Origin of the sequence: Pandoraea aquatica (genome assembly GCF_902459565.1) — a bacterium.
In the GTDB taxonomy this organism is placed as follows: Bacteria; Pseudomonadota; Gammaproteobacteria; order Burkholderiales; family Burkholderiaceae; genus Pandoraea; species Pandoraea aquatica.
In genome coordinates, this window is the sequence record NZ_CABPSN010000001.1 from 805508 (window position 1) to 863178 (window position 57671).

General features: G+C 61.6%; 46 protein-coding genes, 1 tRNA gene and 1 pseudogene (2 of these 48 running past the window's edge). 24 read left to right on the forward strand and 24 right to left on the reverse strand.

Going from position 1 to position 57671, the window contains the following annotated elements; translation table 11 throughout:
* A protein-coding gene (locus PAQ31011_RS03330) for a sensor histidine kinase (RefSeq protein ID WP_150574454.1) crosses the window boundary here: on the forward strand, nt 1-852 show its 3' portion. It extends 1077 nt beyond the left edge of the window; only the last 852 of its 1929 coding nucleotides appear in the window; the start codon falls outside the window, past its left edge; it ends in the stop codon at nt 850-852.
* 57 nt (nt 853-909) lie between these two features.
* On the opposite strand, the gene PAQ31011_RS26985 is transcribed toward PAQ31011_RS03330, so the two are convergent.
* Together PAQ31011_RS26985 and PAQ31011_RS03340 are read right to left on the reverse strand one after the other, a co-directional pair.
* Entirely contained in the window at nt 910-1188 is a 279-nt protein-coding gene (locus PAQ31011_RS26985) for a hypothetical protein (RefSeq protein WP_425495076.1), read from the reverse strand.
* Between the two features lie 232 nt (nt 1189-1420).
* Nucleotides 1421-2182: a DUF2092 domain-containing protein gene (locus tag PAQ31011_RS03340; protein ID WP_217424833.1), complete on the reverse strand. Its 762-nt coding sequence runs from the start codon at nt 2180-2182 to the stop codon at nt 1421-1423.
* Between the two features lie 253 nt (nt 2183-2435).
* On the opposite strand from PAQ31011_RS03340, the gene PAQ31011_RS03345 reads away from it, so the two are divergent.
* Nucleotides 2436-2807, forward strand: a complete 372-nt coding sequence (locus PAQ31011_RS03345; RefSeq protein ID WP_150574457.1) for a response regulator — start codon at nt 2436-2438, stop codon at nt 2805-2807.
* A gap of 73 nt (nt 2808-2880) precedes the next feature.
* Here PAQ31011_RS03345 and PAQ31011_RS03350 read toward each other — a convergent pair whose 3' ends face one another.
* Entirely contained in the window at nt 2881-4293 is a 1413-nt protein-coding gene (locus PAQ31011_RS03350; RefSeq protein ID WP_150574458.1) for a DUF2252 domain-containing protein, read from the reverse strand.
* A complete protein-coding gene (locus tag PAQ31011_RS03355; protein ID WP_150574459.1) occupies nt 4278-5792 on the reverse strand; it encodes a sensor domain-containing diguanylate cyclase in 1515 nt (504 codons plus the stop codon). The genes PAQ31011_RS03350 and PAQ31011_RS03355 overlap by 16 nt, the downstream gene beginning before the upstream one ends.
* A gap of 311 nt (nt 5793-6103) precedes the next feature.
* Between PAQ31011_RS03355 and PAQ31011_RS03360 the strand changes: the two genes are divergently transcribed.
* On the forward strand, nt 6104-7003 hold the full coding sequence (locus tag PAQ31011_RS03360) for a hypothetical protein (RefSeq protein ID WP_425495083.1): 900 nt from the start codon (nt 6104-6106) through the stop codon (nt 7001-7003).
* Between the two features lie 25 nt (nt 7004-7028).
* Here the strand turns inward: PAQ31011_RS03360 and PAQ31011_RS03365 are convergent, their stop codons facing one another.
* Nucleotides 7029-8231, reverse strand: a complete 1203-nt coding sequence (locus PAQ31011_RS03365; protein ID WP_150574460.1) for a hypothetical protein — start codon at nt 8229-8231, stop codon at nt 7029-7031.
* 256 nt (nt 8232-8487) lie between these two features.
* Between PAQ31011_RS03365 and PAQ31011_RS03370 the strand changes: the two genes are divergently transcribed.
* Together PAQ31011_RS03370 and PAQ31011_RS03375 are read left to right on the forward strand one after the other, a co-directional pair.
* Nucleotides 8488-10137 carry a mechanosensitive ion channel family protein gene (locus PAQ31011_RS03370; protein ID WP_150574461.1) on the forward strand — a complete coding sequence of 550 codons (1650 nt, stop codon included), beginning with the start codon at nt 8488-8490 and terminating at the stop codon, nt 10135-10137.
* A 185-nt stretch (nt 10138-10322) separates the two neighbouring features.
* Nucleotides 10323-10910 carry a BPSL1445 family SYLF domain-containing lipoprotein gene (locus PAQ31011_RS03375; RefSeq protein ID WP_150574462.1) on the forward strand — a complete coding sequence of 196 codons (588 nt, stop codon included), beginning with the start codon at nt 10323-10325 and terminating at the stop codon, nt 10908-10910.
* Between the two features lie 362 nt (nt 10911-11272).
* Here the strand turns inward: PAQ31011_RS03375 and PAQ31011_RS03380 are convergent, their stop codons facing one another.
* The 3 genes from PAQ31011_RS03380 to PAQ31011_RS26990 all read right to left on the reverse strand — a co-directional run bounded on the left by PAQ31011_RS03380 (nt 11273) and on the right by PAQ31011_RS26990 (nt 14041).
* On the reverse strand, nt 11273-11827 hold the full coding sequence (locus tag PAQ31011_RS03380) for a hypothetical protein (protein ID WP_042116357.1): 555 nt from the start codon (nt 11825-11827) through the stop codon (nt 11273-11275).
* Nucleotides 11828-11852: 25 nt separating this feature from the next.
* On the reverse strand, nt 11853-12443 hold the full coding sequence (locus tag PAQ31011_RS03385) for a hypothetical protein (RefSeq protein WP_150574463.1): 591 nt from the start codon (nt 12441-12443) through the stop codon (nt 11853-11855).
* 917 nt (nt 12444-13360) lie between these two features.
* Entirely contained in the window at nt 13361-14041 is a 681-nt protein-coding gene (locus PAQ31011_RS26990) for a DUF6471 domain-containing protein (protein ID WP_425495084.1), read from the reverse strand.
* A gap of 1179 nt (nt 14042-15220) precedes the next feature.
* On the opposite strand from PAQ31011_RS26990, the gene PAQ31011_RS03390 reads away from it, so the two are divergent.
* The 4 genes and pseudogenes from PAQ31011_RS03390 to PAQ31011_RS26670 all read left to right on the forward strand — a co-directional run bounded on the left by PAQ31011_RS03390 (nt 15221) and on the right by PAQ31011_RS26670 (nt 20439).
* Nucleotides 15221-17959, forward strand: coding sequence for a DDE-type integrase/transposase/recombinase (locus tag PAQ31011_RS03390; RefSeq protein ID WP_150574464.1), 2739 nt, complete (start codon nt 15221-15223; stop codon nt 17957-17959).
* A 34-nt stretch (nt 17960-17993) separates the two neighbouring features.
* Entirely contained in the window at nt 17994-19121 is a 1128-nt protein-coding gene (locus tag PAQ31011_RS03395) for a TniB family NTP-binding protein (RefSeq protein WP_174989907.1), read from the forward strand.
* Nucleotides 19122-19392: 271 nt separating this feature from the next.
* A pseudogene (locus PAQ31011_RS26995) lies at nt 19393-19590 on the forward strand (TniQ family protein); the annotation flags it as partial.
* Between the two features lie 345 nt (nt 19591-19935).
* Complete coding sequence (locus PAQ31011_RS26670; RefSeq protein ID WP_246179318.1) at nt 19936-20439, forward strand: hypothetical protein; 504 nt, start codon at nt 19936-19938, stop codon at nt 20437-20439.
* A gap of 154 nt (nt 20440-20593) precedes the next feature.
* Here the strand turns inward: PAQ31011_RS26670 and PAQ31011_RS03405 are convergent.
* A tRNA-Leu gene (locus tag PAQ31011_RS03405) sits at nt 20594-20680 on the reverse strand.
* 326 nt (nt 20681-21006) lie between these two features.
* Here PAQ31011_RS03405 and PAQ31011_RS03410 point away from each other — a divergent pair.
* Nucleotides 21007-21882 (forward strand): squalene/phytoene synthase family protein, encoded by an 876-nt coding sequence (locus tag PAQ31011_RS03410; protein WP_150574467.1) that lies wholly within the window; start codon nt 21007-21009, stop codon nt 21880-21882.
* 99 nt (nt 21883-21981) lie between these two features.
* Here PAQ31011_RS03410 and PAQ31011_RS03415 read toward each other — a convergent pair whose 3' ends face one another.
* Both PAQ31011_RS03415 and PAQ31011_RS03420 read right to left on the reverse strand, forming a co-directional pair.
* A complete protein-coding gene (locus tag PAQ31011_RS03415) occupies nt 21982-23208 on the reverse strand; it encodes a DUF1501 domain-containing protein (protein WP_150574468.1) in 1227 nt (408 codons plus the stop codon).
* A gap of 187 nt (nt 23209-23395) precedes the next feature.
* Nucleotides 23396-24826 carry a DUF1800 domain-containing protein gene (locus PAQ31011_RS03420; protein ID WP_246179379.1) on the reverse strand — a complete coding sequence of 477 codons (1431 nt, stop codon included), beginning with the start codon at nt 24824-24826 and terminating at the stop codon, nt 23396-23398.
* A gap of 963 nt (nt 24827-25789) precedes the next feature.
* Here PAQ31011_RS03420 and ompR point away from each other — a divergent pair.
* The 4 genes from ompR (at nt 25790) to PAQ31011_RS03445 (ending at nt 29426) form a co-directional block, all read left to right on the forward strand.
* Entirely contained in the window at nt 25790-26515 is a 726-nt protein-coding gene (gene ompR, locus PAQ31011_RS03430) for an osmolarity response regulator transcription factor OmpR (RefSeq protein WP_010808867.1), read from the forward strand.
* 195 nt (nt 26516-26710) lie between these two features.
* Nucleotides 26711-28051, forward strand: coding sequence for an ATP-binding protein (locus PAQ31011_RS03435; protein WP_150574471.1), 1341 nt, complete (start codon nt 26711-26713; stop codon nt 28049-28051).
* 240 nt (nt 28052-28291) lie between these two features.
* A complete protein-coding gene (locus PAQ31011_RS03440) occupies nt 28292-28840 on the forward strand; it encodes a peroxiredoxin (RefSeq protein WP_046292231.1) in 549 nt (182 codons plus the stop codon).
* Nucleotides 28841-28898: 58 nt separating this feature from the next.
* Nucleotides 28899-29426 (forward strand): carboxymuconolactone decarboxylase family protein, encoded by a 528-nt coding sequence (locus PAQ31011_RS03445; RefSeq protein WP_150574472.1) that lies wholly within the window; start codon nt 28899-28901, stop codon nt 29424-29426.
* 148 nt (nt 29427-29574) lie between these two features.
* On the opposite strand, the gene ispF is transcribed toward PAQ31011_RS03445, so the two are convergent.
* Nucleotides 29575-30096, reverse strand: coding sequence for a 2-C-methyl-D-erythritol 2,4-cyclodiphosphate synthase (ispF, locus tag PAQ31011_RS03450; RefSeq protein WP_150574473.1), 522 nt, complete (start codon nt 30094-30096; stop codon nt 29575-29577).
* Between the two features lie 64 nt (nt 30097-30160).
* Nucleotides 30161-30883 carry a 2-C-methyl-D-erythritol 4-phosphate cytidylyltransferase gene (gene ispD, locus PAQ31011_RS03455; RefSeq protein WP_039397887.1) on the reverse strand — a complete coding sequence of 241 codons (723 nt, stop codon included), beginning with the start codon at nt 30881-30883 and terminating at the stop codon, nt 30161-30163.
* A gap of 108 nt (nt 30884-30991) precedes the next feature.
* On the opposite strand from ispD, the gene mfd reads away from it, so the two are divergent.
* The 7 genes from mfd to PAQ31011_RS03490 all read left to right on the forward strand — a co-directional run bounded on the left by mfd (nt 30992) and on the right by PAQ31011_RS03490 (nt 41469).
* A complete protein-coding gene (mfd, locus tag PAQ31011_RS03460) occupies nt 30992-34456 on the forward strand; it encodes a transcription-repair coupling factor (RefSeq protein WP_150574474.1) in 3465 nt (1154 codons plus the stop codon).
* A 288-nt stretch (nt 34457-34744) separates the two neighbouring features.
* Nucleotides 34745-35959 (forward strand): acetylornithine deacetylase, encoded by a 1215-nt coding sequence (gene argE, locus PAQ31011_RS03465; protein WP_150574475.1) that lies wholly within the window; start codon nt 34745-34747, stop codon nt 35957-35959.
* Between the two features lie 248 nt (nt 35960-36207).
* The gene (locus tag PAQ31011_RS03470; RefSeq protein WP_150574476.1) at nt 36208-37494 is read left to right on the forward strand and encodes an MFS transporter; all 1287 of its coding nucleotides are present in this window, start codon (nt 36208-36210) and stop codon (nt 37492-37494) included.
* A gap of 95 nt (nt 37495-37589) precedes the next feature.
* Entirely contained in the window at nt 37590-38618 is a 1029-nt protein-coding gene (locus PAQ31011_RS03475; protein WP_150574477.1) for a threonine/serine dehydratase family protein, read from the forward strand.
* A gap of 7 nt (nt 38619-38625) precedes the next feature.
* Nucleotides 38626-39651, forward strand: a complete 1026-nt coding sequence (locus tag PAQ31011_RS03480; RefSeq protein ID WP_150574478.1) for an ornithine cyclodeaminase family protein — start codon at nt 38626-38628, stop codon at nt 39649-39651.
* A 192-nt stretch (nt 39652-39843) separates the two neighbouring features.
* Nucleotides 39844-40410 carry a cysteine hydrolase family protein gene (locus tag PAQ31011_RS03485; RefSeq protein ID WP_150574479.1) on the forward strand — a complete coding sequence of 189 codons (567 nt, stop codon included), beginning with the start codon at nt 39844-39846 and terminating at the stop codon, nt 40408-40410.
* Between the two features lie 48 nt (nt 40411-40458).
* A complete protein-coding gene (locus PAQ31011_RS03490; protein ID WP_150574480.1) occupies nt 40459-41469 on the forward strand; it encodes a GlxA family transcriptional regulator in 1011 nt (336 codons plus the stop codon).
* Nucleotides 41470-41487: 18 nt separating this feature from the next.
* Here PAQ31011_RS03490 and PAQ31011_RS03495 read toward each other — a convergent pair whose 3' ends face one another.
* Nucleotides 41488-43854, reverse strand: a complete 2367-nt coding sequence (locus tag PAQ31011_RS03495) for a hypothetical protein (protein WP_150574481.1) — start codon at nt 43852-43854, stop codon at nt 41488-41490.
* Nucleotides 43855-44218: 364 nt separating this feature from the next.
* On the opposite strand from PAQ31011_RS03495, the gene serB reads away from it, so the two are divergent.
* A complete protein-coding gene (gene serB, locus PAQ31011_RS03500; RefSeq protein WP_246179319.1) occupies nt 44219-45118 on the forward strand; it encodes a phosphoserine phosphatase SerB in 900 nt (299 codons plus the stop codon).
* A gap of 103 nt (nt 45119-45221) precedes the next feature.
* Here serB and PAQ31011_RS03505 read toward each other — a convergent pair whose 3' ends face one another.
* The 8 genes from PAQ31011_RS03505 to phaC all read right to left on the reverse strand — a co-directional run bounded on the left by PAQ31011_RS03505 (nt 45222) and on the right by phaC (nt 55100).
* On the reverse strand, nt 45222-46439 hold the full coding sequence (locus PAQ31011_RS03505; protein WP_150574482.1) for a cystathionine beta-lyase: 1218 nt from the start codon (nt 46437-46439) through the stop codon (nt 45222-45224).
* 53 nt (nt 46440-46492) lie between these two features.
* Entirely contained in the window at nt 46493-47674 is a 1182-nt protein-coding gene (gene bktB / locus PAQ31011_RS03510) for a beta-ketothiolase BktB (RefSeq protein WP_150574483.1), read from the reverse strand.
* A gap of 135 nt (nt 47675-47809) precedes the next feature.
* The gene (locus tag PAQ31011_RS03515; RefSeq protein WP_425495077.1) at nt 47810-48763 is read right to left on the reverse strand and encodes a sugar kinase; all 954 of its coding nucleotides are present in this window, start codon (nt 48761-48763) and stop codon (nt 47810-47812) included.
* A complete protein-coding gene (gene rimO, locus PAQ31011_RS03520) occupies nt 48763-50130 on the reverse strand; it encodes a 30S ribosomal protein S12 methylthiotransferase RimO (protein ID WP_150574484.1) in 1368 nt (455 codons plus the stop codon). Before rimO ends, PAQ31011_RS03515 begins: the two co-directional genes overlap by 1 nt.
* A 263-nt stretch (nt 50131-50393) precedes the next feature.
* Complete coding sequence (gene phaR, locus PAQ31011_RS03525) at nt 50394-50990, reverse strand: polyhydroxyalkanoate synthesis repressor PhaR (protein ID WP_150574485.1); 597 nt, start codon at nt 50988-50990, stop codon at nt 50394-50396.
* 163 nt (nt 50991-51153) lie between these two features.
* Entirely contained in the window at nt 51154-51894 is a 741-nt protein-coding gene (locus PAQ31011_RS03530) for a 3-ketoacyl-ACP reductase (protein WP_046292247.1), read from the reverse strand.
* A gap of 198 nt (nt 51895-52092) precedes the next feature.
* Nucleotides 52093-53274, reverse strand: coding sequence for an acetyl-CoA C-acetyltransferase (locus PAQ31011_RS03535; protein WP_046292248.1), 1182 nt, complete (start codon nt 53272-53274; stop codon nt 52093-52095).
* 65 nt (nt 53275-53339) lie between these two features.
* Nucleotides 53340-55100 carry a class I poly(R)-hydroxyalkanoic acid synthase gene (phaC, locus tag PAQ31011_RS03540; RefSeq protein WP_150574894.1) on the reverse strand — a complete coding sequence of 587 codons (1761 nt, stop codon included), beginning with the start codon at nt 55098-55100 and terminating at the stop codon, nt 53340-53342.
* Nucleotides 55101-55393: 293 nt separating this feature from the next.
* Here phaC and PAQ31011_RS03545 point away from each other — a divergent pair, with 293 nt between their 5' ends.
* Nucleotides 55394-55576, forward strand: coding sequence for a hypothetical protein (locus tag PAQ31011_RS03545; protein ID WP_150574486.1), 183 nt, complete (start codon nt 55394-55396; stop codon nt 55574-55576).
* Between the two features lie 4 nt (nt 55577-55580).
* Here the strand turns inward: PAQ31011_RS03545 and pgeF are convergent, their stop codons facing one another.
* Both pgeF and PAQ31011_RS03555 read right to left on the reverse strand, forming a co-directional pair.
* Entirely contained in the window at nt 55581-56387 is an 807-nt protein-coding gene (gene pgeF / locus PAQ31011_RS03550; protein WP_150574895.1) for a peptidoglycan editing factor PgeF, read from the reverse strand.
* A gap of 34 nt (nt 56388-56421) precedes the next feature.
* Nucleotides 56422-57570 (reverse strand): RluA family pseudouridine synthase, encoded by a 1149-nt coding sequence (locus tag PAQ31011_RS03555; protein ID WP_174989909.1) that lies wholly within the window; start codon nt 57568-57570, stop codon nt 56422-56424.
* Nucleotides 57571-57591: 21 nt separating this feature from the next.
* On the opposite strand from PAQ31011_RS03555, the gene PAQ31011_RS03560 reads away from it, so the two are divergent.
* Nucleotides 57592-57671, forward strand: the 5' end (the start) of a protein-coding gene (locus tag PAQ31011_RS03560) for an outer membrane protein assembly factor BamD (protein ID WP_052252785.1). 748 nt of this gene lie beyond the right edge of the window; the window shows 80 of its 828 coding nt (coding positions 1-80); it begins with the start codon at nt 57592-57594; the stop codon falls past the right edge of the window.

The window sequence follows — 57671 nt, forward strand, 5'->3', positions numbered from 1 at the left end:
GTGATTCTCTTCGTGATCGGCACGCAAGCCATCACAATTTTCGCGATGTTGAAGCAGCGTCATCAGCGGCGCGTCGCGGAATACGACGCTGCTACGCGTCGCGCTGATCTCACACGAGCGTCCAGAATCTCTACAGTAGGTGAACTCAGTGCGTCCATCGCCCACGAGGTCGGCCAGCCGCTCGGTGCGATTCTCAGCAACGTCGATGCCGCTGATCTGATGATGCAGAGCTCCGACGCCAGCGATGCCGAATTGCGCGAAATCCTCACTGATGTCAGGCGCGACGCCCTACGTGCAAACGACGTAATCCAGCGTCTGCGAGCGCTATTGCAAAAGCAGGCCATAACGTTCACGCCCGTTGTCTTCGACACAGTGCTCGAACGCGCGACGTCGCTCGTGAAACCCGAGGCTCGTCGCCGTGGCATAGTGCTCCAGATGTCATTTGGGGCGCCGGACGCTCGGGTGCTGGCCGACCAAGTGCAGTTGCAACAGGTGCTGCTTAACCTGGCAATCAACGCTATGGATGCGATGGAGAATTCGGAGCAAAAAGATCGTGAACTATCCATCGGTACGCGCCACGCCAAGGAGGGTGTCGAGCTCGTCGTCGCGGATCGGGGCACCGGTATTCCGGCTGACAACGTTGAGCAGTTGTTCGAAGCGTTCTATACCACCAAGGAGCGTGGCACGGGCCTTGGTCTGTCCATCGTTCGCTCAATCGCCGATGCTCATCGAGGCGCCGTATCTGCACTGCCACGATCCGGCGGTGGCACCGAGTTCGTGCTCTGGTTGCCGTTGGCATCGGCGGAATTTGATCAGACACATCTCCGTGGCAGTGAGGCAGCGAGCGTCTGAGCAGCGGGCGCACTGTTTCGCGCCCGCATCAGAGTCAGAATGTTCGCCTACACCATGTCAATACGGCGCGTTGACCACGACGAATTGCGTACCTTGGGGTTGATACCACGTAGACCCGCACTGCTGGTAAATCATTCCGCGATAATTCACCGGCACGCAGCTTGCTGGCACCGAGTGCACCACCGCCCCGACGACCGCAGCCGTGACACCCACGGCCGCAGTGACTGCTGCGGCCGTCGCCACCGGGTGATAATCATCGTCCCAACCGCCGTGATAGCCACCACCATGGTTATCAACGTTTACGTTCACATTACGATTGACGTTGACGTTGTTCACGCTGGTGTTTCTGACATTGTGGGTGCGCGCATCGGGCTGGCGATTCCCGACATTCTGGCGCGGTGCGGTGCGGCGAGCGGCGTTACCTCCCCCATCGTGACCGCGCGCGTGTGCGCCAGCACCACCGCCTCTACCAGCGGCTTCCAACGGAGGGACTAAAGCGAGAGAAGCTGCTAGTACGGTCACGGCAACGCATGCCGGTACCCAAGGGAAACGCCATTGAGTCATGATGTCACCCCTTGTTGGTAGGTAATTGAACCGCTTCGATCTTCTTTGTACCCGCAGGCGGCCGGAACTCAAAAGTCGAGGGCTGGATGGAGAAGCCGGGTTGCCAGGAAAGGATCGAGATCGATTGCGGACGCGCATCATCGTCGGTACGCGTGACCACTACTTTGCGCGGCAACGGCTTGTCACCACTGGCGATCCATATCTGCCAGTCGATTCCGGACTGCCGGAACGCGTAGTGGTCGCACAGATCGTTCCCGACGTAGTCCTGCCCCGCGAACATTGCCGAGTCGAATTTCTGGTGCTGTGCTTCGGGCGTTCCCCACGAAAAGAGGTCGGCGAGTGGCAACTCCACGCCGTATCGCTCCCGCAACGCTTCGACCAGTTTGCCCACTGTCCCTTGGAAGGGCACGGAGGCGTAGTACTTCTGCTGTGGAGAAAACAATGTTGCTGTCCTCCCGTCGTAAATGATCTCACGTTCCGTGCGTGCGCTCTTCATGACGGCGCGCAACCGGTTCGGCCGGTCGACTTCAAGCGTAGCCCGCGCGCTGTGCTGAAGTTTTTGTCCGTCGGCCAGCACGCGTTCCCCGGTCAGCTCCGTAAACACGCGAAATCGCTGGAGCGATTGCAGATAACTTCCCATCGTGTGCAGCATCTGAACCGCGTCCGGATCGACGCCGTTCGCCGGGGCAACTGGCGCGCTCGCAGGTGCTCCCTGCTGGGCCCATGCCGTCGTTCCCGTCGATGCTGCGCACGTCGTAAGCAGCATTAAGATTGCCAACGCCTGTCGTCTCATCGTTACGCCTCAACTGGAAAAATACCGGTGATGAAAACGTGTCGATTTACCACATGCTCATGCGCGAGCGAGCGGCAGACACCCTCTGGCAATGTAGCTCGCAGAACCAGCAAAGCAAAGATGTTTGCCCGAAATTGCCCAATGGGGAATTTGCATTGCCCCAAGTCCCAATAGCCACTGTCTTGCATTCCAAAGAAAAATATAGCTATATGGACACGACCGCCTCATGACCAAGTCAAGGAAGATCATCGTGATTCTTGAGGACGACACAGGTATGCGTCGCGCTGTCGAGCGCCTGCTGACGATCTCCGGATACCGTACGCGAGCCTTCTCGAGTGCGGGGGAAGACGGTGTCGCCGAGAGCATCCGCGCGGCCTACTGCGTGGTCGCGGACGTGAACCTTCCCGGGCTCTCAGGACCGGCGTTCTATCAGACGTTGCCCTCCCCTCGTCCGCCGGTCGTGTTCGTCACGGCGTACGACAACGAGGCAGCGCGCGCCGAGATTCGGCAGTCGGGCGGCCAGGAACTATTGCCCAAACCGTTCCTTGGCAACGACCTGCTGTCTGCCATCGAGCGCGCCGCGCGCTCCCAGCCGTAAGCGTCGAGCGTGGCACGTATAAGCGGCGGTTCGGCGTGTCGGTACGCGCCGAACCGGCAATCCACGCGACGCGTTATACGCGGAAGTCGGCAGCCATGTCCTCGTCGCTACGCGCCACGAGCTTTCCGGAGCGGCATGCCTTTATGAACGCCTCGTAGTCTTTCTGGTTCTGCGTCGCATAGGCGAGCGCGTAGTCGGTCATCGCGTCGGCGAGGCGCTTCCCGTCGCCGATGTACGAGGATATTTCTACGGCCAGCCCCCCGGACTTGGCGTGCGCCCGGGCCAACGCCCATCCGCATATTCGGGCGTAGCCCTGAAGAATCGTGTCGTTCATGCGTTCGACTTCCGCAGAGACCTTCATGTCGCGCAACTGCCGGAAGTAGAAGTGGCGTCCGTTCGGGCCGGTCGTCCAGCCGAGAAACGCGTCGCTGGCGGCCTGAAGCAACCGCTGCCCGGCAACGACACGAAGCCCCTGATGGTGCACTTTTCCCGTAGGGAAGTGGCGAGCAATGACCGATTCGCGGGCCTCTTTCACTTGCAGGAACAACGGCTTGCCGTGCGCGTCGACGAACAACATCACGAGACAGAAGGTCCCGACGCTGCCCACACCGACCACTTTGAAGGCGATGTCCTGAAGCTGAAACTGATCGATCAGCGCACGCCGGTCGACCGGGAGGGTGCCGACGTATTCGTTGAACGCCTGTGCCAGCTTGCCCTTCCAGGCTTGCGTGTTCGACCACGCGTGTGCGTTGCCCAGCAAGGAGTTCGGGCCAGCCGGATGGAACAGCGCGGGCGGCGCGTCCTGAATCACCCAGCGACCGTCCTCAAATACTGCAATCTTCTCGAGCATGGCTTCGTGCGAACGTCCGGCGGCCTTCTCTGCGGTCTTGCGGATCAGACGTCGTCCCTCACCGGTGACGGCCGCTTCCGCCATACGATCGAACGTCACGATCTCATGCCAGAGATCGAGCGCGCTGTAGCCCGCATACTCTTGCATCCGCTTTCCGTATTCGGATACGGCCGACGTCACGATGTCGCGAATCGTGCTTCGATCGACGCTCATGTGTTCGCCTGCAATGGCAAAGCTCGCCGCAAGGCGCTTCAGATCCCACTCCCACGGACCCGGCGCGACCTCGTCGAAGTCATTCAGATCGAATACCAACTGGCGCTCCGGCGTTGCGAAGCCGCCGAAGTTCATGAGGTGGGCGTCGCCGCAAATGGGGAACGTGAACCCCGTGCTGGTCGTTCGCGCCAGATCGTGTGCCTGAAGGACGGCGCTGCCGCGATAAAACGTAAAGGGCGAGACCGACATGCGGCCGTACCGAAGCGGCACAAGTGCGTCGACGCGGCCCGCGCTGTTCTGGCGCAGCAACGTCACAGGGTCGCGATCGACGTTGCCGATGTCCGACTGCTTCGAACGGGGCGCGCGCTCACGCGCCAGCTTTCCAGCGGCCTTGCGTTGGTCAAGCGTCAAATCACCGGGCATGGGGCACCTCCTGAGGTTGCGTGAATGCAGACGCGGTCGCGACCGCCACTCTTGGCTGCGTAAAGGGCTTCGTCCGCCGCTTGCAGCAGCGCTTCGGGCGTGCCGGTCGGCAACACCCCTGTAGCGGCGACCCCGATGCTTATCGTCACATGGCCTTGCGGCGTGCCTTCGTGGGCGATGGCCAATGAGCGCACAGCCGTGCGCACGCGCTCGGCGACGTCGCGTGCGCCATTAGCGTCGGTGTTTGGCAGCACTACCATGAACTCCTCGCCACCGTAGCGTCCGGCGAAATCGCCAGGCCGCCGGATCGTGCGCCCGATTGCGTGACTCACCGCGACCAGCGTGTCGTCACCCGCCGGATGGCCGTATTGGTCGTTGAACGTCTTGAAATGATCTATATCGATGAAGAGCAGTGCGAGGGGCGCATGCTCACGCAACGAGCGACGCCATTCCCTGTCGTAGGTCTCGTCCAGCGTGCGTCGGTTAGCCAGCCCCGTCAGTGGATCGGTGCTCGCCATTCGGTGCAACTCGGCCTCGGCGACATAGCGCCGCTGGCGCTGCTTCCTGAGCAAGACGGAGAGAATCAGACAGGCCACGCCGAGCGCCGCGGTCAGCCCGCCCACCCACAGCGCCCGTTCTCGCCACGAGGCATATATCTCGCTTCTGGGGGCGCGAATCTCAATCAGCATCGGTAGGCCAGCGAGTGGCTGTCGGACGTAGAGAAATTCGCCATCCGCGCCCGTGACCGAAGCGTCCGAGGGCCTGGCCGTGACAGCGACGAGAGGCACGGCGCTTGCGACAGTGGTGCCGGCCGCGGTCGACGTGATAAGTACCGTGCCATCGTTGCGCATTAACGAGACGATGCCTTTCTCCCCCGGAGCAAGTCCCGCGAATTGCCGCGAGAAATAGCGAGCGTCTATCGTCACGATGCTAACGCCAGCAAACTCGCCGCCGTCTCGCCGGATGGTGTGCGTCATCAGCAGACCGGGGCCCGCACTCGCCGGGCATAACGCCGCCGATGTCGAGATTGAAAGTGCATCGTTGTTGCTTTGGCGGTGTGCATTGACGATGCGCTGGGCGAAGCGAAGATCGATGCAGCCCGTCGAAGGCAGCGCTTCATAAACGACCTCCCCCGCTTCACTCATGATCACTGCCTGCACATAGGTCTGTGATGTCGCGTTCGCTGGATCGCCAAACTGCGCCATACAGTTCGAAAGCTGTGCGCTCGGATCGCCATGACCTGCTGCACCGAGTGCGTCGAGTGCGCGCGTACAGGCGGCGATGTCATCGCCCACCGTGCGTGCAGCGAGCATCGCCACGCGCAGGTTCGCATCGCGTGCGTCGTCGCGAACCGCCAGACGGCCTTCATAAAGCAGCGTTGCGCGTACACCGATCACGATGAGTGCAGCAACGATCACCACAACTACCGTCAGGCCGAGCGCGTTAAACCAGCGTCCGGCCTTCTGTGACGGAGGGTGTGAAATATTCGGCGAATTCATGTTCCCCTACGCACCATGATCAATGCGCCCCATTCTTTTCGTAATCGCCTCTCGAGGCTATCGGGAGTGGGGGCAAGTCATTTGCCCGTAAGGGCAAAGCGATTGCCCCTGACACCGATGGTCCGCTGGCGGTCCAGTCGCAACAATGGCGAATAATGAAGAGTGCATCGCAACATTAATGACGCGAGTGGAGTATGGCTGCAATACGACACAAAAGTTTGCGTAGTAGCCAGCGTGCGCCGAGACATGATTTGCACAGACGGCTTGCCGTGTGGCTGACTACGTTGGCGAGCCTGTTTTGCCTAACGACGATCACCCCGGCAGCGTTCGCTCAATTTTCGCCGCTGCGTGTCGGCACCGATGTCCGCAGTCATGCGAACAGCGTGCTGGCTATCATGAGCTACACGACTGTTCCCGACGTCACCACAAGCTCGTTGTCTATCAATAATGGATCGACCGGGAATCCCGGCTTCTGGCAAACGCAGTTGGGCGGCGGCTTCACGCTCAGTCGCTCGTTTCCGCTCTACCTCGAAGGTACGCTCGCCTATAGCCGGTACGATCCGACCTTCTTGGCCTCAGATGGCACAGAGTCGCGCGCACTCCCAGTCCGCTGGAATACGCTAAGCACCACCATCGGTGTGGGATGGGACATTCGTCTGGCCGACGAACTGGTGCTCCGGCCGATTCTGAACGGCAGCCTGGGGCGCGTCGCCAGTGACTTGCGCGTCGGCGAAACACTACTGAACCGAGCAACAGATCTCGACGCACAATTTCTCAAGGATGGTGCGCTGAATGCGTACGGCCTTGGCGGTTCGCTGATGCTCGACTTCGAGCACTATCGCGAGGCTTACGAAGTCGACGTCGAACTGCGTCTGACGAACATCCATCTGAGAAGTTTCGGCAGCTCGTCCGCCGGTGTGCAAGGCAGCGCCAACGCCCAACAGTTCAGCCTTTGGTCGAGATGGCGTGCACCGACCGGCCTGCGTGCGCTTGATCGGCCGGTGCGCTACGTGCTTGAGGCGGCCTATTCTCAATACTTCGGGGACAGTGCCGGCGTGCTGGGCTTCAACAATCTGACGTCGCTGGGTGTCGGGTTGGAACTCGACAGCAGCAAGTATCCTGTGATCGTCACCCGTACACGCCTAATGGCGCGCTACGTCTTCGGCCGTAACGTGCAAGGCGTCTCGTTTGGCTTCGCCATGAGTTTCTGAATAGCCCTATCTCCATCCACGCCTGTTAGATCAATGCTTTAGCGATCTTCCCGAGTATGGCAGTCAGCGGCAGTTGCAGGGCAGCAACGTAAAGCATCGGTACAGCGACCGGCACCACAATCGCCAAGATCGACAACTTGCTCAACGGCACGGATCGCATGTTTTTCACGGCGTCGTAGACGGCGTGAATGTCCGCGACAGGCCCCAGTTCGGGGGCATCGAGAATCTCCGGTTTTCCGATGTCCTGATGCAATATCCAGCGCTCGTGCACGAGGCGGTCATGATGCGCTACCAGACTCCCATATTCGAATATGGCGCTCCGTTTCAGCCGTCCCAAGGGTATGGCGAGTGGCAGTAACGGCAAGAGAAATACTACTGAGATCAGCGCAGCGCTGGCGATCAGCAGCGTCTTCATCTGCATGGCGCTCGCGCCGTGATAGACGACCTCGTGCGCAAACGACGCGGCGACGACTGCCGAAATGGCAAACGCTACCGGACTGAAGATAAATGCCATGCGCTCCACGAAACTCAGTCCGGCCGCTCGGTCGGGATGCGAGGGTACTAGTGCGAGTGGCAGCCTCCCAATCCGGAACAGCAGAATGAACAGCAGGCAAGCGCGCCAAAGCCATGCGAGCAGTAGCACGGTGAAGAGCGGCCGGACGACGAGCACGAACCACCAGCCGCCGAAGGTTATATCGGCGATGTCATCGCCATGGTTCATCCACACTACGTCTTCGGCATCGCCTAACAGTGCTCGGGTCGTTGACCATGCGATGGTCACCCCGAAAATGACAACCCACGGCAATGCACGATCACGCAGCCGTGCCACACGCGAAAGCTCGCGCTGAAAGGACGGCAGCGTTTGCTCAGTTACACATCCCGATTCGACAAAGTACTTCAGGAGCGGAGGCATTAGATTCTGAGCAACCCCCTCGGCCACCACCATCAGCGGGATAGCTATTAGGCAACGCGCATGAATACCAAAATGCGCCGCGAGCGTGTCGTCGCCAGCACCTTGCACCGCGCGGCCGGTGAGCACAGCCCACACGGCCAACGGCAGCCAGGTTACTGCGGCAAAAATCACGGCACGGCGCCAAACACCCATGCCGACCGAAGGAATGAGATGCGCACGACGCTGAAGATGAAACCCCAAATCGCCCTGGACAAGTGACAGCTCCACCTCCGGGACTTCGGAACGATCGGACCGTCTTTTGGTTCCGTTACCCATGAATGTCTCCTTGTCTGGATGTGTGACCCAGTGTTGCAGGAGTGTAGTTTTGCGCCGGATACGCCCTCGCGCCATCGGGGTTTCGGGCAATCAATTTGCCCCCCGGGGCATCCCGGTTAGCGCGAAAATCGCCACTGATTCGCCGTCGCACTTCAATTTAGGAGCATCCATGATGATCCACGTCGCCCCACGCGCGATTGCGTCAGGCAGTTCGCAAAACGACACGGTGTGTTTGTCATGCTCGAAGATCGGCGCCATGTTTGTGCTTCTCGTGTCGGCCTTCGCTGTCCTTCTGGTGACGGTTGCGAGCGTTTCGCTGGCTCATGCACAAGCGCCCCGTCCTGCTGCAGCGTCGGATGCGCCGGCCGCCGATCTCCGATATATGGATCGCCCCATCACGACGTTCCGCGCGTCGCTCACCGGGGCTACGCCGCAACAGCGCGCCGAGCGCTCCTATGCCGCACTGGACGCGCTGCCCGAGAGCATTCTGCGCTTGCCGACGCAAGCAGTTCAGGGCTCGCTCGGTCAGAATCGCGGCGTCGTCTTCCGGCGCGGTGACCGCATTCTCTTCGCCTTGCTGGAGGGCGACGTCGACGAGGCAGACAATCGACCGTTCGAGGTCATCGCTAGCGAAACCCAGACGCGGCTCGACGCCGCGCTTGCGGCCCGGCAGGCGCAACTGCATTGGCCCAACATCATTCGTGGCATTCTGCTGTCGCTGCTCGCGACGGCCGTGCTGGTGATATTGGTGTGGACGGCCGGACGACTGCAAAGCCGTCTGCAAACGCGCCTTCAGTACGCCATCGAGGCGCATTTGCTTCGCCGCACTTCCAGAACATTCGACTGGACCGGTTCGGCGTTTCATCTGGTGCGGCAGATCGTTCAGTTGCTCTTCCTGTTTTTCGTCGCCGCGCTCATATACGTCTATCTGATCTACGTACTGGAGCGGTTCCCGGTATCGGAGCCCATGGGCGAGCGTCTGAGCGATTTCCTCTGGAACCTGCTCAACACCTTTGCACTGGGCATTGTCAATGCGATTCCGGGGCTCATTGCCATCGCCGTCATATTTCTTCTGACGCGCGCCCTGCACAATCTCATCAACAATATTTTTGCAGCGATCCAGCAACGCCGTCTCAATGTGCCCGGATTGCATCCAGACACGGCGGACGCCTCGCGCCGCATTGTGGCCATCGTCGTGTGGGCTTTGGCGCTGACGTTCGCGTACCCGTATTTTCCGGGCGCGCAGAGCGATGTGTTCAAGGGGCTGAGCGTGTTGCTCGGTCTGATGGTGTCGCTGGGGTCAGCGGGCATCGTCAATCAACTGATGAGCGGCATTGTCGTCACCTATAGCCGGGCATTTCAGGCGGGCGATATGGTGCAGATCGGCGACACGGCAGGCGTGGTGGTGAGCGTGGATACCTTGTCGGTGAAGTTGACGAACGTGAGGCGGGAAGAGGTCACGATTCCGAACGCGGTTGTCGTCGGGGCCATAGTGCACAATTTTTCGAGTCGTGACGGCAAAGCGCCGGCGCTGGTGGTCACATCGGTGACGATCGGATACGACACCCCATGGCGACAGGTGCAAGCCATGCTGTGCCTCGCGGCAGCACGAACCCAAAGCATTGCGCAGTCGCCGCAGCCATTTGTATTGCAGCGTTCGCTGTCGGACTTCTATATCGAGTACGACCTGCATGTCGCGCCCGTCAATCCGGCGCAGCGTCTCCTCATGCTGAGTGAGCTGCATAGCCAGATCGTCGACGTCTTCAACGAATTCGGCGTGCAGATCATGTCGCCCCATTTCGAGGAGCAGCCGGAAGCGCCGGTGATTATTCCGCCGGATGGTTGGACTCCTTCCCCCGCAAAACCGGCGTCGGACTCGAGCAAGACGAACAGCACCGAGGTTTGACGGGCACCACCGCCTTCGAATTGCCCTTTGGGGCAAGCGAGGCTGCCCGAAATACCAATAGCGATGTCGTGTCACAGAACTGACACTGCAACGCAGACGCCTGCGGTGGCCTATGCCGACATAGAAGACGGGCGTCGCGCGTCCACCTATCGGTGAGCGATCCAATCCACTTTGCGGAGTCAGTCATGCAAACACGTCGTCACTTCGTAGGCGCTTCCGTCGTCGCTGCCGCCCTGGTCGTGGCTTTCTCGGGGTGCTCCACGACCGGCAGCGCGCCGGCCACGCCTGAAGCCAATGCGTCACGTAAGCAGTCCATCGACGCGGCCGCCGAAAGCACGCTCTCGCGACTGTTCTCTACGGTGCCCGGTTCGCGCGAGCTTGTGGGTAAAGCGCGTGGCGTGCTGGTGTTCCCTGAGGTTATTCAGGCAGGGGTTATTGTCGGCGGACAGCACGGCGACGGTGTGCTGCGTGTCGGGACAACCTCGTCGGGCTATTACAGCATTTCGTCCGCTTCGGTGGGCGCGCAACTGGGGATGCAGTCGAAGTCGATGGTCTATCTGTTCATGACGCAGGAGGCGTTCGACAAATTCCGCAATGCCAGCGGTTGGTCGGTCGGAGCGGACGCTTCTGTGGCGGTCGTCAAACTCGGGGCCAACGGTCAGGTCGACACGACGACGACTACGCATCCGGTTGAAGTGTTCGTGATGACCAATAGCGGACTGATGGGTGATCTCTCGCTCTCGGGGACCAAGATCTCGCGGCTGGATATCTAAGGGCAATACGCCCGCGCCCATTGCGTTATCTGGGGTGGCGGGCGCGTCTTGGTTGTTGCGGCATTCACGTCGGGTGCGAGGCGATCCCGACGTGAATGTCGCATTGTCTTCCCGTCACCGGGTTTTCACGATGTCATCCGGTTTCCAGGTCTGATCGAAAAACGCCTGCTGCGGTGAGTAGAGCCGGTGATCGCCGCCCGCTTCTCGGTTCATGATGTGCCCCAGAGAGCCGTAGTAACCGTCACGCAATCTCAGCAGGAGGCCGACATGTCGGCCTCCCATTAGTTGAGTCGCTCGTTTCCTCTCGTCGTTACGTCGGCCCCCTCAACCCGCGCCCGAAGGTGCGACTGCTTGGACTCGGACTACTCGTAGGGAAATATCACAACGCCGTTACTTGACGCGAACCGAAAGCACTCGCGAAGCATCTGGTAGTAGTCGTAGAACTTTCTATTCCCGATGCTCTGTGCATGAGCTTCCCAGCGGTCAAAATCCGCCACAAGCTTTCTGCACACGTCGTCGTCCATAGGTCTCCCCCGATACAAGTCTCGGAACATCTCGAAGAACGGCCCACGCCCCTCGTCGTCGTGCCAGCCACCCCGTCGCTCTACGATCTCCGCGATTTCGTCGCACCACGCGCCAACATCGCGTGCCGGCTCAAGTTCTCTTCCTTCGATTAGGATAAGAAGCAGTCTTTCGCAGAATTGCTCGAAACTGTATCCGTCCTGCGAAGGATTTTCCCTGTACACGGCCACATCTTCATCTTTGACGTCTCCAAGGTCATAGTCCGCGAGACCATCCAAACAACCCGGAGCGAGTTCCGCTATCAGCGAGTCTTTCCACCAGCACTGAACTTTCGGAGCTCCCGGCAAACGCTTGCTGACGTTGCGCAACGAATGGATATAGTACGAAGTCGCCACAAAATTCTCCTTGCTTGCTCAGCGATTAAATTTGGTCGTCGTCCCCGCAGCCATTGAAAATCAGCCCCGTCAGCCGGCGAAAATCGTAGGGTTCAGGTTCAGGGACGCCATCGAAATACAACGCGCCGAATCTCGCCGAGAAAATCAACGCCTCCGTCTTGCGGTATTGAGCCAAGAAGTCCGAGTCACCAACAGCCTCCACCCTCGCCTCCCAATCGTCGAAATCGTGGAGCAGTTTCCTTGCGACAAAACTACTCATGTGCGCCCGTTGCAGCCCATAGCGTAGAAGCTCGAAGAACGGCCCCGGCCTGCCCGGCGGATTCTCGGCGCGCCAGTCGTGCCCAACCAAAAGAGCTAACTTGGCAAGGAACGAGTAGAAGCCAAGCCCCTCATCGATCACCGCTTCCTCGCGCTTGGTTTTCCAGGAGTAAATGGCACCGACTTCGAGGCCCTTCGTGTATCGCTCATAGCCAGGAATTGCCTCGATTCGCATTCGATTTGCGAGTCTGCGCCCGGACGTTGGGCACAGAAGGTGGAAGTCCGGCGCCCAAGCCTCAGTTTCCTGCGCGACACCTTGAAATACAACGTATTTTCCGAGATACGGTTGAACTGGCATATATGCTCCTTGCTAGAGATTGCACGCTGTCATCGAACGAGGTGACCAGTAGTGGGCAAGCCGATGGCAGCCCCCCCATCCCACACACTCGATGGACGATTGCCCGGCGCCTGGATAGGCGACGTAATCAGCCAAATGACAGCAGGTCCGTCGACGCCAAACGATTAGCGCGAAGGAGTATAGGAATATCGAGAGACCATGATTTTTGGGACGGCAGGTCGCTGTAACATTGGAGACGAAGACGTCCTGCCCTCACCCACCATCGGCTAAACGACGTGACGTAGGTTCATGCCGTAAGCGCATTCACTCAAGGAGCTGAATGCTGCGAATCACTCTGTCGACTGGATCGAGAGCACGCGATAAAAATGTTCGCGAAGCCAGCAAAGATGACCTACGGTGTTCGATGGAACATGGATACGGGGCGAATCCACTGATATCGGCGATTTGCGTAGGAACGCGAGGCGAGCCCCTCCCGCCGTCAGAGGATGAACATCATGGCAAGCAACTCCAACGAGTGGGAATCCCATGTGTACGCAACAGGCAAGACTCACTGCCTTGAATGCGGTTCAGCGAGTGTCACTATGGGCGCATGCGGTATTGGAAGTGTCACCGTGCACCAAGAATACGTTTGCGAAGCGTGTGGGTATGAATTTACCGCTCTATTTCGACTACTCGGATGCTACAAAGGGCATCCCTCCGAGTTAGCCGACGGCACCGGTGAGTAACGAAAAAGCGCGGAGTCGACGCTGGCGCCTGCCATAAGCAGACAAAATTTCGGGGCAAACAGCGGGAAATTCTGAAAAATTAGCCCTTGTATCTCAAGGGAAGTGACCTATTATTGTATGTAATATTACGCACCAAAATAGACGCTGGTCACGAATTTCTGACCGATTCTTCGAGCCTAAATGCCGAAACTCCTACTGCCCAGACCCGCCGTTTCGCGGCGCGAGGCCGATCGGTCGACCCACTGACGCAGACATTCGTCGCTCATCAGTCATTTCGCGTGATGGAGCAGACGACGGGCAAAGAGACAATTCTCGCTCAGCCAACATTACGTCGCGCAGACTTAAATAGCAATCAAAACCAATCATTGGCGCAAACATAGCGAGATACATTAGTAGCGTAAATGGAACGCGACCTCTCGCCCCTTTGACCTCATTAAGCAGGCGATTAATCACCTCTCGCCGCTCAAGCGGATCATTTGCTAGTTCTAATTTGGCTCGGTAAAGGGCAGCCTGGCATTCCAACGTAAAAATTTCGACGCACGCGGCGTCCCAATCGAAGCTGGAAGCGTCGCAAACATCGGGGTCTGCATTCAAGAGCGCAGGTGCCCAATACGGAGGAAACGTCGACCGTGAGGCGACCATGACCTGAAGAAAGTACGCGCAATCAAAGGTGCCACGATCGAGCCGCCCTTCATGGCTTCGGCGCGAGTGCATGATCCCAAGCGTCTCGAACGCGACCAACAGGTCGTCTACTGTCATGCCTTGACGGAGCACCATGCTGCGGACACAGCGCGATGCCAGCCGAGTCCAAGGAGTAGGTACGTGACTCAAAAGAACCTCACTTTGCTCCCCGATCGCCAAAGCGACCGGCATCGAGATAGGACGACCCAAGGTCGCCAAGGAGCTCGCGCAGACTCAATTGGCACAATGCTATCGATGCATGTTTGCATTGAAGGTGTGCTACTACCGCTCCATCACCTTCCAGATGCGTTCCCAGCTGGAACTCTGGCTACAAATACAAGAATTCTAGAGAAAACGCTTCAGTCATTCCCATCGATAAAACTGAGCCTTCACACGCGCCGGCTAAATGAAAAATCGTTGAGAGAGCTTCTTCAGAAACTACCGGATTCTATGGCCGAGCGATTTACACCCCAGTCCGTCGAACATTTAAATGATCTTTGGCGCATGCCAGACGAGCTAAGTTTGGTTAAAACCGCCCCCGAAAGTCCGCTTATCTGTATTGAACACTCATGGACGCCGATTCCCAACTGGGCCATCCCATGGACGTTCATGGTGCACCCATATTTTGGACTAAGCGAAGCGCGAACGCACCTAGCGCTAACAAGTTACGTCAAACACATTTTTGAGCGATCACGATGGACTTGGAAGTAGGTAAATATACGCACGATTAGTATACCGTTAATTTCGACTTATCTTCCATCATCTCCACCACAAAATCTAGCAACGTCAGTCAAGTTGAAATCATGCTTGCACGCGGGAGCACTTTTCGGATAGGATTCGGACCCTATGAAAAGATCATTACCACCGTAGAAAGGTTTCTGATGACCTTGCCCCCAGCCCAGAGCGCGAGACGCAATCCGAGCTGCAAAAAAGAAAAAGGGGCAAGGTCAGAATCTCCAACCATGCCCCTTTTGGGCGAATTCTTGCGAATACGCACCCATGCCCCGCTATTTTCGCAGATTTCGTCTATCGGGTCAAATGACGGCGCTCGCCCGTACGGAGCGCTAACCAGGCGAAATCATGCATCCACTTCTTCTGCCCCGCAAACTGCCCCACTGCCCTGCGCACGCGCGCTCCACGCCGTCGCATCGAGCACGTCCGCCGCAACGCGTTCGCGTTTTGAACGTACGACATCGTCACCGACGACTGTAATCCCCTTCCCCACAGGTCGTAACACTAGCCCTCCTTCGTGAGCGGCTAGTGTCCGTTGTCATTCGCGCTGAGCTGAGCCTAGCCGACTCAGCGCGGACGGCGTCCGCACGTCAGGACCTTTTGCGTCTTGGCGTGCGGGAGCCATTGCAGAGCATCGACATGAAGTACATAGACACCGATGCGCTTTTGCGCATGACGGAGACTCTCGCTCTGACACACGAAGGCAGGGACTACGTGCGCCAGAGCATCCTTAACGAAGGCCCATCGCGGAAGGTCGAGTCCAAGGTAGGTAACGTTGTTACCAAATACGTGAATCGGCTCACCAACGTCAGCGAGACGGCTGAGAGTTTGGTGGAGTACGCTGCGACCATGTCCTACGAGATGTCACTCGCCACGGACTATTACGCGAGTCAACCACCGCCCATCCACTATCGGCAAACTGTTCATCGTTTGATGAAGGGCAGAGAGTCCACCTACAACTCCCCCACCCAGTACACGGCAGACTTTCTCGTCGTGGAAGACGGGCAAGTCTTCGTAGATGAGTGGAAGACTGAGGCAGAACTGCAGACACTTGTAGCAAAGCAGCCATACAGATACCAGAACGATTCGGGAGTCTGGAAGTGCCCGGAGCGCCAAGATGAGTTTGGCAGGCTTGGGATTACCTATCGGCTGCGTGCGAACACGGAAATATCGCCAACGCTTCGAGATAACGTCGAGTACCTTCAGACCTACATCGCGTCAGAAGCAGCACCGGTGCCGGGAGCCAACCTTGAATGCATCCTGACCGTTCTGAAAGACAGCGCACTGGAATCCACGACGATTGAGCAGCTCATGTCGCGCTCATGCGGATTGGAGGTTTCAGCATCGGGTGAGCAGGTGAAAGTTCAGTACTTCACCATCGACCACGTCCACAAAGCACTTGTGGACAGACAGATTCTGGCTGACTGGGAAGAGGACCTTTTTGGCGAGCAACATCGGGCCATTGTTTGCCTGTCGCAAAAAGCCCTGGACGCCCTCCGAAGCTCGAGACCAGCCCGTCACCTCGTGCAGTGGCAGGTCGACTTCGCGCTTAGAGAAGGCGCGATTTTCGAACTCGATTCCGAGACGTTCGAAATACACACGGTAAGTCCTGATGACGTGCATTTGGTGAGCGAAGGCGGCAAGGCTCTCTCCATCTCTCGTCGAGAGTTTGCAAGGCGATTCGGCACCGACATTCGGCCAGTGCGTCAGGACGGTGACTCTCCAACAGAGTCCCTGCGCCACGTCACGGTGAAAGAGTTGAATCAAGCGACGAATCGACGCCTGCAAGTCAATGCATTTCGACTCGGGAAGAATGTCGGCGCCGCAAGCCGCCGCTCGCTACAGCGCTGGACGCAACTGATACGTCTCGCCGGCACAAGCGATGTCGCGCAAATCATCGCCCTTTTGCCAAAAGTACGTCGCGGCAATCGAACTAAGCGGTATGACCCGGCGCATGACGAACTCCTCAGCAAGGTCGAAGCGGACGGAAATACTCCGACGAACCCCACCGGGAAGTTTAGCTACAAGCAGTACGTGACGGCTTGCGAGAAGGCCGGACTCAAGCCACTTTCGACCAAATGGTACTACCACCAAAGTAAGGCGCTAAAGGACACAACTCTTCGCCTCGGCGCCAGACGCGCGTATCAGTTGCAAGCGCAGGTCTTGAACCTTGAGCGAGGAGACTCGATTCAAGGCTTACACCCGTTTCATGTAGTCCACATCGACCACACACAACTCGACTGTTACGTCGTGATTCGGACGCGCCATGGCGAGAAGCGAAAAATCCGACCGTGGTTGACCGTCGCTTTCGATGCGTATTCACGGACGGTGCTGGCGTTGTACATCTCGGCGCATCCGCCGAATTTCGCGTCGGTGATGATGGTTCTTCGCGAAATGGTGTCCCGACATCGCAGAAAACCGGACATTCTAATCGTCGACAACGGCGCCGAATTCAGGTCCGACGCAATGCATTACTGGTGCGTGTCATTCAACATCCATCTCCGCTTTCGGCCAGCGCATCACCCTCGCTTTGGCAGCGTACTTGAGCGCTGGTTTGGAACAAGTAACACCGAATGCATACACAACCTGATTGGAAATACGAAGGCAACGAAGCACGTTCGAACGATGACAAAGTCAGTCAATCCGCTCAATGCAGACCTGCTGGATTTCCCGGTGCTACATGCGTTGCTGGACTACTACGCATACCACGTTTACAACACCGCCCCGCACTCCGCCACGCATGTATCACCTGCAGACGCACTGGCTTTCGGATACGAACGTACGGGTAATCGGCCGCATCAGCAGGTCGAATATGACGAGGATTTCTACCTGCGTACTTGCATTCCTTTCACTCGAGGCGGGGTGCGAAAAGTCGAGTCGGATGGTGTTCTCTTCTACGAGATTCCCTACTTTCACGAAAAGCTCTCGCATGCCATCGGCATGACGATTCCCGCCGTATACGACCCGTGGAACTGCGGGCACATTTACGTAGCATTGGGTGGGGAGTGGCTCAAATGCGTTTGCAAGCTCACGGCGAAGCTGGAGAAGCTCAGTCACTGGGAACTAAGGTATGTATTTGACGCGATTCGCGTGGTCACCAAGGATGCCAAGAAGTCTGGCGTGAATAACCGCGTCATCACACTAGAAATAATTGAACGCTTCATAGACGCGTACCTAGACGGAAGACTGAACGAAATCGCGTCACCTTCTAATAGGAATCGGCGCTCACCGCCTCCGGACAACAACCTGCATGAGATTAGCGAAACGCCCGCGCCAGAGAACACACCACTGGCAGATGACGCGCTGACAGACACCCATCCACCCGCCAGAGAAGAAAAAGACGACCATGCGGACGTCGAAATTCTGGAGCAATTCTGAGAGACTCAAAATGATACTTCGCCCCACATTGGAAATGGCTCAGCAGGGAGGCCTGGACCTCAAACTGCAATACCTGAAGGACACGATTCGCCTCCCGCATAGAAATATGATAGACGCGCTCGACCGCATTCGCACGTCAATTGCTCCCTTCGCAAGCGGTAACCTCACAACCGTCGTGGGGCCACCCGGAATTGGCAAGACGAAGCTTGGGGAAAAGATTCTCGAGGACACGATATCGCTATATGCGGACGAAATGCGTGCAGACCCCTCATTTATCCCCGTCATTAAACTTGACGTCCCGCCCTGCAAGTCGAAGTCGAGCACATTTCCCTGGCGAGATTTCTACAGAGCCATCTTGCACGAACTCATGGTCCCCGAGGCGGACCTCCCCGCTCAGTTCTCGCAACGACCGGGAACAAGTTCCGTCCTTGGAACGCGAGCACCTGGAGAGGAATCGGCCATACATTTTGCTCAATACGTAGCAGGCCAAGCTCTATCGAGACGACGAACAAAAGTCGTCATCCTCGACGAGTGTATTCACTTCGCGAACGCGTTGCACTCATCCCAAGATTGGGGCAACGTCCTCAAATCGCTCGCCAACAATAAGTCCATTACGTTCCTACTTCTCGGTGCATACGGCACAGAGACGATTGTTCGAGCGAGCGGACAGTTGGCGAGGCGAACGGACATTATTCATTTTCCCAGATACGGAAATACTCCAGAAGATGTAAAGGCGTTTCGCTCGGTCGTCGCTTCCGTGCAAGCTCGCTTCCCTCTAGCAGGCGCCAAGTTCGAGCACCTTTGGAAAGACCTACTTTTGGGAAGTTTTGGAATCACTGGCCAATTCATCCGCATCCTTATGACGGCGCTCCGGCTCCTCGAGCAGATGAACAAGGGGAAGGACATCAATTCATGCAAATGGAGCGACGACATTGTCTATGCGGCAATGCCTTCGCCCGAAGAGTTCGAGAGTATTTCGGATGAGACTGTCAAGGGTGAGTTCTGCATCACGCCCTTCCTCAGAAGGCCAGCGAAGGATGCAATGACCAGCCTCCGCGCCAAGCACAAGGAGGCGATTTTGTTCCAGACGAAACTGCGAAAGGCCGCATCCTCGTCGACACGGGCAAAGCGCTCCAACAAAGCAAAGGCAGCAAATGCTTGAAGCACTTCTTGAGGCCCAAGGCATACCAACGCGCGCTTACTTCCCGGACGTTGCCCCACTGGGCGTGGACGGTGCGACTCGTGAAAACCTCTTCAGCTTAGTGTGCAGAATTGCGCTCAGTCATTACGTTCACCCGCACGCGGTCGCTGAGAACAAAGTGTGGCCAATCGTTAAGCACATGCCGGGAATGGGCGGAAGCGCTTTTTCGCATGGATGGAAGGAAGGAACAATGTCGGGATTCGGTCCTATGGCAAAAGCATGGGTGCACGGCATGAACACGCTTTGTGTTCGCGATGACCTAGACCGGTTGACGTTACTCCCTCTCGAAGCCTGGCTGCATGGATATCGACTAGGTCTTTGTCCGGGGCGTCACTGCCCTGCCTGCGTCGAGAACGACCTCAGCTCCCCATTGGGCCCGTATGACCGCTTGCTTTGGACGCTTCCAATGGTCAACGCGTGCCCGATTCATGAGGTGCGTCTGCTTGATTACTGCGCCTGCGGTCGAACAGCGGCTCGCACGTATTTCACCCCCGGCCGATGCAGACATTGCGATGAGCCCCTCGCTATTTCGCCTGCAGAACCGGCAGACGCTCGCTCAGTCGACGTTGCGCGCAGAGTCGCCAGACTGCTCGACGCTGCGTCAGCGTTCAAACACATCACTCCGAGGCATGACCGGACCGCTCAGTTTTTGAGTCACGCCATAAAGGCACACTACGGAGGAAAGTACTGTGTATTCGCACGAGAATTCGACGAGTCAAAATCGAATGTGCATGGCTGGGTCAATGCCAAAACTACGCCTTCGCTTCCAGTACTCTTGAAACTCTCTCAGTTCTTCGACGTGCCAGTGGAAGACACCATCCTTGGAAACAAACCAGACACGTGTGTACAGGGACTGAGAACATGTGCCCCCGAACTGGTCGAGAGACAAAGACGCAACGCGAGCACAATTATCGATTGGGCCGCGACTCGTGATTCCATTGAAAGCGACCTCGCGAATCCGCTGTCGTCGCGAACCCTTGGGGAGATTGCCACATCCCTCGGCATCGGGATGCGGACTCTGAGAAAGGAACTGCCCGAACTTTGCGATGCCGTCTTTCAACGGACGAAAACGCGCATCCGCAATAAAGCAATCGTTCGAGTATCAGTTCGTAGGGACCACTATCTTGAGACCCACGCACGGCTTTCCAGAGTTGCGGGGCGCTCGGTATCACGGCGCAAGGTGTTGGCTGCCGCCACAGAATGCCGATATGACCGTACAGAAGCCAATCAATTCCAACAGAAGGCCGTGAAACGCTTCGCTCTGGCGAGCCGCAACTGATGAAATATCGCGACGGAAGCTGAGCACGGCTTTCGTCGCCACGCGCTTTCTCGCCAAATGAGAATCAAGGGGGATTTTAGGAACCATAAGTTGTCGTTTACCGCCAACTTATGGGTAACTCGACACCTACGAAACCGATGCCAAAACGGGGAGTTGGTGCGAGGAAGGGGACTCGAACCCCTACACCCTTTCGGGCGTCAGGACCTAAACCTGGTGCGTCTACCAATTTCGCCATCCTCGCAGCCCGTGGGTGTCGTTACCTTTTAGGTGCGACATCCCGGCATCGGGTCGACGACATGCTTGCGTCCTGTCGGACATGAAAAAGGGCGACTTGTCGCCGCCCCGCTGCATGCGTCAAAGCAGGCGCGTATTCTACACGAACCATTTTCGACCGGCAATCTCCGCTCGAGCCCGCGCCGTCCCACGCGTCCACTCGGCTCGCAATGCTAGAATTCGCACCAATTCATGGCTTCTGCCCCGCCGCGCACTTGAGCCCTTGAGCGATTACGCGCCCAAGCGCCTGCGCACCGATTTCCGGGCACCTGACCAAACCGATACCCCATTCGCATGCAACCCCACGAGACCGCCGACGACGCCTCCGGCTCCCCCGCCACCTCCACCCAGGCCAACGCATACTGCCGCCAGAAAGCAGGCCCGCCCGGATCCGCGCTCTACTACGCCTTGCTTCAACTCCCGCCGTCCAAGCGCGACGACGCCTACGCCGTCCACGCCTTTTGTCAGGAAATCGCCGATATCCACTCGGCCGTTCATGACCCCGGCGTCGCGCACGCAAAGCTCGACTGGTGGCGTCAGGAACTGGCGCGCCTCTTTGCAGGCAACCCCGCACATCCGGTCACGCGAGCACTGCTTCCCGTCGTACAGAACAGCAAGCTCGCGCGCGAAGCTTTCGAAGCCGTCCTGCACGGTGCCGAGATGGATCTCTCGCAGATGCGTTATCTCGACTTCGCCGGCCTCACGCACTATTGCGACGCCGCCGGCGGTGCCCCCGCAGAACTCGCGTCCCAAGTCTACGGCTTCGACGATCCGCAAACGCCCGCCCTCGCTCGCGCCCTCGGTCATGCCATCACGCTCGGCCGACGTGTCACCGATGCCGGTGTCGACGCGCGCTCCGGTTACGTCTACTTCCCCATCGACGAGCTTCAGCGCTTCGGCGTCACCGCCGCCGATATCCAAAACGGCAAGTACTCGCCCGCCTTCGTCGAACTCATGAAGTTCCAGCACGCACGCGCACGTCAAGCCATCATCGACGCCGCCGCCAAGATTCCGAAACAGGATCGTCGTAAGCAACGGCCGCTGCTCGCCCTCGCGGCGCTGCAATTGGCATTGATGGACGAGGTCGCAGCAAGCGACTATCAAGTGCTGCATCAGCGCATCGACCTGACGCCGCTGCGTAAATTCTGGCGAGCGTGGCGCGCGCGCTGAGCGCGCGAAATTGGGACGTCGCGACTGGGCGTGACACGGCGCGTGCCACTGCACCAGAGATCCGCGACCGCCGCAGCCCACGCGGTTGCGCCCCGTCAATCAAACCCGCAACACCTCCAACGGCTTGAACCCATCGCCCAGCACGGGTTGCGGGTTCAGGCCCCACCAGCGCTGCAGCACCGTCGCGTAGACGTCGCGGAAGTCGACGGCAAACGGCAAGTTGCCATTCCCATCCAGACGATCCAGTCTCGGCGCTTCTCCATACAAGCCACCGCGCACGCGTCCGCCTGCGATGAAGTGTGGTGCGACCGTGCCGTGATCCGTCCCACCACTCTGATTCTCACGCGGACGCCGTCCAAACTCGGCGTACGTCACGATCATCGTCGACTGCCACCGGTTCAACTCCGTCAGCCCCGCCCGCAACGCCATCATCCCCTGCGACAACTGACGCAACAGGTTCGCCTGCTGCCCCATCTGGTTCTGATGCGTATCGAATCCGTTGAGCGTCAGACGCAACACCGCCACGCCCCGCCCCGGCTGCGGCACACCCGCTGACGAATCCGCCGCGGCGACCACCTGCAACGCCGTTTTCACCACGTTACCGAAAGCCCCCTGCGGCATCGGCGTGCGCAAGACATACTGCCCCTGGCGCGGACGCAGACCGTCCGCCGCCTTCACGATGTCGTTCTCCACCCGCAGCACGTGCGCCAACGCCGGATTGCTCACCTGCGCAGCATTCGTCGACGCCAGGCTCGCATCACGTAAAAACTGCGCCGGATTCGTCAGCGTCACCGCCCGCGCGCCACCGCTCAACGGCCCCAACTCCGCACTGCCGACGATCACACCATCAGCATCGAAACCGGAAGGCACCGACCGCTCCGCAAACGCCCGCGACAACCATCCGTCACGCAAATACTCATCCGAGCGCGACGCCGTATTCCAGATCTCGATCGACCGGAAGTGCGAAAGATTCGGCTGCGGATACCCCACACCCTGTACGATCGCCAACTCGTTCGCCTGCCACATCGGCAACAAAGCGCGCATCTCCGGATGCAAACCACTGTGCTCGTCCAACTGCACAACCTGATCACGCTTGACGCCAATCGTCGGACGCAAGCTTGCATACATCGCATCCGCATAGGGGATGACCGTGTTCAGCCCATCGTTGCCGCCCTTCAACTCGATCAGGATCAGCAAATTGCCATAGTTGCCGCCACCGCCCGGCAATATCCCGGACAGATCGCGCGCAGCCGCCAACACCGGCGTCGGTGCCAGCCAAGCCGCCCCGAGACCACCCGCGAACGTCAGAAAATCACGTCGACGCATCTCACACCTCTCATGACCCGCCCAAACTCACCGCCTGAGCGCAAGTCGCTAACATACCTGTCACCACACTCGCCATCGCCCTGCATCCCAAGCGCCTGAATCGTCTCAGTCACGCGAACTGTCCCGAACGTCCCAATCGTCAAATCCCTCCCCCTCACCCCAGTCATTGCGATCGCCATCGCTTCGATCACTTCAACTGATACGCAGGGTCCATCAATAGCGCTTGCAGAAATGCCGCACTGTTGACGCCGGGCGTTTGCGGTGCGGCCGGGGAAAGGGGCAACACGGCGCGCTGCACGGACTCGCGCGCCTCCACGTCGGGCACGTCGACCGGCCCGAGCGTATAGGGTTGCAGCCAGCGAGACAGATCGAAACGCACGCCCGCCACCGTTCGCGGCATCGGCTGCGCAGGACGCAACGCCGCACGCTGCACGCCCGGACGCGCCGACATGGACGGCGCAGTCATCGATGGCCCACCGGCGTTGGCGTTCTCCGTCGCACGGAACATGCGCTCGACGAACTGCTTGCGCGCGAGCAGCGTGGAGCTGTCGATCCACGCGTCGCCACCCGGCCAGCCCTTCACGTTCGGCGGACGGAACAGATCCTGCCCGAGCACGCGCATTTGCTGCGCGAGCATCTGCGGATCGTCATAGCCGATGTCGAATTGCCGCACAGCATCCGTTACGAACTCGGACGGTGACTTCACAAGCGCACCGCGCGTGCGCGCATCCCAAAACGCCGGCGTGAGCAGCAAGGCGCGCAGCGCCACTCGAATGTCGTAGCCGCTCTCGCGGAACGTCGCGGCAATCCGTTCCACCTGCACCGGGTCAGGCGTCGGCGATACGAATTCGCGCCACAGCTTGCCGGTGACGAACACCGCCGTCTCAGGACGTGCCAGCAGAACGTCGAGCATCTGATCGCCGTCGAAGTCGCCCGTCTGGTTCAGCACCGTCTTCACACCCGTATCGTGGAAGTTGGGACGCCAGACGTAAGTCATCGTCGGCCTGTCGATGCTCCACCCCGTATAGGCGCGCGCCGCCTCGCGCACGTCCTGTTCGGTGTAGTGCCCTTCGCCCAGCGTGAACAACTCCATCACCTCGCGCGCGAAGTTTTCGTTGGGTCGCCCCTTTCGGCTGTTCGCGCCATCCAGATAGATGAGCATCGCGGGGTCCTTCGACACCTCGTGCAGCATCACGCCGAAGTTGCCCAGCGCGTTCGCACGCAGCAGCACGTTCTGGCGATAAAGCACGGCCGGCTCACGCACTTTGTCGTCGCTCGAGACGAAGTGGTTATGCCAGAACATCGTCATGCGTTCGGTCAGCGGCGACGGCGTGGTCGCCATTTCCTGTGCCCACCACGCCTTGAGCGACGCCGACATGCGATTGCGACGCTCGTTCTGCTCACGACGCAGCGCATCCGTCATGCCCTTGACCGGCACACTCGCCAAAGGCGGCTCCGTGACCCACGCCGGTGGCGGCGTGACCGCAGTTCGGCGTGTCTGCGCCAGCAGACGGTCGACGGCTTGGGCACGGGTCAGTCCGACAAAGGGAGCCAACTCGCGGGCGTCCGGCGCGTAGCCGGTGCGCGTGAGCAGGTAGCGCGCGTCGTCGGCCGTCAGTTCACGACGGGATGAGTCGACGGTGGGCGTCGCCGACTTCGACGCCTTGGTTCGCGCCGTCTGGGCAGTGTGTTGCACATCCGTATGACGAGAACCGGCGGCATAGGCGACCGACGAAGCAAGGCAGACCGCTGCCGCTCCCGAGAGAACCGTCGCACGCACGGAAACGGACTTCGCCCTAATTAATAGAGGCCATAGGGACGCGGCCGAAGGTGCCGATGTCCCGACTGGCCCCGACGGCGTCGGCCACGTCCCGGGCGAAGCCGTCGAAATAGGCAATCCAACGCCGGACTCGGTTTTTCGGACGCAAAAAAAGCCAGCGTCGGCAGAGGCTGGCGGGGTTCGGTTTTGCTTCATGTCACGCTCTCGTCAAAGTGGCGTCACTGGCGTTTTCGGAAGAAGCGTTTTGCAACTGGCGTTTCCCATCAGGTCCGAACGGGCTGGACAAGGGGAAAGGCGAGCGTCGTGTCAGTGACTATACAGTTCACGCACGGCGTCTTGAATGTGTTGACGCAGCAATCGTCGATCTTCTGGCGACATATGTCCATTGGGACGTCGCCCAGGGGGCGTATTCGGGAGGTCGTCGTTGCGGCGATCGGCGTTGGGATCGCTCGCCGGGGCATTCTTGGCGGGGTTTCGCGGCGACGGCGCAGGTGCCGCGCGCTGAATCCGGGGGGCGCTCGCGCCCTGATGCTGCGTACTGAAATGCGCGACGGGACGGGCATAGGTCACGCCCAGGTGTCCCCAGAGCATGATTCCCCCGAACAGTAGCGTAAACTCAGCAGCCCATCTCATCTTGTGCGTATGTCCTTCATGCCATGCGGCTGTTTTTGCCCTGGCAGGGGTGCAAGTGTACCCACTGCCTATGGTCAGCGCACAAGCCGTAGGGTAAATTGTGTAACCCTTTGTAACCCGCTTTGGCGGCCTCCTCAGTTCGCAACATTTCGGGCTAAGATACGTGGCATGGAAAACAAAAACTCTCCCAAAATTCTGGTTGTCGACGACGATCCGCGCCTGCGCGACCTGCTTCGTCGTTACCTCGGGGAACAGGGTTTCAATGTCTTTGTGGCCGAAAATGCAACGGCCATGAACAAGCTTTGGGTGCGCGAGCGCTTCGATCTGCTCGTGCTGGACCTGATGCTCCCCGGTGAAGACGGTCTCTCTATTTGCCGCCGTCTGCGTGGCGCGAATGACCGCACGCCGATCATCATGTTAACGGCCAAAGGCGAGGATGTCGACCGTATCGTTGGCCTCGAGATGGGCGCCGACGACTATCTTCCCAAGCCCTTCAATCCGCGTGAACTCGTCGCGCGCATTCACGCCGTTCTGCGTCGTCAGGCCCCGCCCGAACTCCCGGGCGCACCCAGCGAAACCATGGAGACGTTCGAGTTCGGCGACTTCGCGCTGAACCTCGCCACGCGCACGCTCACCAAGAACGGCCAGGAAATTGCCCTGACGACGGGCGAGTTCTCAGTGCTCAAGGTCTTTGCGCGTCATCCGCGTCAGCCGCTCTCGCGCGAAAAGCTCATGGAGCTCGCACGCGGTCGCGAATACGAAGTCTTCGACCGAAGCCTGGACGTGCAGATCTCGCGTCTGCGCAAGCTCATCGAACCCGACCCGGGCAGCCCCCGTTTCATCCAGACGGTGTGGGGTCTCGGCTACGTGTTCATCCCGGACGGCGGCGCGTGATCGCGCATCACGTCTCGCGCTACAAAACGACGCCGGTCGCGACGCATTCGCGCACCGGCGTCTTGTCTTGCCTCACCTCGCAATTCTTGCAATTCATGTCGTTCGCCGTGGCTCTCATGAGCCTCCGTCATTTCGAATCTTGCGCGCTTCGGACCTTCCGACCCGCCCACGTCACGCATTAGACGGAGCAACCCCATGCATCCGATTCGGATGGTACGCGGGCTGTTCGGCGGTCTGTTCTGGCGTACCTTTTTTCTCATCGCACTGCTCATCGGCGTCAGCCTCGCCGCTTGGTACCAGAGCTTTCGCGTGATCGAACGCGAGCCGCGCGCACAGCGCGTCGCCCAACAACTCGTCTCCATCGTCAAACTCACGCGCACCGCCCTGCTCTATTCCGAGCCGGACCTTCGCCGCGCGCTGCTTCAGGATCTTGAGAGTAATGAAGGCATTCGCGTCTATCCGCGCGAACCGGCCGACTCGATCGAGAAGCAACCCGGGGGTGTCGTACAGGACCTGATCGTGCGCGACGTACAGCGACGCCTCGGCACCGACACCGTCATCGCCGCTTCGGTCAACGAGATCCCCGCCATGTGGATCAGCTTCAAGATCGATGAAGACGACTACTGGGTCGCCATCGAACAAGACCGGATCGACACGGCAACCGGCCTTCAACTCTTCAGTTGGGGGACGTTCGCGCTCGCCCTCTCGCTCATCGGCGCAGCGTTCATCACCGCGCTCGTGAACCGACCGTTCGCGCGACTCGCCCACGCAGCCCGCGCCATCGGCGAAGGTCAGCGCCCCGATCCATTGCCCGAGCGTGGCATGGGCGAAGCGGCCGAGGCCAACCGAAGCTTCAATCAGATGGTGGAGGAACTCGACCGGCTCGAAGCCGACCGGGCGCTGATGCTCGCCGGCATCTCGCATGATCTGCGCACGCCGCTCGCCCGCTTGCGTCTCGAGACAGAGATGAGTCCTTCAGACGAGACGGTCAAGCGCGACATGATCAGCGACATCGAGCAAATGGACGAGATCATCGGCCGCTTCCTCGATTACGCGCGTCCGGCCTCACGCACGCCGCAGGCCGTGGATCTGTCCGAAATTGCACGCGATACGGCCGCCGCTTTCGACGGGCGCGAAGAGCTGAACATCAGCATCGAACTCGCCGACACGGCACTGATCCTGGCCGAGCGCACCGACCTCAAGCGCCTGCTCACGAACCTGATCGAAAACGCACGCAAGTACGGCCGCGATGCGCAAACGGACGTCGCCAACGTCCACATCTCCACGCGGGTCCTCGGCGAGCGCGTCGAGATGCGCGTGCGCGATACCGGCCCCGGCATCCCTGAGGAACAATTGCACCTCGTGTTCCGTCCCTTCTACCGAGTGGACACCGCCCGCACGAAGGCTGACGGAACGGGTCTGGGCATGGCCATCGTGCAGCGCATCGCAACGCGCTACAAAGGCCACGCCTCGCTGCGGAACGTGCACCCCGGCTCCGGCCTTGAAATCACGGTGTCATTTCCGCTTGCTAAATAAGTGTTTGATGTGATCGGACGAAAATTTGGCTATGCTCAAGGCTTGGCCTCGCCCGAAGCCGCAAAATCCTATCGAAGGGATTTGTTTTAACTATCCCCCGCATAAAAATAAGCTATTGCTATCATAGGTTTGATAGCGTATACTGCTTTGGTTGACCGGGATCGCGTGAACTCGGTCAGTTGCTAGTTTTGATGTCCTTGCGACATCACGACATAAACCGCACTAATTTAGGAGTAATCGATGAAGACTGTCGGCGATAAACTCGAAGCGTTCTCGGTCGAAGCGGCCAAGCCTGGTTTCAACAACCACGAAGAAAACGGCGTGTCGGCTTTCGAAACGATCACCGAAGCCTCGTTCCCGGGCAAGTGGAAGATCATTTACTTCTACCCGAAGGACTTCACCTTCGTGTGTCCGACCGAAATCGTGGAATTCGGCAAGCTGGCCAACGACTTCTCGGATCGTGACGCAGTGCTGCTCGGCGGCTCGGGCGACAACGAATTCGTGAAGCTGGCATGGCGCCGTGAGCACAAGGACCTGAACAAGCTGAACCACTACTCGTTCGGCGACACGACCGGTGCTCTGATCGACCAACTGGGCGTGCGCGACAAGCAAGCTGGCGTGGCTCTGCGTGCAACGTTCATCGTTGACCCGGACAACGTCATCCAGCACGTGTCGGTGAACAACCTGAACGTCGGCCGTAACCCGGAAGAAGTTCTGCGTATTCTGGACGGTCTGCAAACGGACGAACTCTGCCCGTGCAACCGTGCAGTTGGCGGTGAAACGCTCTAAGCGTCTCCCGAAGCCCGCGCAAGCGGGCTTTTTCAGCCCAAAGCAATAGGAGAAATTTATGGAATTCATCACCGCGATTAAGGCGCAGATCCCTGACTACGCCAAGGACATCCGCCTGAACCTCGACGGCACCATCGTCCGCTCCTCGCTGGAAGGCAACGACGCCGTCGGCGTGGCCCTCGCCGCCGCTTTCGCGGCCAAGAGCCAGCCGCTCGTCAAGGCAATTCGCGAAGCCGGCGTGCTGGCCCCGGAAGAGCTTGAAGGCGCGTTGACCGCGGCCGCGCTCATGGGCATGAACAACACCTGGTATCCGTATCTCGAGATGGCCGACAACGCCGAACTCAAGAACGAAAAGGCTCAGCTGCGCATGAATGGCTACGCCACGCGTGGCGGCGTCGACCAGCGCCGCTTCGAGATGTACGCGCTGGCTGCGTCCATCGTCGGCAAGTGCCACTTCTGCGTGAAGTCGCACGCGCATCTGCTCTCCGCCGAGCACGGCATGAGCACCGCGCAACTGCGTGACGTCGGCCGTATCGCTGCCGTCATCAATGCGGCCGCTCAGGTGATCGCTGCCGAAGCTGCGTAAGCGACATCGGCTTCGATGCGGCGGACGACACACGTCGTCGCCCAATCAGTCGCCCAATAAAAACGGCGCTACCGGACGATTCCGGTAGCGCCGTTTTGCTTTGTCCGGCCGACGGTAACGTCGGAGACTTAAGCGAACGTCAGCATGATTAGCGACCGATCAGCAACGCCGCCGCTTGCGCTTCAATGCCTTCCTGACGGCCGAGGTAGCCCAGCTTTTCGTTGGTCTTCGCCTTGACATTCACCTGCGTGACACTCACACCCAGTGCGTCTGCAATCGACTGCGTCATCGCAGCGATATGCGGTGCGAGCTTCGGGGCCTGCGCGATGACCGTGCAATCGACGTTCAGGATCTCGTAACCCTGCTCACGCACGCGACGCATCGCTTCCTTGAGCAAAACGACGCTGTTCGCGCCCTTGAACGTCGGGTCGGTATCCGGGAAGTGACGGCCGATGTCGCCGAGCGCCGCAGCCCCGAGCACGGCGTCTGTGATGGCGTGCAGCAGCACGTCGGCATCCGAGTGGCCGAGCAGGCCGCGCTCGAACGGGATCGTCACGCCGCCCATGATGAGCGGACGGCCCGGCACGAGGGCATGCACGTCGTAGCCCTGACCGATACGGAGTTTGGACAGTGCGGCCAGCGAAACAGGAGAAGCAGCTTGTTCAGTCATGTGGAGTCTTGAAATCGCCAGAGGCGGAAATACGGTACGTCAATTCACGTCGGAAGGTCGGCGCTCAGGCCGGTTTGGCCGTGCCGAGGAACGCCTCGGCCAGTGCGAAGTCTTCGGGATACGTCACCTTGAAGTTGCGCAGGCTGCCGCGCACGAGCTTCGGCGCGTGGCCCATGCGCTCGATGGCACTGGCTTCGTCGGTGACTTCTGCTCCGGCGGCGAGCGCGTCTTCCAGTGCGTGACGGAGCATGCCGAGACGGAACATCTGCGGCGTCTGCGCCTGCCAGAGCCCGTCGCGCGATTCGGTCGCCTGAATGGCCGCCAGCTTGCCCTTTTCGACAGGCGGCTGTTCGCGTTTGAGCGTATCGGCGACCGGCAGCGCCAGAATACCGCCGACGGGGTCGTCGCGCAGAGCACCCACGAGCGTGCGGATCAGTTCAGGCGTGATGCCGGGGCGCGCCGCATCGTGCACGAGCACCCAGTCGGTGTCCTGTGCGCCGAACTCGGTGAGCGCCTGAAGGCCGCCCAGCACCGACGCGTGGCGCGACGGACCGCCACAGCGGCGTACGGCGAAACGCAGCGTGCCGAAGCGTCGCCCGTCGAAATGATTGTCGTCCGGCGCCAGCACCAGCACGGTTTGCGCGAATTCGGAACAGGCGTCGAACGCGGCGAGCGCATAGTGCAGCATGGGACGTCCGCCGACGCTTCGGTATTGCTTGGGCACGTCGGCCCCGGCGCGTACACCGGCCCCGGCACACGGGATCACGGCAAAAAGTCGGTCGCTCACGATAAAACGCAGGTAAGGATAAAGCAGGGATTTTATAATAGACACTGACTGTCACGGGGCCCCATGCAAATGGAGCCCCGTGCTTTGCCATTTCTGCAACGTTTTCTTATGTCCTCCGCCAACGCCCTATCCCGTAATACCGTGCCTGTGCCGCTCGTGAAAGCGGGACAGCGTTACGCTTTCGCCGGCTCGCACGCCTCGAGCGACGCCCTGCTCATCGCCCGCTATTTCGAAGAGAATCGCGAGCGCCTGCCGTTGCTGGCCGTGGTCTGCGCGCAGGCCACCGACGCCCTGCGTCTTCAGCAGGAACTGAAGTGGTGCGCGCCGGAAGCCCGCGTGCGCCTGCTCCCGGACTGGGAGACGCTGCCCTACGACACGTTCTCGCCGCACCAGGATCTGGTCTCCGAGCGTCTGGCCACGCTGCACGATCTCGGCGAAAAGCGCTGCGACATCGTGCTCGTGCCCGCGACCACCGCGCTCTATCGCATGGCACCCGCCAGCTACATGGCCGCCTACACGTTCTTCTTCACGCAAGGCGAACGGCTCGACGAAGCGCGTCTGAAGTCGCAACTGACGCTCGCGGGCTACGAGCACGTGAGTCAGGTCATGCGCCCCGGCGAATACTGCGTGCGCGGCGGCCTGATCGACCTCTACCCGATGGGCTCGGCACTGCCGTACCGTCTCGATCTGTTCGACGACACCATCGACAGCATTCGCGCGTTCGACCCCGACACACAGCGCAGTCTGTATCCGGTGAAGGAAGTACGCCTGCTGCCCGGCCGCGAATTCCCGTTCGACGAACCCGCCCGCACGGCCTTCCGAGGCCGCTGGCGCGAAGTCTTCGAAGGCGACCCGAGCCGCAGCCCGATCTACAAGGACATCGGCAGCGGCGTGCCCTCGGCCGGCATCGAGTACTACCTGCCGCTGTTCTTCGAAGAGACGGCCACGCTGTTCCACTATCTGCCGGCAGACGCGCAGCTCGTTTTCGTCGGCGATCTCGACACGGCCATCAACCGCTTCTGGAACGACACCCGCCAGCGCTACAACTTCCTGTCGCACGACCGCGAACGTCCCGTGCTGCCGCCGGAGCAACTGTTCCTGCTCGATCAGGACTTCTTCACGCTTGCCAAGCCGTTCGCGCGTCTGACGCTGCCCACACCCGGCGACGGTAGCTGGGCGATTCCGCTGCCGCCGTTGGCGATCAACCGTCGTGCGGACGACCCGCTGGCCGCCCTGCGCGCCTATCTGGCCCGCACACCCGCGCGTGTGCTGCTGTGCGCCGACTCGGCTGGCCGTCGCGAGACGCTGCTGCAACTGCTGCACGACAACGATCTGCGCCCCGCAAGCGTCGAATCGCTCGAAGATTTTCTGACATCGGACAAGCGCTTCGCGATCGGCGTCGCACCGCTGGCCGCCGGCTTCCTGCTACCGACGGAAGACCTCGCCTTCGTCACCGAAAACGAGCTTTACGAAGGCCTCGCCCGCCGTGCCGGCAAGCGCCGCCAGGAGCAGGCGACGTCGGTCGACTCGATGGTGCGCGATCTGGCCGAGCTGAAGGTCGGCGACCCGGTCGTCCACAGTCAACACGGCATCGGCCGCTATCACGGCCTCGTCAGCATGGATCTCGGCGAAGGCGAAACCGAGTTCCTGCATCTTGAATACTCGGGCGACAGCAAGCTGTACGTGCCGGTCTCGCAACTGCATCTGATTTCGCGCTACAGCGGCGCAGATCCGGACACCGCACCGCTGCACTCGCTCGGCTCCGGTCAGTGGGAGAAGGCCAAACGCAAGGCCGCACAGCAGATCCGTGACACTGCCGCCGAACTGCTCAATCTGTACGCACGTCGCGCCGCACGCTCGGGCTACGCGTTCGAGCTGTCGCCGCGCGATTACGAAAAGTTTGCCGACAGCTTCGGCTTCGAAGAAACGCCGGATCAGGCCGCAGCCATTGCCGCCGTGATGAGCGATATGACGAGCGGCCGCCCGATGGACCGTCTGGTCTGCGGGGACGTGGGCTTTGGCAAGACCGAAGTCGCCCTGCGCGCGGCGTTCATCGCCGTACTCGACGGCAAGCAGGTCGCCATTCTCGCGCCCACGACGCTGCTCGCCGAACAGCACGCACAAACCTTCTCCGACCGCTTTGCCGACTGGCCGGTGCGCATCGCCGAACTCTCGCGCTTCAAGACGACGAAGGAAGTGAACGCCAGCGTGAAGGCGATCAACGAAGGCCAGGTCGACATCGTGATCGGCACACACAAGCTGCTCTCGAACGATATCCAGTTCCAGCGCCTCGGCCTCGTGATCATCGACGAGGAACACCGTTTCGGTGTCCGTCAGAAGGAAGCGCTCAAGGCGCTGCGCGCCGAAGTGGACATGCTCACGCTGACCGCCACGCCGATCCCGCGCACGCTGGGCATGGCGCTCGAAGGCCTGCGTGACTTCTCTGTGATCGCCACTGCGCCGCAGAAGCGCCTCGCGATCAAGACCTTCGTGCGACGCGAGGAAGACGGCGTGATCCGCGAAGCCATGCTGCGCGAACTCAAGCGCGGCGGGCAGGTGTACTTCCTGCACAACGAAGTGGAGACGATCGAGAATCGCAAGGCGCAACTCGAAGCGCTCGTGCCCGAAGCGCGCATCGTCGTCGCCCACGGCCAGATGCACGAGCGCGATCTCGAACGCGTGATGCGTGACTTCGTGACACAGCGTGCCAACGTCCTGCTGTGCACGACCATCATCGAGACCGGCATCGACGTGCCGACGGCCAATACGATCCTGATGCATCGCGCCGACAAGTTCGGTCTTGCTCAACTGCACCAGCTGCGCGGCCGCGTGGGCCGTTCGCACCATCAGGCCTACGCCTATCTGCTTGTGCACGACCCGAAGTCGCTCACCAAGCAGGCCCAGCGTCGGCTCGAAGCCATTCAGCAGATGGAAGAACTCGGCGCGGGCTTCTACCTCGCCATGCACGATCTGGAAATTCGCGGTGCTGGCGAAGTGCTGGGCGACAAGCAGTCCGGGGAAATCCACGAGATCGGCTTCCAGCTGTACACCGACATGCTGGCGGACGCCGTGAGCGCTCTGAAGGCCGGGCGCGAGCCGGACCTCACCGCCCCGCTCGCCGCCACGACGGAGATCAACCTGCACGTGCCGGCGATTCTGCCGAGCGACTTCTGTGGCGACGTTCAGGAGCGTCTCTCGTTGTACAAGCGACTCGCCAACGGCACGCATCCCGACGCCATCGACACGATTCAGGAAGAACTCGTCGACCGCTTCGGCAAGCTGCCGCAACAAGCGCAGGCGCTTATCGAGACGCACCGGCTGCGTCTGCTGGCCAAGCCGCTCGGCATCATCAAGATCGATGCCAGCGAGGAAGCCATCGCGCTGCAATTCGAGCCGACGCCTGCCGTCGACCCGATGCGCATCATCGAACTGGTACAGAAGCATCGCCACATCAAGCTCGCCGGACAGGACAAGCTGCGCATCGAAGTGAAGCACGCGCAGCTGACCGACCGCGTCCGGGCGATCAAGGAAACGCTGCGCGCGCTCGGCTCACCTGGCGCGAAAGCAGCCTGAGGTTCATTTCATTGCCATGCACACGACGCTTGCCCGGAACACCGCGAAAGCCCAATAAAACGAGCAAATTTCGTGTGCACCGCAGCAATTTCCACATCACCGCTTTTTTGCACGCCCGGGCAAACCCGCGCCCGGCGTGCTTTTTCCCGCGAGGCAAGAATGGTTGTTCACACAACCTTTTACCTCTAAATTATTTTTGAGTAACATTTCCCAGTAGCAATACGTATTCAACGTGATCGACGCATTGAACGTATTGATCGTATGACTGGAAGATTCCCGGAGATTCGAATGACAAGCGCTTCCCAAGCTATCGCCCCGCAGGCCACCAACGAGGCTCAGCCGGCATCGGTCGACTGGATCTCGAAGCTGGTCAGCATCGACACCACGAGCCGCGAATCGAACCTCGGCCTGATCGAGACGGTGCGCGACAGCCTCCAACACGCCGGTGTCGAGCCGTGGCTGTCGTATGACGCCACGAAACGCAAGGCCAACCTGTTCGTCACCCTGCCCGCGGCCGACGGCAACACCCAAGGCGGCATCGTCCTCTCGGGTCACACCGACGTTGTGCCGGTCGACGGCCAGGCGTGGGACACCGATCCGTTCAAGCCGGTCGTGCGCGACGGCAACCTGTACGGTCGCGGCACGTGCGACATGAAGGGCTTCATCGGCTCGGTCATGACGATGCTGCCCCAGATGCGCGACGCCAAGCTCAAGACGCCGTTCCACTTTGCCTTTTCGTATGACGAGGAAATCGGCTGCGTGGGCGCGCCGGTCATGCTCGCCGAACTGCGCGATCGCGGCATCCGCCCGGACGGCTGCATCGTCGGCGAGCCGACGAGCATGCGCGTGATCGTGGCGCACAAGGGCATCAACGCCTATCAGTGCTGCGTGCGCGGTCATGCAGCGCACTCGTCGCTCACGCCGAAGGGCTCGAACGCCATCGAATACGCTGCGCGTCTGATCTGCTACATCCGCGATCTGGCCGATCACTTCAAGCAGAACGGTCCGTTCGACGAACTGTTCGACGTGCCGTTCACCACGGCGCAGACGGGCACGATCTCGGGCGGCATCGCCCTGAACACGATTCCGGCCCTGTGCGAGTTCGTCTTCGAATACCGCAACCTGCCGGGTGTCGACGCCGATGGCATCTTCGCGCGCATCCAGGAATATGCCGTGAACGAGCTGGTGCCGAAGATGCAGAAGGAGCATCCGAACGCCGGCATCGAGTTCAAGAAGATTGCGGCGGCCCCGGCGCTCGACGCCTCGGAGCAGGACGCCATCACTCAACTCGTGCGTGCACTCACCAAGGACACCGACAAGCGCAAGGTCGCCTACGGCACCGAAGCGGGTCAGTTCCAGCTCGCAGGCGTGCCCTCGATCGTGTGCGGCCCGGGCAACATCGAACAGGCTCACAAGCCGAACGAGTTCGTGTCGCTCGAACAGATCGCACAGTGCGAGTCGTTCCTGCAAAAGCTGCTTCGCAGCAACACCGTCGGCGCTTAAGCGTGACTGTCGGCCCGGATCGCTTCGGGCCGACGCAGCATCCCAATTCAGGGACACGGTCAGCGCAAGCGCCGTCCAACCGGGCCGTATTCCGTGAGTCGGATGCGGCCCGTTGCCTTCCCGGCAAGTGCATGACCCGCCTCACCCGAAGCAGTACGCAGTGACAGACGCCTAAAGCAAGGGCGCACAGGACATCCATCCGCAAGATAACAAGTACGTACGCCAGACAGGTTTTGGAGATCTCGCCCATGAGCGCAAGCGCAGCCCCCAACGCGACGGCACAGGCCGGTCGCACTTCCCCGCACGCCTGGCGTGTGATCGTATCGGCCTCGATCGGTAACGCGCTCGAATGGTTCGATCTCGTGGTGTATGGCTTCTTCGCCGTGACCATCGCGAAACTGTTCTTCCCGACCGGCAACGACACGGTGTCGCTGCTGCTCACACTCGGCACGTTCGGGGTGTCGTTCTTCATGCGTCCGCTAGGCGCGATCGTGATCGGCGCGTACGCCGACCGCGCGGGACGCAAAGCGGCCCTGACCCTCTCGATCCTGATGATGATGGTCGGCACGCTGCTCATCGCCATCATGCCGACGTACTCCGCCATCGGTGTGCTCGCGCCCATCGGTATCGTCATCGCCCGTATGGTGCAGGGCTTCTCGGCCGGCGGCGAGTTCGGCAGCGCAACGGCGTTTCTGGCCGAACACGCGCCGGCGCGTCGCGGCTTCTTCTCAAGCTGGCAGGTCGCGTCGCAAGGTTTGACAACGCTGCTGGCCGCCGGCTTCGGCGCGTTGCTCACCGGCAACCTGTCGCCCGAGGCGATGGCCTCGTGGGGCTGGCGCGTGCCGTTCTTCTTCGGTCTGCTGATCGGGCCGGTGGCGTATTACATTCGCCGCCGTCTGGACGAGACGCCTGAGTTCCTCGACATCGAACCGACGCAAAGCCCGCTGCGCGACACCTTCGCCAGCCAGAAGGAACGCCTGCTGCTCGCCATCGGCGTGGTGGTGATGGCCACGGTTGCGACGTACCTGGTGCTTTACATGCCGACGTACGCCGTCAAGCAACTGGGTCTGCCGTCGTCGGCCGCCTTCTCGGCGGTGCTGCTCACCGGCGTGGTGCAACTGATCGTCGCACCGATCGTGGGTCATTGGTCGGACACGCACGGTCGCATCAAGCCGATGCTCGCAGCCGCCGTGGCGCTGCTGGTGCTCGTCTACCCGATGTTCCGCTTCCTCGACGCGAACCCGACGTTCGGCTCGCTGATGGTGTTCCAGATCGTGCTCGGCCTGCTGATGACGACCTACTTCGGCGCGCTGCCCGCCCTGCTCACGGAACTGTTCCCGGTGCAGGTGCGCACCACCGGCCTCTCGCTCGGCTATAACATCGCCGCGACCGTGTTCGGCGGCTTCGCACCGTTTATCATCACGTGGCTGATCGGTGCGACGGGCAACAAGCTCGCGCCGAGCTTCTATCTGATTTTCGCAGCGCTTATCAGCATTACCGCGCTGCTGCGCAGCCGCAAGATCGGCATGCGCTGAGTCCGAGTTCGACAATCAGGGCAGCGATGCGGGGCGCCCGCCCCGCACTGTCCTGACATCGGCTCGGATTCCCTAACTACGGAGACACAGTCCAAGTGACGCAATCGACCCCTGCCCTGCACGACGAGACCATCGACGGCCAACCCGTCCCGACGAAAGACGCCATCGCCGCGCTGCACGAGAAGCTCCAACCCTACGTGCGCACGACGCCCGTCTTCACGCGCCGCGACTTTCCGACGCTCGGCAACACCGAAGTCACGTTCAAGTACGAACTCTTGCAGGCGTCGGGAACGTTCAAGGCACGCGGCGCGTTCTCCAACCTTCTCTCGCTCGATGAAGTACAGCGCAAAGCCGGCGTGACGTGCGTGTCTGCTGGCAATCACGCCGTGGCCGTCGCTTACGCCGCACAGGCGATGGGCGTGGCCGCCAAGACCGTCATGCTCAAGACGGCCAGCCCGGCGCGTTCGTCACTGTGCCGCGAGTACGGTGCGGACCTGATCCTCGCGGAGAACGTCCATGAGGCGTTCGACATCGTCAAGCGCGTGGAACAGGAGGAAGGCCGCTACTTCGTGCATCCGTTCAACGGATACCGCACGATCCTGGGCACGTCCACGCTCGGTTACGAGTGGATGCAGCAAGCCCCGAATCTCGATGCCGTGATCGTCCCCATCGGTGGCGGCGGTCTGATCGCCGGCGTGGCGACGGCCATCAAGCTGTTCGCGCCGCACGTGAAGGTCTACGGCGTGGAGCCGGCGGGTGCCGACGCCATGGCGCAGAGCTTCGCGCAAGGCGGCCCGATCAAGATGGGGCCGATGACCGGCATCGCCGACAGCCTCATGGCACCGCACACCGAGCTGTACGGCTACACGCTGTGCCGCCGTCATATCGACGAACTCGTGACCGTCACCGACGACGAGATGCGTGCGGGTATGCTCACGCTGTTCCGTCAGTTGAAGCTGGCTGTCGAACCGGCATGCGCCGCGGCAACCGCAGCACTGATGGGCCCGCTGCGCGACAAGCTCATGGGCAAACGTGTGGGCGTGCTGCTGTGCGGGACGAACACCGACACCGCCACGTTCAACCGTCACATCGAAGCCGCACTGGCTGCCGAAGCCAACGGCTAAGCGAAACATGTCCGCCACCCACGCCTCCCCGCCCGTCCTGCTCCTCGACGCCGCGCAGATTGCCGCGCTGATGCCAGTCGCTGACGCGATCCCCGTCATGTCCGACATGTTCGCTGCGCTCGCGCGCGAACAGATCCACCTGCCGCTGCGTCAGATCATCCGGCCGCCGGAAGCGCTCGGCGCGAAAGGCCTGCTCGGCATGATGCCTGCCTTTCTCGGCAGCGAGGCAAGCGGCCTGCCGGTCTACGGCGCGAAGGTCGGTACGTTCTTTCCGGGCAACAGCGCGCTCGGCAGAGACCCGCATCAGGGTTGCGTCCTGTTGATGAGCGGTGAGACGGGCGAACTGCTCGCCGTCATGAACGCGGCGGAGATCACCGGCATTCGCACGGCCGCCGTGACCGGGCTGGCGACGCGCCTGCTCGCCCGTCACGACGCCTCGCGACTCGCACTGATCGGCGCGGGACATCAGGCCCACTGGCATCTCGCTGCACTCGCCGCAGCACGGCCGTTGCAGCACGTGCGTGTAGCGAGTCGTTCGTTGGCGACGGCGCAGGCGTTCGTCGAGAAGGAACAGCCGAACTACGACTTCCGCCTGGAAGCGGCCGAGAGCGTGGAAGCGGCGGTGTGCGACGCCGACATTGTGACCACCGTGACGAACTCGACCGACCCCGTGCTGCAAGCGGGCTGGATTGCACCGGGCACGCACGTGAATCTCGTCGGCAGCAGCACGCCGCGTCATCGTGAAGCCGATACGATGCTCATGGCACGTGCTCAGTTGTTCGTCGATCGTCGCGAGTCGACCGTCAACGAATCCGGGGACTACCTGGCCGCGGCGGCCGAAGGTCGGATCGGACCGGAAGACCTGCTTGCCGAGTTGGGCGATCTCGTCATCCGCTCGCATCCCGGTCGCACTGACACCGAATCCGTCACGCTGTTCAAATCGCTCGGCATGGGCGCGCAGGACGTGGCGCTGGCCGCCGCGCTTTACCAGCGTGCGCAAGCGGCCAATACCGGCGTACGCGCCGCGATCTGAGACACGTCGTCCGGGGTACGCCGCCTGGGCCGACGTGGCTCGGCGGCCCCGGGGAATAACGCGACCGACATGACTGAGGATGCTCACGCAGAATGTCCGAATCCGTCCGATTCTGGTCGTGAGAGGTTCTGTCACCCTGACGATCTGCGCCGTAAGATGGCTCCATCGTCACTCACTCCCCGGAGTCCTCTCATGTCGCAAAACCAGCAAACCCAATCGTCGCGCACCGCGCTGCTCGTCATCGACGCACAAGAATCGTTCCGCCAACGCCCGTACTGGCGCGAAGACGATCTGGCCGTGTACTTCGACCGCCAACAGGCGCTCGTCGACGGTGCCGTGGCACGTGGCGTACCGGTCGTGCAGGTCTTTCACATCGCCTCGGGTCACTTCTCGCGCGACTCCGGTTTCGTGCGCACGCTGGAAGAACTGAAGATCTCGCCGGCCTTTACCGTGGACAAGGTCAAGCACAGCGCGCTGGCGGGATCCACGCTGGGCGCATGGCTCGTTGAGCACGGCATCACGCGGCTGATCGTCTCGGGTATCCGCACCGAGCAATGCTGCGAGACGACCACGCGTGCGGCGTCCGACGCCGGCTACGCCGTCGATTTCGTGACGGAAGCGACGCTCACGTTCCCGATGCAGCATCCGCGCACCGGCCGCGAGCTGTCCGTCGCCGAGTTGAAGGAACGCACGGAAACCGTGCTGGTGGATCGTTTCGCCCGTATCGTGACGGTTGAGGAAGCGCTCGCGGCGGTGTAACGTCGCAGCATCCGCCACTGTCTGAATCTGTCCTGCGCGACCGACGCCATGCCACGACTGCAACCCGTCTACCTGCTGGTCATGCCGAACACGCTGTTGCTTGATGTGGCAGCCCCGGCCGAAGCGCTGCGTATCGCGAATCACCAGCAGGACGAGGTACGCTTTGTTCTGCATTACGTCGGCACGCAACCGTCGGTCGCCACGTCCATCGGCCTGCGTCTCTCGCCGCTCGACGTGCTGCCCGACACGCTCCCGGCCGACGCCTGGCTGGTCGTCACGGGCACGGTCGAGAAGCCCTTGCCCGTTCAGACCGTCGACGGCGCGCATGCCGATGCGGCGCAGGCGCATTTGCCCGACGCCGAAGCCCACGCCATCGCGTGGCTTCGGCGCATCGTCCGCCCGACACATCAGTTGGCCTGCATCTGTACCGGCGCGCTGCTGGCCGCCCGTGCGGGATTGCTCGACACGCTCGCCTGCACCACGCATCACGGCAGCTGCGATCAGCTCCGGTCGCTGGCACCGGGCGCACGCGTGGCCGACAACCGACTGTATGTGCGCGACGGCAACGTATGGACCAGCGCGGGCGTCACGACCGGGCTCGATCTGATGCTGACATTGATCGCCGATGCAACGAGTCCTCTGTGTGCGGCGGCTGTCGCGCGGCAGATGGTCGTCTACGCACGACGCGCCGGAGCCGACCCGCAGCTGTCGCCCTGGCTGGAAGGACGCAACCATCTGCATCCTGCGTTGCATCGCGTGCAGGACGCCATCGCGGCCGATCCAGCGAACGACTGGACGCTCGCCACCATGGCGAACATCGCCTGCACGAGCGAGCGGCACGTCACGCGGCTGTTTCGCGAGCATGCGGGCGTCGCGCCCATCGATTACCTGCATCGGCTTCGCATCGCGCTCGCACGCGAAATGCTGGGCAACAGCCACCTCGATCTGGAGCACATTGCACAGCGCGCCGGGTTCGGTTCGAGCCGCCATCTGCGTCGCGTGTGGCACAAGTTCGAGACGCTGCCGCCCAGTCGCTCACGGCCGCATCTCGCCGGTTGACGACGCAGCGCGCCCCCATCAGATCCGGTTGGGGTGCCACCCTAGCGGCGCGGCATTGGACCAGTCGGGCACACTGACCGTGCGCGTGCCTTCTCGCCAGTCGTACGCACGAACACCGGGCACCGCTTCGTACTCGCGAATGGCGGAAACGATCTCCGTAACATTCTCGAATTCGCGGTATTGCACACAGCGCCCCGCCGCGTGCCGACGATACGTGGCGAGCCAGTCGGACTCGCCTTGGATCGCCGTTTCCTCGCGCGCACCCGCCGCCAGTGCCCGACACATGAACAAATCGACAACAAGACGTATCGGAGACACGGTTTCGCGCATCGACTGCGGGGCCCTCCCTGTCAGCGCAAGCGACATCGACGGGAACGCCTGATTCGGCCCGGTCCAACTCAGGATCAGACGGTACTTGATATCGCTCGCACCCAAAGCACGCATCCGAGTCGCGATCGCATTGACAAGCGCCGTCTTGTCGCGACCGAACCGACCGCCCTTATCCGGCGCGTTGTTTTTCAGTTCGGTCGCGATGACGCTATCCGAACCGAATGCATCCATTGCGCGCCGAATGCCGGTCTGCGTCAGGCGACCACTTTGCACCACCGCTGCAATCCGCTCGCCGAAAACGCCCGGCGTCCCCGGTTCGACCCACAGCGTCACCGGCGTTGGACCGGACAGCGTTGCGCCGTTGCGTGTCACGTTGAGGAAGCCGTTGTTTGACAGCAGGTCCAGACGCCGAAGGGTGCCGGGCGTGGGTGCCTCGACACGCGAACGGCACCACGCAGCAACTTGCCCCCCGCCAAGACTAAGCATCTCGTGATGCACGTCGCTTCTCGCTTCGTCGAGCGGACTTTCCCCCGTCAGGAAAATCCGGTACCCGGGCGGAATGCTTCGTATATCGGCGGTGTCGAAGATCCTGCGGAACGCGTCGGCCATCGGGTCTTGCTCTGCCGCGCCGCCTCCCGGCAGCACCTCGTCGCTTACGACGGCCAGTGCGGGACCGAAGCGTTCATCCTCGTCCGCCTCGCTGCGCGCCAACATTGCGACGCCGAAAGTGTCATGGCGAAGCGCGAACTCGACAAGATTCGCCGCTTCGCCGCGTACCCGTTGAGCGTTATATCGCTGCCGACTTCGGGAAAGCAGGTCCAATATGCATTGTTCGCACTGCTCGGCCGAGCGATGCGGCGGCGGGCCGTCTGCAAATTCATCGAAGTTCGCCCCTGCCATCGTTTCGCCGAGAAAGTGCGCCAATGGCAGGCTAGGCGCGTCGTGCCACTCGTCGGACTCGCTTCGAAAAATGTGATCGGTGGGCACATAGCGGTTCTCGCCCGGCGCGACGAGCGCTCTGACCAGCGCGACGATCGCCTGCCCTTCATCATCGGACGTGTGCCGCGCTGCCTGCGCGATCAGGTACAACAGATCGTGATCTCGCTCGACAGGGACGTTCCCGCCGCGCGTGATCCGATCTTCGAACCACTGCTTTGCGCGCTGTACGAGCACCGTGAAATCCGGCGTTGGTGTCTCAAAGACGATTTCGCAAACCGCGAGTCCTTGAGACGGGTCGCCCCCATCCACCATCACATGCGCGAGCGTCGCTGCGTCAGCATCGCTCAGGTGGCGCGCCAGGAACGCACGCAGATCCGGATTGATGGCTACGTCCGTGCTGCCACGCCACAATGCCTCCCCCGTGGTGAGCGACAGGAGCATATGCCCCTGATCGCCTTTCATTGCCACAACGCCACCGATCCGTACATCGTTGAGCCTGATCGTGCCCACGCCGCAGGTTCGATGAAGACGAGAGAGCATCAGGGATCGCTGGACCTGCGGCACACGCCCGAAGTGCCAGAGCAGCAGGCCTGCTTCCACGCGCTCGAAGACGTTCTTGAGCGCAGCCTCGAATGCGGGCGTCCAACATTGCTGCAACGCTACCGTCGAAGGGGCTACCTCGCTCACGCCGTGTTCCAACAGCGTGGCCGAAGCGGATGTTGTCGTTTGAAGCGAACCGTGCAACGTCGCTGTCTCGTTTGCCTCGACACCGTAGCGGACGGCTTGCCATTGCGACACCACCGTTTCCCATTTCACCAGACTCGGATCCACAAGTGGATCGCCGGTACGACGAGGTGCACGGGTCACGTATTTTTCCGTCGTCTTCGGCGCGAGGGTCGATTTGTCGGAGGGCTTGAGGTAGCCCGCGACCTCCGATCGAACGCCGTTAAGGGCGGTCTCGTTGACTTTGAGTTTCGGCAGCGCGTCGAACGGTGACTCCACCCAAATGTGGAACAGCTGACCATCGCACTCGACGATGTCGTCTGGCCCCCACACCGACGCGGGTGCCGACACGAGGGCATGCACGACACGCGCGCTCCATGGCGCGTCGGCCATCGGATCACATCGCGCTGGAGGCACGTTGTTCGTTCGCTGCGATGCCTCCGCGTCCAGCCGTGGTTCGCTCTGAAGCGCGGACATGCCGGATGGCGGTCCGAAGAATCGAAACTGTGACGAGATCTGCATGTGCATGTCCCCTGCCCTCGGTTGACGACCGGTATCTGCTGCCGTATCTGCTGCCTGCGCCCAAATACTCCTGCCGACGTCAACCCGTCTGAGTTCACTTTTCGCTCAACGCGCAGCCATTGGGAAATGGTGCTGGTGGGGGTGCATCGCTGTAAAATGCGAAACCAGTCGCGCGCGTCGGCCCCTTGGGGCCAGCTTCGAACGCCCGCTGCGCACACTCACTCAGACTTTTCAGATGGCTCACGACCTCGTCATACTGGGGCCCACCGCTCCGACCGCCCCCGATGCGGGCACCACAACACAGCGCGCCGGTGGCCTGAGCGCTGCACTATCGGCCCTTCAGTCGCTGGTGCCGGGCTTGACGCCTGACGTGGCGCAAGGTGCCGTCCGTTTTCGCGATATCGCCGATACCCCTGCACTGCGCGCTGGCATGACAACGCTGGCGCAGCAGTATCCGGTCGACATCGCCATTGTCGACAGCGCACGTCGATTGACGGACTTCAAGCTCGTGGCCATGGACATGGACTCGACGCTCATTACCATCGAGTGCATCGACGAAATCGCGGATTACTGCGGTCTGAAAGCGGAAGTCTCGGCGATTACCGAAGCCGCCATGCGCGGCGAGATCAAGGATTTCAACGAAAGCCTGACGCGGCGCGTGGCGCTGCTCAAGGGGCTCGACGCCAGCGCGCTGGAGAAGGTCTACGAAGAACGTCTGCAACTCTCTCCCGGTGCCGAGAAGATGCTGCGTGGCGTACAGGCACTCGGCATCCGCACCTTGCTGGTTTCCGGGGGCTTCACGTTCTTCACGGATCGCCTGAAGGCACGCCTGAATCTCGATGTGACGCGGGCGAATACGCTGGAAATCGTCGACGGTAAACTCACCGGACGCGTGCTGGGCGAGATCGTCAATGCGGAAGTCAAGGCACGCACGGTGACCGAAGTGGCCGCGCAGTTTGGCGCGACGCCGTCACAAGCCGTCGTGATGGGCGACGGGTCGAACGATCTTCAGATGATGGCGATCGCCGGACTGTCGGTAGCGTTCCGTGCGAAGCCGGTGGTGCGCGAGAAGGCGTCGGTGGCGTTCAACCACGTGGGACTCGACGGGCTGCTCTCTCTATTTCGCAGCCACTGAACGTCGCGAGTGCGACGCTCGTGTACGGACGCCGTGAGGCGTCCGTCACCCTCTTCGCGAGGCATGGCACCCAATTCCGGTGCCATGCATGCCGACAAGGCGCTCAGCCGCCGAGATGCGCCTTCAGGCTGGCTTCGATATCGGCTTGCAGATCGCGCACGTCTTCCAGACCCACATAGAAGCGCACCAGACCGCCCTTATGCGGCCACGGCGTGGCCGTGCGCATGGACGGCACGCGATACGGCAGTGCAAGGCTATGCGCCCCGCCCCAGCTGAAACCGATCTTGAACAGGCGCAGTCCTTCGATGAAGGCATCGATCTGTGCTTGCGAGTAGCGCTCGTCGAACACCACCGAGAACAGGCCGCCCGCGCCCGTAAAGTCGCGCCGGAAATGTTGATAGCCCGGGCAGTCTTCGAACGCGGGATGCAGCACGGCGGCGATCTCGTGACGCGTTCCCAGCCAGGTGGCCAGCGTCATGGCGGACCGGTCGTGCGCTTCGAAGCGCAATTGCAGGTTACCGAGGCTGCGCAGTACGAGACTGCAATCGTCGGCCGACACCCCGACGCCCAAGCGCATGCGCGCTTGCTTCAGACGATGGTGAATGTCGTCGTCGATGGTCACGACGCCGCCCATCAGAATGTCGCTACCGCCCGATTGGTACTTGGTCAGCGCCTGCACCGAGATGTCCACACCATGATCGAATGGACGGAACGCCAGCCCGGCGGAGTACGTGTTATCGATGGCGGTGAGCACACCACGCTCACGGGCCACGCGCGCAATGGCGGGAATGTCCGGCACTTCCATCGTCACCGAGCCTGGCGCTTCCAACCAGATCAGCTTCGTATTCGGCTGAATCAGTGCGCCGATGCCGTCACCGATCATCGGATCGTAGTAGCGCACCGTGATCCCCCACGCCTGTGCCAGCCAGTCGCCGTGATCGCGATTCGGGCCGTAGGCGTTGTCGGGAATCAGCACGTCGTCGCCGCTCTTGATGAGCCCGAAGTACACGTTGGAGATGGCGGACAGCCCCGAAGGGAAGAGTAAGCAGTGCTTGCCGCCTTCGAGCGCCGCGAGGCGTCGCATCAGCTCCATCGACGTGGGCGTGGCATGCAGACCGTAGCGCCACTGGCTGTCGTTCTTCCAGTCGAGCGAGCGCATGGCCGCCAGATCGGGGAAGACCACCGTCGACGCGCGCGCCACCGGCACCGGCATGGCCGAGAAACCGGCGGGCAACTGTGTGTCGGTGTGCAGAATATTGGTTTGCCAGTGCCAGCCGTTGGCTTCCGGCTTGTCGAGGGGCTTGCGGTTGTCTTGCGTCATCACGGCTCCGGAAAAGGCTTGGGCCGGCAACAACGCCGGCCCCCGGGAGTAACTTACACGCGCTCGAACACGGCCGCAATGCCCTGACCGCCGCCGATACACATGGTCACCAGTGCATACCGGCCGCCGATGCGCTGCAACTCGTGCAGTGCCTTGACGGTAATGAGCGCGCCCGTCGCACCGATCGGGTGGCCCAGCGAAATGCCGGAGCCGTTCGGGTTCACTTTGGCGGGATCGAAGCCGAGATCACGCGTGACCGCGCAGGCCTGCGCCGCGAAGGCCTCGTTAGCCTCCACCACGTCGATGTCGTCGACCTTCAGGCCGGCACGCTCCAGCGCCTTGCGCGACGCCGGCACGGGGCCGATACCCATGTAGTTCGGATCGACGCCGGCGTGTGCGTAGCTCACCAGACGCGCGAGCGGCTTCGCACCACGTCGCTCGGCTTCAGCGCGTTCCATCAGAATGAGTGCGGCGGCCGCGTCGTTCAGACCGGACGCGTTGCCGGCAGTGACGGTGCCATCCTTTTCGAACACGGGGCGCAGCTTCGCCATGTCGGCCAGAGTGACGTCCGCCCGCACGTGCTCGTCGGTCGTGAAGGCCACGTCGCCCTTCTTCGACTTCAGCGTGATCGGCACGATCTGATCGTTGAAGTAACCCGCCGCCATGGCACGTGCGGCGCGCTGGTGCGATTCCACGGCGAGATTGTCCTGATCTTCGCGCGTAATACCCCACTTCTTCGCGATGTTCTCCGCCGTCACCCCCATGTGGATGTTCGCGAACGGATCGTGCAACGCACCCAGCATCATGTCGACGAGACGCGACTCGCCCATGCGCGTGCCCCAGCGTGCGCCGGGCATCACATACGGCGCACGGCTCATGCTCTCCGCGCCGCCCGCCATCGCCACATCGGTGTCGCCGAGCAGGATCGATTGTGCCGCCGAGACCACCGCCTGCAGGCCGGAGCCGCACAGACGGTTCACGGTCATCGCGGGGGCGTGCTGGCTCACGCCGGCTTCAATGGAAGCCACACGTGCCAGATACATGTCTTTGGGTTCTGTGTGGATGACGTTGCCGAACACGACGTGTCCGACGTCTTCACCGCCGACCTGCGCGCGGGCCATGGCCTCGCGGGCGACGATGGCGCCGAGCTGCGTCGGCGCGAAGTCCTTCAGGCTGCCGCCAAAATCACCAATCGCGGTACGTACACCACTGACGATCACGACCTCTCGTTCCATGTCTCTTCTCCGGGTGGATATAGGTTTGCAACGAGTATAGCGCCGTAGGGGTTACCTCGATGGCAGGCGCATTGGAGGGAAACTTCGATGACAGCGCTTGCACCGCGCTGCCCCTTCCCTCAATGGATTCGCCGTTTAGCTCGCCAGTTGCTTGAGCACCTGCTCGGCGCTCGGCACCGGCGCGACCGCACCGTAACCGGTGGTCGAGAGTGCCGCGCAGACGTTGGCGTAACGCGCAGCGGCGAACGGATCGTCGCCCAGCGCCAGACGCGCGATGAAAGCGCCGCCGAAGCAATCGCCTGCGCCCGTGGCGTCGACGGCCTGCACCGGGTACGGTGCGACGATGCGACGCTCCTGCGGGGTCGCGACGTAGCAGCCCTCACGTCCGAGCTTGAGCGCCACGACCTTCACACCGTGGGAGAGCAGTTCGTCGAGAATCGCGTCGCGGTCTTCCAGGCCGGTGACCGCCGTCACGTCGTCCCAGCTCGGCAGGCAGACGTCGGTCAGGCTGAACGCTTCACGCATCGTGGCGCGCGCGCGGGCGAGCGGCCACAGTTTGAGACGCAGATTCGTGTCGAACGACACTTTGCCGCCGGCGGCGCGAATCTTCGACATGGCGTCGAAGGCGGCGTCGCAGGCGTTCACGCTGATCGCCAGGCTGATGCCCGACAGATGCAGAAACTGTGCGCCCGCCAGCGCCTCGCAAGGCAGATCCTGCGCGTGATAGCGGCTCGCAGCAGAACCTGCGCGCAGATAGTCGAAGTGGTGGCCGTTATCGTCGTGCGAGACGAAATAGACGCCGGTCGGCGACTGGCCGTCAACGCGCACGTAACGCGTATCGACCTGTTCGTCGCGCCACAGATCGAGCAGCATGCGGCCGAAGAGGTCGTCGCCCACGGCGCTCACGAAGCCCGTGCTCACGCCCTGACGGCGCGCGGCAATGGCGAAGTTGGACGTGTCGCCGCCAAAGCCTTGCAGATAGCGACGGGCATCATCGGGCGACTGGTTGAACTCGACCATCGCTTCGCCCATCGCGAGCACTTGCGGCGTTTGCATCGTTTGCACCGTTTTCGAATCCTGCTGCGTCATCAGACCACCTCGCCCCACAGATCGTGACCGTCGGCACCGGTGACTTCGACGTTGACGAACTCGCCGACCTTGAGGCGCTTCGCCGCCTTGGCGGTCGGCTCGATGTACACGAGGCCGTCGATTTCCGGGGCATCGGCGGCCGAGCGGGCGATGCCGCCGTCCTGATTGATTTCGTCGACGATCACCTGAATCGTCTTGCCGATCTTGCGCTGCTGACGCTCGGCCGAAATCTCCTCGGCCACTTCCATGAAGCGTGCACGGCGCTCTTCACGCACTTCGTCCGGCAATGCACCCGGCAGTTCGTTGGCGCGTGCGCCTTCGACCGGCGAATAGGCGAAGCAGCCCACGCGGTCGAGTTCGGCTTCGCGCAGGAAGTCCAGCATGTATTCGAATTCGGCTTCGGTCTCGCCCGGGAAACCGGCGATGAACGTACTGCGGATCGTCAGGTCCGGGCACATCTTGCGCCAGGCCTGAATGCGCTCCAGATTCTTCTCGCCCGAGGCCGGACGCTTCATGCGCTTGAGCACGTCCGGGTGGGCGTGTTGCAGCGGCACGTCGAGATACGGAAGGATGTGGCCTTCGGCCATCAGCGGAATGATCTCGTCGACGTGCGGATACGGATAGACGTAGTGCAGACGCACCCATGCACCGTATTGCTTGGCCAGTTCGCCCAGCGCGGTCACCAGTTCGGTCATGCGCGTCTTGAGCGGACGGCCAGCCCAGAAGCCGGTGCGGTACTTCACGTCGACGCCATACGCACTGGTGTCCTGCGAGATCACCAGCAGCTCCTTGACGCCTGCCTTGAACAGGTTCTCGGCTTCGAGCATCACTTCCGCGACCGGGCGCGAATCGAGATCGCCTCGCATCGACGGGATGATGCAGAACGTGCAGCGATGGTTGCAGCCTTCGGAAATTTTCAGATAGGCGTAGTGACGCGGCGTGAGCTTGATGCCAGCCGGCGGAACGAGATCGGTGAACGGATCGTGCGGCTTGGGCAGGTGCGTGTGCACTGCGCTCATCACCTCACCCACGGCGTGCGGACCGGTGACGGCGAGCACCTTCGGGTGCACGGCGCTCACGATGTCCTGACCGGCGGCGTCTTTCTTCGCGCCCAAACAGCCGGTGACGATCACCTTGCCGTTCTCGGCCAGTGCTTCGCCGATGGCATCGAGGCTTTCCTGCACGGCGTCGTCGATGAAGCCACAGGTGTTGACCACGACGAGATCGGCACCGTCATAGGTACCGGCAATGTCGTAGCCTTCGGCGCGGAGTTGGGTCAGGATCTGCTCGGAGTCGACCAAAGCCTTGGGGCAGCCGAGCGAAACGAAGCCGACCTTGGGGGTGCCGGCGGGCGATGGGCGGGACATGGGGCGAAATCCTGATGTAGTAGATGCTTGTAACGGTCGACCGGTACGCGACACCGTTGGCGTCATGCGTCTTCTACGTCTGATGCGACGTAACCGGCTGAATAACCGCGCATTTTACCCTGATCGTCTGCCGTTCGTTCCAACTATTGCGCCGCAACGCAGCCGATCGGGTCAAATCGTCGGCAGTGTGCGCCCCACGCCACACTGCCGCGTTCGCAGGCACCGTCCATCTCCGGTCGATGCCCGTCGTCAAAAAGCCTCGTTCAGGGCTTTTTGTTCGGGTCCCGGCCCGGGGTACCCGGCGTACCCGGCGCGCCCGGGGTACCCGGGAACGGGAACGTGCTGAACATGTTCTTCGCCTGGCTCTGCATCTGCTCCTGCATCTGCACAAACAGGTTCTTCGACTGTTCGATGTAGTTGGTCATCATGCCCTGCATCATCGGCGCCTGCATGTTCATGAATTGCGCCCAGACGTCAGGGTTGAAGGTCGCACCTTCGTAGATGCCCTTCGACTGATCGGCCAGCTTGCTCTGAATCTCGATGAAGGTCTGGATATTCTTCTCGAGGTACGTGCCCATCATGCCCTGCAGCGCGTGGCCGTAGAAGCGGATGATCTGGGCCAGCATGGCGCTCGAGAACATCGGCACGCCGCCGGTCTCTTCTTCCAGAATGATCTGCAGCAGGATGCTGCGGGTCAGGTCCTCGCCCGTCTTGGCGTCGACGACCTTGAACTCCTCGGTCTCGAGCACCAGTTGCTTCACATCGGCAAGGGTGATGTACGTACTGGTTTGGGTATCGTACAGACGCCGGTTCGGATACTTTTTGATCAGGCGTTCGTCAGTCTTCTTGCTCGCGGTCATGCGGTGGGTTTCCTGCGTTTTTTGAAGGACTACCCCGACCGGCGGTCGGGGTTAATCACATATTATCGATTCTAGGGGGTTTGCTGCTATGCGGCAAAGCCCTAACCCGATTCGAGGCGCTGTACCTGCTGCGGCCCGCAGTGGCCATGCGCCCCGTCACCGCTTAGCCCATGTGCAGGCCGCCGTTGAGCGAGAAGTCTGCGCCCGTCGAAAAGCCCGAATCGTCCGAAGCCAGCCACGCGACGATCGAACCGATCTCGCCCGGCTCGCCCAGACGCTTGACCGGAATGGTTGCCACGATCTTGTCGAGCACGTCCTGACGGATCGAGCGCACCATGTCCGTGCCGATGTAGCCCGGCGACACCGTGTTGACCGTCACGCCCTTGGTCGCCACTTCCTGCGCCAGCGACATCGTGAAGCCGTGAATACCGGCCTTCGCGGTCGCGTAGTTCGTCTGACCGAACTGGCCCTTCTGACCGTTCACCGACGAGATGTTGATGATGCGGCCCCAGCCGCGCTCGCACATCCCCTCGATCACCTGCTTCGTGACGTTGAACAGGCTCGTGAGGTTGGTGTCGATGACGGCATCCCAGTCTTCACGGGTCATCTTGCGGAACACGGTATCGCGCGTGATGCCGGCATTGTTCACCAGCACGTCGATTTCACCGACTTCCGACTTGACCTTGTCGAACGCTGCCTTCGTGGACTCCCAGTCGCCGACGTTGCCTTCGGAGGCAACGAAATCGAAACCCAACGCCTTCTGATCCTCCAGCCACTTCACGCGGCGCGGCGAGTTCGGACCGCAACCGGCCACCACCCTGAAGCCATCTTTGTACAGCCGCTGGCAAATAGACGTACCGATACCGCCCATCCCGCCTGTCACATATGCAATGCGTTGAGTCATGGAACGCTTCCCCCAAAATAACGGCAAACTGCCGCCTGTTGCGACTGCCAATTGACCGACGCGCAGGCCGCGCGTTCCCACGCGTGCCTTTCGTCTCCTGACTACTTCGGTGCGAACCCGTGCGCATTGCACACACGGGCGACACCGATTCTTCTGCGGCTCAAACGACTAACGCTTGCACGCGTCAATCTCAAAACGTCAGACGCGCTCCACCGCCAGCGCCACGCCCATGCCACCGCCGATACACAGCGACGCCAGCCCGCGACGGGCATCGCGGCGTGCCATTTCATGCAGCAGCGTGACGAGAATACGGCAGCCCGACGCACCGATCGGGTGTCCGATGGCGATGGCGCCGCCGTTCACGTTGATCTTCGACGTGTCCCAGCCCATCTGCTTGTTCACCGCCAGCGCCTGTGCAGCGAAGGCTTCGTTGATTTCCATCAGATCCAGATCGCTCGCCTTCCAGCCCGCACGGGCGAGGCAGCGCTGCGATGCCGGCACCGGGCCGATGCCCATGACCGACGGATCGACGCCCGCGTTCGCGTACGCGACGATGCGCGCGAGCGGCGTGAGGCCCAGTTGCTCGGCACGCTTGGCCGACATCACGACCACGGCAGCTGCGCCGTCGTTGATGCCCGACGCGTTGGCGGCCGTCACCGTACCGTCCTTCGAGAAGGCGGGCTTCAGACCGGCCAGCGACTCCGCCGTCACGCCGTGACGCACGAACTCATCGGTGTTGAAGACGACTGGATCGCCCTTGCGCTGCGGAATCGAGACCGGCACGATTTCAGCGTCGAAACGGCCTGCTTTTTGCGCAGCTTCCGCCTTGTTCTGCGAAGCGGCGGCAAACGCATCCTGCATCTCGCGCGTGATGCCGTATTCCTTGGCCACGTTCTCGGCCGTGATCCCCATGTGGTACTGGTTGTACACGTCCCACAGGCCGTCGACGATCATCGTGTCGATCAGCTTCGCATCGCCCATACGGAATCCGTCGCGCGAACCCGGCAGCACGTGCGGTGCGGCGCTCATGTTCTCCTGACCGCCCGCCACGACGATATCGGCTTCACCGGCGGTGATCGCGTTGGCCGCGAGCATCACGGCCTTCAGGCCCGAGCCGCACACCTTGTTGATGGTCATGGCCGGCACCATGGCCGGCAGGCCGGCCTTGATCGACGCCTGACGCGCCACGTTCTGGCCCGAGCCGGCGGTCAGCACCTGACCCATGATGACTTCGCTGATGTCCTCGCCCTTCAACTTCGCGCGCTTGAGGACTTCGTCGATCACGATCGCCCCCAGATCCGGTGCGGCCACCTTGGCCAGCGAGCCGCCAAACTTACCGACCGCCGTACGGGCAGCCGACACAATCACGATATCCGACATGTCTCATTCCTCTTTTTCAATGGGTTCGAACCAGGGGGGATGCCCGTTCGCTCAGGCTTTCGCCTTCACGCTTTTGCCTTCACATAACGCCCGGGCGCCGGTTCAATGGGTGCATAAGCAACATTACCATACGCATTTTGCGCTTTAACGCGTTTGCCGGCGTAGCCTGCGAGCCAATCGCTCCAGTCGGTCCACCAGCTTCCCGGATGCTCCGTCGCCCCGGCCAGCCAGTCGCTCGCGTCGACACCGACATCGTCGTTGCGCCAATAGCTGCGTTTCTTCTTCACCGGCGGATTGACCACCCCTGCGATGTGACCCGACGCGCCCAGCACGAAGCGACGCTCGCCGCCGAGCAACGGCAACGAACGGAACGCCGACGTCCACGGCACGATGTGATCTTCGCGCGAGCCGAACACGTATGCCGGCGCCTCGATGGCCCCCAGATCGACGGGCACGCCGCAGGTCTGGATCGCACCGGGTTGTTTCAGTTCGTTCTGCAAATAAAGGTGACGCAGATACCAGCAGAACATCGGGCCGGGCAGATTCGTGCCGTCGCCATTCCAGTACAGCAGGTCGAAAGGCTGCGGCGCATTGCCTTTCAGATAGCTGTCGACGACGTAATTCCAGACCAGATCGTTCGGACGCAGGAACGAGAACGTGTTGGCAAGCTCGACGCCGCGCATCAGTCCCGGCGGCTGGCCGAGACCGCCACCGATCGTCTGTTCGCGGAATTGGACATGCGGCTCGTCGACGAAAACGTCAAGCACGCCGGTATCGGAGAAGTCCAACAGCGTCGTGAGCAACGTCACGCTGGCGACCGGCGACTTGCGCCCCGTCTGCCCCTTGGCGGCGAGCACAGCGAGTGCTGCGGCCAGCAACGTGCCACCCACGCAAAAGCCGAGTGCGTTGATCTGCGGCTGGCCGCTGATCTCGCGCACTACGTCGATGGCGGCAATCGGGCCTTCGCCGACGTAGTCGTCCCAGTTCTTGTGGGCGAGCGATGCATCGGGGTTGCGCCACGATACGACGAACACCGTGTGGCCCTGCTCCACGGCGTAACGCACCAGCGAATTCTCGGGCTGGAGATCGAGGATGTAGAACTTGTTGATGCAAGGCGGCACGATCAGCAACGGGCGTTGGTGCACCGTCGGCGTGAGCGCCTTGTACTGAATGAGCTGAATCAGGTCGTTCTCGAAGACCACGGCACCTTCGGTCGTCGCAACATTACGTCCGACTTCGAAGGCCGCCTCATCGGTCTGCGACACTTTGCCCTTGCCCATGTCGACGAGCAGGTGCTGCATGCCCGCCAGCAGGCTATCGCCGTGCGTCTGCACGAGCCGCTGCTGTGCATCCGGGTTCGTGGCAATGAAGTTCGCGGGCGAGCTTGCGGCGACCCATTGCTCGACCGCGAAGCGAATGCGCTCGCGTGTCTTCGCATCGGCGTCGACCAGTTCGGCCATGCGCATCAGGAAGCGACCGTTGAGCAGATAGAGCGCAGCGGGCAGCGCGTAGAACGGATTGCGCCAGCCCTCGCCGGCAAAGCGACGGTCCCCGAGTGCAGGGGCCGTATCGAGACCGGGTTGATTGAAGCTGGCGACGAGTTCGGCAAAGTCGCGGGCGTATTCCGACTGAAGCTCGTTCAGTCTCGCAGGGTCGACGTGCAACGACGTCGGCTGCGGCATGGTGCCTGATTTACCGAAAAGTTCGAAAAGCCCCGCGAACGGGTTCGCGGCAGCCGCTGCACCATTCGCAGCGAAAGATGACGGGCCAGCAGATCCCGGCAACGCGCCGAACAATTGTTGGGCGGCCTTGAACCACTGCGACATGTCCTGAGCGGAGAGCGAAGCGGAGGGAAACTGCTGGGCAAACGAGGCGGCAAACGAGGCCGGATCGAAGTTGGCACTGGCGCGATTCATGGTAGCCTGAGTGTCACGTCCGTTGCGTTCAGGGCCGGCGCCCGAAACGCGGCGGCGTGCTTCACTTTATGAGCGATGCGCCCCGCCTGTGAAGCATTCTTGCGTGCGCGCGCAGGCGTGTCAATCTTTGCGGCGAACGTCCTGGGTGCATTGTCCCGTCGCCTTACCCATTTTTGAATGCGCGTTTGCCCCGACTTGTCCCGATGATCATTGTTCTTCTCGGCTGGCTCTACGTCATTGGCATGGTCGCCATCACCGCGCCGTCTGCGTGGCTGGGCATTGCCATCTTCCTGTTCGGCGGGATCGGGCCGGCGCTCCTCATCCTGTACATCGCGGGAAGCCGCGCGCGGCGCACGCGCGCGCTGCGACCCGATGACGCGGAGTAGCGCTTCAGCTAACGCGCCAGACCAGCGCGGCCATGCGTCCCGTCGTCCGATCGCGACGATAGGAGTAAAAGCGCGCCGGATCGCCGACGGTGCACCACGTTCCGCCCGAAACGCTCGTCACGCCCTCACGCGCGAGGCGCAAGCGTGCCAGCGCACACAGATCCGCCAGCGATTTGCCAGCGTCCGGATCGCCATGGGGGACGAAGGCCGCAGCCGTTGCGTCCCGCTCCTGCGGGGTCGCCGCGCCGAGGAACGCTTCGCGCACCTCCGGTCCCACTTCGAACGCCGTCGGCCCGATGCACGGACCGAGCCATGCGATCACTTGCGCGCCATCGTCGCCATCGTTCTGCCCGGATTTCTGCAACCGCGAGCGCAACGCCTGTACTGTCTGCTCGATGACACCTGCGCAAAGCCCCCGCCAGCCCGCATGTGCCGCCGCCACGGCGCGCCCTTGCGCGTCGCACAGCAGCACCGGCAGGCAGTCCGCCACCATGATCGTGCTCGCCAGCCCGACGGCGTCGGTCGCGCTGGCGTCCGCCTGTAGCGGCTCACCGGCGTTCACGGCGTCGAATGCGGCCAGTGCATCGACCACGCGCGGGCCGTGAACCTGCGCGACCCATGCCGACGGCACACCCGTCCTCGCGGCCAGCAACGCACGATTCGTACGCACGGCTTCGGGATCGTCGTCCGCCTTGTAACCGAGGTTGAACGTGGCCTGCGGCCCTTGACTGACGCCGCCCGCCCGCGTCGTGAACACGGCGCGAACGTTCGCCGGGGCCGGCCAGTCGGGAACGATCCAGTCTGCGGGCATCGTGTCTTGCGCGCTATCGAACTTGCTGTCTTGCTCAGGCAGGGAAGAAGTCATCGAGCGAATCGGGGAGCGTTGTGAAGTCGAATTCGAGGCCGAGCGCGCGCATGAGTTCACGCATGTCGTCCGGCAGCGGCGCTTGCCAATGCATGGCGGCATCGTCCTCGGGATGGATCAACCCCAGACGCCACGCGTGCAGCGCCTGCCGCGCAAAGCCACCCGGCAGCGCCGGACGCTTGTGACGCGGCTTATAGAGCGGATCGCCCAGCAGCGAATGCCCAAGATGGGAAAGATGAACGCGAATCTGGTGCGTACGCCCCGTGTCCAGCGAGCAAAGCACTAGCGAAATCGGGGATCCTTCCCATTCTGCGCTCGCGACCGTCACCACCCGGGTGCGCGCCGGCTTGCCGCCCTGCCCCTGCACGACCGCCATGCGCGTGCGCTCACGCGGATCGCGGCCAATCGGCGCGTCCACGACGGTACGCAGCGGCGGGCGCCCCCATACCAGCGCGGCGTAATGCCGCTTGACGGAGCGCGCCTGCAACTGGCGGACCAGATCCGTCTGGGCGACCAGCGTGCGCGCGACCACCATCAGGCCGGACGTCTCTTTGTCCAGCCGGTGGACGATGCCTGCACGCGGCAGGTCGGCGGCCGCTTGCCCATAACGATGCAGCAGGCCGTTGAGCAGCGTGCCGGACCAGTTGCCTGCCGCCGGGTGAACGACAAGGCCTGCGGGCTTATTGAAGACGGCGAGCGTGGCGTCCTCATAGACAGCGTCGAGCGGTACCGGCTCCGGCGCGAACGCCAGTTGTTCGGGGAGTGCTGCGGGGGTAATGACCACCGCTTCGCCACCGGCCACTTTCTGGCGGACCTTGGCGGTTTCGCCGTCGAGCGTGACGCGGCCGTCTTCGACCCAGGCCTGAAGGCGGCTGCGGGAATATTCCGGGAAGCACTGCGCCAGCGCCTTGTCGAGACGCTCGCCGGCGAGCGCGTCGGGCAATGTCGCGACGAGCGGCGCGGCGGCGGAAGACTCGGGAATCGAAGAAGTTGCGTCTGTTACGGCGCTTTGGATGGGGTCTGAGAAAGCCCCCGGAAGCGAGTCGAAATCGTCGTCTGACGAATCCTCCGCATTTTCCGTGGCAAATGAGGCGGTTACGCTATAATCCGGCACTATTGAACGGGTCATCGAGAAGTGAAGCCAACGAGCATGCAAGCCCTGAAACTTGTCAAACATCTGACGCTGGCCGCGATTGTGGTCGGCAGCATGGCCGCCTGTGGCATTCTGCC

What these genes read in the sequence shown, in the direction of transcription:
- PAQ31011_RS03340 (WP_217424833.1), bottom strand. Translation starts at nt 2,182, where the DNA reads ATGCTGCTTACGACGTGCGCAGCATCGACGGGAACGACGGCATGGGCC.
- PAQ31011_RS03345 (WP_150574457.1), top strand. Translation starts at nt 2,436, where the DNA reads ATGACCAAGTCAAGGAAGATCATCGTGATTCTTGAGGACGACACAGGT.
- PAQ31011_RS03350 (WP_150574458.1), bottom strand. Translation starts at nt 4,293, where the DNA reads ATGCCCGGTGATTTGACGCTTGACCAACGCAAGGCCGCTGGAAAGCTG.
- PAQ31011_RS03355 (WP_150574459.1), bottom strand. Translation starts at nt 5,792, where the DNA reads ATGAATTCGCCGAATATTTCACACCCTCCGTCACAGAAGGCCGGACGC.
- PAQ31011_RS03365 (WP_150574460.1), bottom strand. Translation starts at nt 8,231, where the DNA reads ATGGGTAACGGAACCAAAAGACGGTCCGATCGTTCCGAAGTCCCGGAG.
- PAQ31011_RS03370 (WP_150574461.1), top strand. Translation starts at nt 8,488, where the DNA reads ATGTTTGTGCTTCTCGTGTCGGCCTTCGCTGTCCTTCTGGTGACGGTT.
- PAQ31011_RS03375 (WP_150574462.1), top strand. Translation starts at nt 10,323, where the DNA reads ATGCAAACACGTCGTCACTTCGTAGGCGCTTCCGTCGTCGCTGCCGCC.
- PAQ31011_RS03385 (WP_150574463.1), bottom strand. Translation starts at nt 12,443, where the DNA reads ATGCCAGTTCAACCGTATCTCGGAAAATACGTTGTATTTCAAGGTGTC.
- PAQ31011_RS26990 (WP_425495084.1), bottom strand. Translation starts at nt 14,041, where the DNA reads ATGCCGGTCGCTTTGGCGATCGGGGAGCAAAGTGAGGTTCTTTTGAGT.
- PAQ31011_RS03390 (WP_150574464.1), top strand. Translation starts at nt 15,221, where the DNA reads ATGAAGTACATAGACACCGATGCGCTTTTGCGCATGACGGAGACTCTC.
- PAQ31011_RS03395 (WP_174989907.1), top strand. Translation starts at nt 17,994, where the DNA reads ATGGCTCAGCAGGGAGGCCTGGACCTCAAACTGCAATACCTGAAGGAC.
- PAQ31011_RS03410 (WP_150574467.1), top strand. Translation starts at nt 21,007, where the DNA reads ATGCAACCCCACGAGACCGCCGACGACGCCTCCGGCTCCCCCGCCACC.
- PAQ31011_RS03415 (WP_150574468.1), bottom strand. Translation starts at nt 23,208, where the DNA reads ATGCGTCGACGTGATTTTCTGACGTTCGCGGGTGGTCTCGGGGCGGCT.
- ompR (WP_010808867.1), top strand. Translation starts at nt 25,790, where the DNA reads ATGGAAAACAAAAACTCTCCCAAAATTCTGGTTGTCGACGACGATCCG.
- PAQ31011_RS03435 (WP_150574471.1), top strand. Translation starts at nt 26,711, where the DNA reads ATGCATCCGATTCGGATGGTACGCGGGCTGTTCGGCGGTCTGTTCTGG.
- PAQ31011_RS03440 (WP_046292231.1), top strand. Translation starts at nt 28,292, where the DNA reads ATGAAGACTGTCGGCGATAAACTCGAAGCGTTCTCGGTCGAAGCGGCC.
- PAQ31011_RS03445 (WP_150574472.1), top strand. Translation starts at nt 28,899, where the DNA reads ATGGAATTCATCACCGCGATTAAGGCGCAGATCCCTGACTACGCCAAG.
- ispF (WP_150574473.1), bottom strand. Translation starts at nt 30,096, where the DNA reads ATGACTGAACAAGCTGCTTCTCCTGTTTCGCTGGCCGCACTGTCCAAA.
- mfd (WP_150574474.1), top strand. Translation starts at nt 30,992, where the DNA reads ATGTCCTCCGCCAACGCCCTATCCCGTAATACCGTGCCTGTGCCGCTC.
- argE (WP_150574475.1), top strand. Translation starts at nt 34,745, where the DNA reads ATGACAAGCGCTTCCCAAGCTATCGCCCCGCAGGCCACCAACGAGGCT.
- PAQ31011_RS03470 (WP_150574476.1), top strand. Translation starts at nt 36,208, where the DNA reads ATGAGCGCAAGCGCAGCCCCCAACGCGACGGCACAGGCCGGTCGCACT.
- PAQ31011_RS03480 (WP_150574478.1), top strand. Translation starts at nt 38,626, where the DNA reads ATGTCCGCCACCCACGCCTCCCCGCCCGTCCTGCTCCTCGACGCCGCG.
- PAQ31011_RS03485 (WP_150574479.1), top strand. Translation starts at nt 39,844, where the DNA reads ATGTCGCAAAACCAGCAAACCCAATCGTCGCGCACCGCGCTGCTCGTC.
- PAQ31011_RS03490 (WP_150574480.1), top strand. Translation starts at nt 40,459, where the DNA reads ATGCCACGACTGCAACCCGTCTACCTGCTGGTCATGCCGAACACGCTG.
- PAQ31011_RS03495 (WP_150574481.1), bottom strand. Translation starts at nt 43,854, where the DNA reads ATGGCCGACGCGCCATGGAGCGCGCGTGTCGTGCATGCCCTCGTGTCG.
- serB (WP_246179319.1), top strand. Translation starts at nt 44,219, where the DNA reads ATGGCTCACGACCTCGTCATACTGGGGCCCACCGCTCCGACCGCCCCC.
- PAQ31011_RS03505 (WP_150574482.1), bottom strand. Translation starts at nt 46,439, where the DNA reads ATGACGCAAGACAACCGCAAGCCCCTCGACAAGCCGGAAGCCAACGGC.
- bktB (WP_150574483.1), bottom strand. Translation starts at nt 47,674, where the DNA reads ATGGAACGAGAGGTCGTGATCGTCAGTGGTGTACGTACCGCGATTGGT.
- PAQ31011_RS03515 (WP_425495077.1), bottom strand. Translation starts at nt 48,763, where the DNA reads ATGACGCAGCAGGATTCGAAAACGGTGCAAACGATGCAAACGCCGCAA.
- rimO (WP_150574484.1), bottom strand. Translation starts at nt 50,130, where the DNA reads ATGTCCCGCCCATCGCCCGCCGGCACCCCCAAGGTCGGCTTCGTTTCG.
- phaR (WP_150574485.1), bottom strand. Translation starts at nt 50,990, where the DNA reads ATGACCGCGAGCAAGAAGACTGACGAACGCCTGATCAAAAAGTATCCG.
- PAQ31011_RS03530 (WP_046292247.1), bottom strand. Translation starts at nt 51,894, where the DNA reads ATGACTCAACGCATTGCATATGTGACAGGCGGGATGGGCGGTATCGGT.
- PAQ31011_RS03535 (WP_046292248.1), bottom strand. Translation starts at nt 53,274, where the DNA reads ATGTCGGATATCGTGATTGTGTCGGCTGCCCGTACGGCGGTCGGTAAG.
- phaC (WP_150574894.1), bottom strand. Translation starts at nt 55,100, where the DNA reads ATGTCGCAGTGGTTCAAGGCCGCCCAACAATTGTTCGGCGCGTTGCCG.
- PAQ31011_RS03545 (WP_150574486.1), top strand. Translation starts at nt 55,394, where the DNA reads ATGATCATTGTTCTTCTCGGCTGGCTCTACGTCATTGGCATGGTCGCC.
- pgeF (WP_150574895.1), bottom strand. Translation starts at nt 56,387, where the DNA reads ATGCCCGCAGACTGGATCGTTCCCGACTGGCCGGCCCCGGCGAACGTT.
- PAQ31011_RS03555 (WP_174989909.1), bottom strand. Translation starts at nt 57,570, where the DNA reads ATGACCCGTTCAATAGTGCCGGATTATAGCGTAACCGCCTCATTTGCC.